Source organism: Spirochaeta dissipatitropha (assembly GCF_054657935.1).
This window is the reverse complement of the sequence record NZ_BAAHXT010000005.1, coordinates 1-57671: the sequence shown is the minus strand read 5'-3', so window position 1 is coordinate 57671 and position 57671 is coordinate 1. Positions and strand designations below refer to the sequence as shown.

The 57671-nt window shown below is 47.9% G+C and carries 48 protein-coding genes; 35 read left to right on the top strand and 13 right to left on the bottom strand.

What is annotated here, in order from left to right; genetic code table 11:
- Window positions 1-6: 6 nt before the first annotated feature.
- The 11 genes from ACYQ2L_RS07185 (at window position 7) to ACYQ2L_RS07135 (ending at window position 12659) form a co-directional block, all read left to right on the top strand.
- Window positions 7-1284 carry an ABC transporter substrate-binding protein gene (locus tag ACYQ2L_RS07185; protein WP_460053397.1) on the top strand — a complete coding sequence of 426 codons (1278 nt, stop codon included), beginning with the start codon at window positions 7-9 and terminating at the stop codon, window positions 1282-1284.
- Window positions 1253-2230, top strand: a complete 978-nt coding sequence (locus ACYQ2L_RS07180; protein WP_460053392.1) for a carbohydrate ABC transporter permease — start codon at window positions 1253-1255, stop codon at window positions 2228-2230. The genes ACYQ2L_RS07185 and ACYQ2L_RS07180 overlap by 32 nt, the downstream gene beginning before the upstream one ends.
- A gap of 9 nt (window positions 2231-2239) precedes the next feature.
- Window positions 2240-3091, top strand: coding sequence for a carbohydrate ABC transporter permease (locus ACYQ2L_RS07175; RefSeq protein WP_460053389.1), 852 nt, complete (start codon window positions 2240-2242; stop codon window positions 3089-3091).
- Window positions 3091-4317 (top strand): AGE family epimerase/isomerase, encoded by a 1227-nt coding sequence (locus ACYQ2L_RS07170; RefSeq protein ID WP_460053386.1) that lies wholly within the window; start codon window positions 3091-3093, stop codon window positions 4315-4317. The genes ACYQ2L_RS07175 and ACYQ2L_RS07170 overlap by 1 nt, the downstream gene beginning before the upstream one ends.
- Window positions 4318-4351: 34 nt before the next feature.
- Window positions 4352-5530, top strand: a complete 1179-nt coding sequence (locus tag ACYQ2L_RS07165; RefSeq protein WP_460053381.1) for a glycoside hydrolase family 130 protein — start codon at window positions 4352-4354, stop codon at window positions 5528-5530.
- Window positions 5531-5934: 404 nt separating this feature from the next.
- Window positions 5935-7641 carry an ABC transporter substrate-binding protein gene (locus tag ACYQ2L_RS07160; RefSeq protein WP_460053376.1) on the top strand — a complete coding sequence of 569 codons (1707 nt, stop codon included), beginning with the start codon at window positions 5935-5937 and terminating at the stop codon, window positions 7639-7641.
- A gap of 74 nt (window positions 7642-7715) precedes the next feature.
- On the top strand, window positions 7716-8705 hold the full coding sequence (locus ACYQ2L_RS07155) for an ABC transporter permease (RefSeq protein ID WP_460053373.1): 990 nt from the start codon (window positions 7716-7718) through the stop codon (window positions 8703-8705).
- Complete coding sequence (locus ACYQ2L_RS07150) at window positions 8705-9631, top strand: ABC transporter permease (RefSeq protein WP_460053369.1); 927 nt, start codon at window positions 8705-8707, stop codon at window positions 9629-9631. The genes ACYQ2L_RS07155 and ACYQ2L_RS07150 overlap by 1 nt, the downstream gene beginning before the upstream one ends.
- A 5-nt stretch (window positions 9632-9636) precedes the next feature.
- A complete protein-coding gene (locus ACYQ2L_RS07145) occupies window positions 9637-10599 on the top strand; it encodes an ABC transporter ATP-binding protein (protein ID WP_460053363.1) in 963 nt (320 codons plus the stop codon).
- Window positions 10592-11563 carry an ABC transporter ATP-binding protein gene (locus ACYQ2L_RS07140; RefSeq protein ID WP_460053360.1) on the top strand — a complete coding sequence of 324 codons (972 nt, stop codon included), beginning with the start codon at window positions 10592-10594 and terminating at the stop codon, window positions 11561-11563. Before ACYQ2L_RS07145 ends, ACYQ2L_RS07140 begins: the two co-directional genes overlap by 8 nt.
- A gap of 97 nt (window positions 11564-11660) precedes the next feature.
- Window positions 11661-12659, top strand: a complete 999-nt coding sequence (locus ACYQ2L_RS07135) for a glycoside hydrolase family 130 protein (RefSeq protein ID WP_460053355.1) — start codon at window positions 11661-11663, stop codon at window positions 12657-12659.
- 90 nt (window positions 12660-12749) lie between these two features.
- Here the strand turns inward: ACYQ2L_RS07135 and ACYQ2L_RS07130 are convergent, their stop codons facing one another.
- Window positions 12750-13640 (bottom strand): ATP-binding protein, encoded by an 891-nt coding sequence (locus tag ACYQ2L_RS07130; protein WP_460053349.1) that lies wholly within the window; start codon window positions 13638-13640, stop codon window positions 12750-12752.
- A 58-nt stretch (window positions 13641-13698) separates the two neighbouring features.
- Here ACYQ2L_RS07130 and ACYQ2L_RS07125 point away from each other — a divergent pair, with 58 nt between their 5' ends.
- Both ACYQ2L_RS07125 and hcp read left to right on the top strand, forming a co-directional pair.
- Window positions 13699-14430, top strand: coding sequence for a Crp/Fnr family transcriptional regulator (locus ACYQ2L_RS07125; RefSeq protein WP_460053345.1), 732 nt, complete (start codon window positions 13699-13701; stop codon window positions 14428-14430).
- 95 nt (window positions 14431-14525) lie between these two features.
- Entirely contained in the window at window positions 14526-16166 is a 1641-nt protein-coding gene (hcp, locus tag ACYQ2L_RS07120) for a hydroxylamine reductase (RefSeq protein ID WP_460053811.1), read from the top strand.
- A gap of 13 nt (window positions 16167-16179) precedes the next feature.
- Here hcp and ACYQ2L_RS07115 read toward each other — a convergent pair whose 3' ends face one another.
- On the bottom strand, window positions 16180-17259 hold the full coding sequence (locus ACYQ2L_RS07115; protein WP_460053341.1) for a metallophosphoesterase: 1080 nt from the start codon (window positions 17257-17259) through the stop codon (window positions 16180-16182).
- 255 nt (window positions 17260-17514) lie between these two features.
- Here ACYQ2L_RS07115 and ACYQ2L_RS07110 point away from each other — a divergent pair, with 255 nt between their 5' ends.
- The 4 genes from ACYQ2L_RS07110 to ACYQ2L_RS07095 are packed head-to-tail and all read left to right on the top strand — an operon-like array spanning window position 17515 to window position 23362.
- Window positions 17515-18180: a metallophosphoesterase gene (locus tag ACYQ2L_RS07110; protein ID WP_460053338.1), complete on the top strand. Its 666-nt coding sequence runs from the start codon at window positions 17515-17517 to the stop codon at window positions 18178-18180.
- Window positions 18181-19101, top strand: coding sequence for a transcriptional regulator (locus tag ACYQ2L_RS07105; protein ID WP_460053333.1), 921 nt, complete (start codon window positions 18181-18183; stop codon window positions 19099-19101).
- A gap of 41 nt (window positions 19102-19142) precedes the next feature.
- The gene (locus ACYQ2L_RS07100) at window positions 19143-21626 is read left to right on the top strand and encodes an amylo-alpha-1,6-glucosidase (RefSeq protein WP_460053329.1); all 2484 of its coding nucleotides are present in this window, start codon (window positions 19143-19145) and stop codon (window positions 21624-21626) included.
- Window positions 21626-23362: a glycoside hydrolase family 13 protein gene (locus tag ACYQ2L_RS07095; RefSeq protein ID WP_460053325.1), complete on the top strand. Its 1737-nt coding sequence runs from the start codon at window positions 21626-21628 to the stop codon at window positions 23360-23362. Before ACYQ2L_RS07100 ends, ACYQ2L_RS07095 begins: the two co-directional genes overlap by 1 nt.
- Window positions 23363-23466: 104 nt before the next feature.
- On the opposite strand, the gene ACYQ2L_RS07090 is transcribed toward ACYQ2L_RS07095, so the two are convergent.
- From ACYQ2L_RS07090 to ACYQ2L_RS07070, 5 genes are all read right to left on the bottom strand, one after another.
- Window positions 23467-24555 carry an ABC transporter ATP-binding protein gene (locus ACYQ2L_RS07090; protein ID WP_460053321.1) on the bottom strand — a complete coding sequence of 363 codons (1089 nt, stop codon included), beginning with the start codon at window positions 24553-24555 and terminating at the stop codon, window positions 23467-23469.
- A 52-nt stretch (window positions 24556-24607) separates the two neighbouring features.
- Window positions 24608-25504, bottom strand: coding sequence for a sugar ABC transporter permease (locus ACYQ2L_RS07085; protein ID WP_460053318.1), 897 nt, complete (start codon window positions 25502-25504; stop codon window positions 24608-24610).
- Entirely contained in the window at window positions 25501-27597 is a 2097-nt protein-coding gene (locus ACYQ2L_RS07080; RefSeq protein ID WP_460053315.1) for a carbohydrate ABC transporter permease, read from the bottom strand. Before ACYQ2L_RS07080 ends, ACYQ2L_RS07085 begins: the two co-directional genes overlap by 4 nt.
- A gap of 13 nt (window positions 27598-27610) precedes the next feature.
- Window positions 27611-27967: a hypothetical protein gene (locus tag ACYQ2L_RS07075; protein WP_460053311.1), complete on the bottom strand. Its 357-nt coding sequence runs from the start codon at window positions 27965-27967 to the stop codon at window positions 27611-27613.
- Between the two features lie 161 nt (window positions 27968-28128).
- Window positions 28129-29424 carry a sugar ABC transporter substrate-binding protein gene (locus ACYQ2L_RS07070; RefSeq protein ID WP_460053307.1) on the bottom strand — a complete coding sequence of 432 codons (1296 nt, stop codon included), beginning with the start codon at window positions 29422-29424 and terminating at the stop codon, window positions 28129-28131.
- Window positions 29425-29594: 170 nt separating this feature from the next.
- Here ACYQ2L_RS07070 and ACYQ2L_RS07065 point away from each other — a divergent pair, with 170 nt between their 5' ends.
- Window positions 29595-30362 carry an HAD family hydrolase gene (locus ACYQ2L_RS07065; RefSeq protein WP_460053303.1) on the top strand — a complete coding sequence of 256 codons (768 nt, stop codon included), beginning with the start codon at window positions 29595-29597 and terminating at the stop codon, window positions 30360-30362.
- Here ACYQ2L_RS07065 and ACYQ2L_RS07060 read toward each other — a convergent pair.
- The 3 genes from ACYQ2L_RS07060 to ACYQ2L_RS07050 all read right to left on the bottom strand — a co-directional run bounded on the left by ACYQ2L_RS07060 (window position 30356) and on the right by ACYQ2L_RS07050 (window position 32963).
- Window positions 30356-30559, bottom strand: a complete 204-nt coding sequence (locus tag ACYQ2L_RS07060) for a SlyX family protein (RefSeq protein ID WP_460053300.1) — start codon at window positions 30557-30559, stop codon at window positions 30356-30358. The two genes, ACYQ2L_RS07065 and ACYQ2L_RS07060, sit on opposite strands and share 7 nt — an antisense overlap.
- A 25-nt stretch (window positions 30560-30584) precedes the next feature.
- Entirely contained in the window at window positions 30585-32462 is a 1878-nt protein-coding gene (locus ACYQ2L_RS07055; protein ID WP_460053297.1) for a methyl-accepting chemotaxis protein, read from the bottom strand.
- 93 nt (window positions 32463-32555) lie between these two features.
- Window positions 32556-32963 (bottom strand): DUF1761 domain-containing protein, encoded by a 408-nt coding sequence (locus tag ACYQ2L_RS07050; protein ID WP_460053293.1) that lies wholly within the window; start codon window positions 32961-32963, stop codon window positions 32556-32558.
- Between the two features lie 83 nt (window positions 32964-33046).
- Between ACYQ2L_RS07050 and ACYQ2L_RS07045 the strand changes: the two genes are divergently transcribed.
- The 6 genes from ACYQ2L_RS07045 (at window position 33047) to ACYQ2L_RS07020 (ending at window position 40591) form a co-directional block, all read left to right on the top strand.
- Window positions 33047-34024, top strand: a complete 978-nt coding sequence (locus tag ACYQ2L_RS07045) for an ATP-binding cassette domain-containing protein (RefSeq protein WP_460053291.1) — start codon at window positions 33047-33049, stop codon at window positions 34022-34024.
- On the top strand, window positions 34011-34832 hold the full coding sequence (locus ACYQ2L_RS07040) for an ABC transporter permease (protein ID WP_460053288.1): 822 nt from the start codon (window positions 34011-34013) through the stop codon (window positions 34830-34832). The genes ACYQ2L_RS07045 and ACYQ2L_RS07040 overlap by 14 nt, the downstream gene beginning before the upstream one ends.
- Before the next feature lie 134 nt (window positions 34833-34966).
- Window positions 34967-37291, top strand: a complete 2325-nt coding sequence (locus tag ACYQ2L_RS07035; protein WP_460053285.1) for a glycosyltransferase family 4 protein — start codon at window positions 34967-34969, stop codon at window positions 37289-37291.
- A 1-nt stretch (window position 37292) separates the two neighbouring features.
- Window positions 37293-38306 (top strand): glycosyltransferase family 4 protein, encoded by a 1014-nt coding sequence (locus tag ACYQ2L_RS07030; RefSeq protein ID WP_460053281.1) that lies wholly within the window; start codon window positions 37293-37295, stop codon window positions 38304-38306.
- Window positions 38297-39748 carry a glycoside hydrolase family 130 protein gene (locus ACYQ2L_RS07025; protein WP_460053278.1) on the top strand — a complete coding sequence of 484 codons (1452 nt, stop codon included), beginning with the start codon at window positions 38297-38299 and terminating at the stop codon, window positions 39746-39748. Before ACYQ2L_RS07030 ends, ACYQ2L_RS07025 begins: the two co-directional genes overlap by 10 nt.
- 15 nt (window positions 39749-39763) lie before the next feature.
- Window positions 39764-40591 carry an alpha/beta hydrolase gene (locus ACYQ2L_RS07020; RefSeq protein WP_460053275.1) on the top strand — a complete coding sequence of 276 codons (828 nt, stop codon included), beginning with the start codon at window positions 39764-39766 and terminating at the stop codon, window positions 40589-40591.
- Window positions 40592-40639: 48 nt separating this feature from the next.
- Here the strand turns inward: ACYQ2L_RS07020 and ACYQ2L_RS07015 are convergent, their stop codons facing one another.
- Genes ACYQ2L_RS07015 through ACYQ2L_RS07005 form a run of 3 tightly spaced genes read right to left on the bottom strand, consistent with a single transcriptional unit; the run spans window position 40640 to window position 44700 of the window.
- Window positions 40640-43123 (bottom strand): HEAT repeat domain-containing protein, encoded by a 2484-nt coding sequence (locus tag ACYQ2L_RS07015; RefSeq protein ID WP_460053271.1) that lies wholly within the window; start codon window positions 43121-43123, stop codon window positions 40640-40642.
- Window positions 43124-43132: 9 nt separating this feature from the next.
- Window positions 43133-44146, bottom strand: coding sequence for an adenylate/guanylate cyclase domain-containing protein (locus ACYQ2L_RS07010; RefSeq protein ID WP_460053268.1), 1014 nt, complete (start codon window positions 44144-44146; stop codon window positions 43133-43135).
- Window positions 44143-44700 (bottom strand): GAF domain-containing protein, encoded by a 558-nt coding sequence (locus tag ACYQ2L_RS07005; protein WP_460053265.1) that lies wholly within the window; start codon window positions 44698-44700, stop codon window positions 44143-44145. Before ACYQ2L_RS07005 ends, ACYQ2L_RS07010 begins: the two co-directional genes overlap by 4 nt.
- A 137-nt stretch (window positions 44701-44837) precedes the next feature.
- Here ACYQ2L_RS07005 and ACYQ2L_RS07000 point away from each other — a divergent pair, with 137 nt between their 5' ends.
- The 11 genes from ACYQ2L_RS07000 (at window position 44838) to ACYQ2L_RS06950 (ending at window position 57532) form a co-directional block, all read left to right on the top strand.
- Entirely contained in the window at window positions 44838-45242 is a 405-nt protein-coding gene (locus ACYQ2L_RS07000) for a hypothetical protein (protein ID WP_460053262.1), read from the top strand.
- Between the two features lie 86 nt (window positions 45243-45328).
- Window positions 45329-47569, top strand: coding sequence for a CHASE2 domain-containing protein (locus tag ACYQ2L_RS06995; protein WP_460053260.1), 2241 nt, complete (start codon window positions 45329-45331; stop codon window positions 47567-47569).
- 2 nt (window positions 47570-47571) lie between these two features.
- The gene (locus ACYQ2L_RS06990; RefSeq protein WP_460053256.1) at window positions 47572-48084 is read left to right on the top strand and encodes an SH3 domain-containing protein; all 513 of its coding nucleotides are present in this window, start codon (window positions 47572-47574) and stop codon (window positions 48082-48084) included.
- On the top strand, window positions 48068-48904 hold the full coding sequence (locus tag ACYQ2L_RS06985) for a M48 family metalloprotease (RefSeq protein WP_460053252.1): 837 nt from the start codon (window positions 48068-48070) through the stop codon (window positions 48902-48904). Before ACYQ2L_RS06990 ends, ACYQ2L_RS06985 begins: the two co-directional genes overlap by 17 nt.
- A 4-nt stretch (window positions 48905-48908) precedes the next feature.
- Window positions 48909-50246: a hypothetical protein gene (locus tag ACYQ2L_RS06980; protein ID WP_460053247.1), complete on the top strand. Its 1338-nt coding sequence runs from the start codon at window positions 48909-48911 to the stop codon at window positions 50244-50246.
- Window positions 50247-50259: 13 nt separating this feature from the next.
- Window positions 50260-51732, top strand: coding sequence for a hypothetical protein (locus tag ACYQ2L_RS06975; RefSeq protein WP_460053244.1), 1473 nt, complete (start codon window positions 50260-50262; stop codon window positions 51730-51732).
- Window positions 51733-51853: 121 nt separating this feature from the next.
- Window positions 51854-52516, top strand: coding sequence for a flavodoxin family protein (locus tag ACYQ2L_RS06970; RefSeq protein WP_460053241.1), 663 nt, complete (start codon window positions 51854-51856; stop codon window positions 52514-52516).
- Window positions 52517-52585: 69 nt separating this feature from the next.
- The gene (locus ACYQ2L_RS06965) at window positions 52586-53644 is read left to right on the top strand and encodes an MlaD family protein (RefSeq protein ID WP_460053237.1); all 1059 of its coding nucleotides are present in this window, start codon (window positions 52586-52588) and stop codon (window positions 53642-53644) included.
- A 29-nt stretch (window positions 53645-53673) separates the two neighbouring features.
- The gene (locus ACYQ2L_RS06960; RefSeq protein ID WP_460053233.1) at window positions 53674-55707 is read left to right on the top strand and encodes an ABC-type transport auxiliary lipoprotein family protein; all 2034 of its coding nucleotides are present in this window, start codon (window positions 53674-53676) and stop codon (window positions 55705-55707) included.
- Window positions 55708-55720: 13 nt separating this feature from the next.
- Window positions 55721-56788, top strand: coding sequence for an MlaE family ABC transporter permease (locus ACYQ2L_RS06955; RefSeq protein WP_460053229.1), 1068 nt, complete (start codon window positions 55721-55723; stop codon window positions 56786-56788).
- A gap of 6 nt (window positions 56789-56794) precedes the next feature.
- Window positions 56795-57532: an ABC transporter ATP-binding protein gene (locus tag ACYQ2L_RS06950; protein ID WP_460053226.1), complete on the top strand. Its 738-nt coding sequence runs from the start codon at window positions 56795-56797 to the stop codon at window positions 57530-57532.
- Window positions 57533-57671 lie beyond the last annotated feature (139 nt).

Below are 57671 nucleotides of genomic sequence, written 5' to 3'. Positions count from 1 at the left end.
AATCAAATGAAAGCAGTATTTATTTCATGTGTCTTGATCCTTACGTTCTCCCTCGGCATTTTTGCCGAGGGACAGCGTGAGCCAGCACAACCTGGGCAGACAACGATCAAATTCACGCGCTGGGCAGGAGCCCAGGAAGCCCGGGATTTTCAGGATCTTGTTAATGCATTTATGAAAGAGAACCCGGATATACGGGTTGAGACCGAGTTTCTGCCCTGGGGAGCCTACTGGGAGAAAATCAGGAATTCAATAATCAGCGGTGATGCAGCAGATGTCATGATGATGTCCAGTGTCATGGCCGCACCATATATGGCGCGGGGTGCCTTCTTATCGATGGATGCTTTTTCTGAGGCTTCTTCACTTATACAGGAAATGCATCCATCGGCAATCACGGCTGTCCGCTTTGACGGGCGGTATTTCGGTGTGCCTGTCGGGATGGCTACCAAGTCAGTGATCTATAACAAGGATCATTTCGATCAGGCTGGGCTTGCTTATCCTGATAGTGAAATCCCGATGACCTGGGATGATTTTTTTGAAATAGCATCACAGCTTACTCGGAGGAATGCAGCAGGTGAGGTAACCCGCTATGCTGCTCACTGGCATAAGGATGAGATGGTTGAAGCTCTCGTCAATCAATTCGGCGGCAGCATGCTTGATGATCTGACACAACCGAACAGAATTACATTGAACAGTCCCGAGGGATTGCGTGGGATGCACTTGCTGCAGCGCATGATCGAAGAGGAGCTGATTCCTCCTCACCTCGGTGACTGGTCAGGCCCTTGGGGTACTCCCGATACGGCTATTGCAACGGGAAGAGTGACAATGATGCACTCTGGATCCTGGGGACTTGGACCGGTTGACCAGGCGGGAATCCGCTATGGTACCGCTCCATTGCCCGTCGCTGATCATCGTGCTAACAGGGGAAATATAAATTTTCTCTCGATCTTCAGGGCTTCACGGAACCAGGAGGCTGCATACCGCTTTGTTGAGTGGATGGCGAGTGAGGGACAGATAGCGTTTTCCCGTACCGGAGATCTGCCAGCAAATACAAATGCCATGGAAGCAGCTCTGGAATCGCATCATCTTGGACCCGAAATTATGGGGGCTTTTTTCAATGAGGTGCCGTATATGATTAGCGGTCCAATGCTTCCAAATGATCAGTTTCTGGCTATGGTGGAAGAAGCAATGGCTGAATTCTTTGAGGGCAGAGTGTCTGCAGAGGAGACTGTACGACGCATAGAGCGTGAGGGGAATGAAATCATCCGCCGTATTTTCGGCAGATGATTCCATCCAGCCGAAGGAGTATCGATTGAATATTTTACATAATGCGGTACGCCGGTCCCAGTGGAACGGCTACCTCTACATCCTGCCATGGATCATCGGATTTATGCTGTTTCAGATGTTTCCGATGGCTCACTCTCTGTATATAAGCATGACTGAGTGGGATATTCTGGGAGACCCGGTATTTGTAGGACTGTCAAACTACAGAAGTTTGCTGTTTGACGATCCCGTATTTATCAGGGCCTTATTGAATACTCTTCTTTTTATGTTCGTAGGAAATGGGGTTGGAATTGTACTGGCTGTTTTTATTGCTGCCTTGTTGAATGAAAAGGTACCTGGTAGAGGTGTGATCAGGACGCTGTTTTTCCTCCCGAATCTGGTAATTCCGGTTGCAATCGGACTGATGTTGAGTCCGATTTTCGGCAGTGAACGATTTGGTTTGATAAATCTATTTCTTGGACTCTTCGGTATAGATCCTGTGTATTGGCTTGAGGATCCCGTTGTGACTCCATGGGTGGTTGTTATTACCAACTTCTGGTTTATTGGAGCTGCAATGATTATTTTTCTGGCAGGAATTTCGGGACAGCCGAAGTCATATCACGAAGCCGCTGAAATTGACGGTGCTGGCTGGTGGTACCGACTGTTCCATATTACCCTGCCGCTGCTTATGCCGGTTATCTTCTTCCAGCTTGTCATGGGAACTATCTACGGCCTGCAGATATTCGATGTCCCGGCCGCATTAGCCAGGATGGGAGGGTCGGCAGGTGCTCTGAATATGGGGCGGAGAAATTCTCTGGCAACACTTGTCTATTATCTGTACACCCGGGGATTCCGCTATTGGGAAATGGGTGCCGCTGCTGCAATCGGCTGGTTCCTGTTTTTAATTGGACTTGTATTGACCTTCATAATCATACTCATTATGAAGCGTAATCAATTGAAAAGCGTGTAGGGAAGAATCATGAAAACACTTAAACTTGATATGACCAGTGTAAGCAGGGTCAAGCTTTTCGGCTTTCTGTTCCTGTTCTGTCTGTTGGCACTGATGATGGTTCCTTTCGTTTATCTTTTCGTCTCTTCAGTAAAGGATATGGGGCAGTTCTATTCGACCAACTTCAGGGATGTCTGGTTTCCGTCTCCTCAACGCTGGTCGAATTATATTGATGCAGTGACCATGGTTCCGCTGTTTCGCTATGTTTTTAACAGTCTGTGGCTTGCTTTTGTCCAGGTTCTGCTGGCTGTCATGAGTTCAGCTCTTGTTGCCTATGGTTTTTCCAGATTCCAGTTTCCCGGCAGGAATGTTCTTTTTATTATCATGCTGTCGAGCATGATGCTGCCGCAGCAGGTTACCAATATTCCGCTGTTTCTGTTTTTCCGAACTATCGGATGGACAAACAGTTTCAGACCACTTATAGTTCCATTTCTCTTTGGCGTGCCCTGGAATATTTTTCTCATCCGGCAGTTCATGATGACGATTCCGCTTGAGTTTGACGAGGCAGCCAAAATGGACGGCTGTGGATCATTAAGGATTTTCTGGAGTATTATTCTGCCTCAAGCCATCCCTGTACTTATGGTTTCAGGAATTAATACATTCCTGTGGTCATGGAAAGAACTGCTTGGTCCCCTGATCTACATCAGTGACGGCAGATTGTATACCCTTCCTCTTGGTTTGCTGTTCTTTGAGTCCCCTACAGGATCTGAATTTACGATTCAGCTTGCTGCTGTGGTAATCGCCCTCATACCCTCGTTGCTGGTGTTTTTTGTAGCACAGCGCTATCTCATAAAGGGTATAGTAATTGGAGAAGTAAAGTAATGCTGATCAGTCCCGTGAATCTGGAAAAATTGTACAGCCTCAGGAAATCTGCGGAGCAGGAGCTTCTGCAGAATATTCATCCATACTGGCCGAAACATGCCATGGACCTGGAGAATGGTGGATTTCGGGGTGCGATATCACACGATAATGTTCCAGTTTCTGATGCTGCGAAGGGGGTTGTAATGCATGGCCGTTTTGCCTGGTTGTACTCAATTTGCTACCGGAAATATGGGGACAGTGTGTCCTTTCAGATGGCAGAGCATGCTGTCAGGTTCCTGGAAAAGGCATATATTGACCGTGAATATGGTGGCGTGTACTGGCAGACCAGGGCAGACGGTAGCCCGCTTGACCAGCGGAAACATTTTTACGGCATGGCTTTTGCTCTTTATGGATTGTCCGAATTTGCCCATATCAGCAGCGAACCTGTCAGGTATGTGAAGCTCTGTGAAGCCCTGTTCGAGAATCTCCAGAAATATGGTCTGGATCCATTACATGGCGGTTATTTCGAGGCGCGCTCCCGTGAATGGAAAAAACTGGATGATACCCGTTTGAGTCCAAAGGATCTGAATTGCGCTAAATCAATGAATACCAATCTGCATGTTCTTGAGGCGCTGACAAACTACTACCGATTAAATCCTTCAGCCAGGGTTTTTGATGCAATACATGAGCTTGTGCAGGTGACGGTTGAGCATATACTTGACCGTGAGACGGGGCATTTAAAACTCTATTTTGATGAAGCATGGAATAGTCTGTTGGATGTCGTTTCTTATGGTCATGATATCGAAGCTGCCTGGTTGTTATGGGAGGCGGTGGAGATAATTCATGACAAAGAGCTCATGGAGAGCATCCGTCCTCACATTATGAAGATAGCCGAAATAACCTACAGCGAAGCCTTCAGGTCCTCTCATGGCGGTGTTATTAATGAGCTGCATGGAAGCGATCTTGATACGAGTCTGGTCTGGTGGGTACAGGCAGAATCGGTAGTAGGCTTTCTGAATGCCTATGAATTAAGCGGTGACCAGAAATTTCTTGATAGTGCAGTTCAGGTCTGGGCTGTGATTCAGGATCATATAGTTGACCGAGAGCATGGAGAATGGCGCAGCATTGTACGGGATGACGGATCTTCGGATTTAAAAGAGGACAAGGGCGGCATCTGGAAAACACCATACCATAATGGTCGGGCATGCCTAGAAATCATCAGTAGAATCGATAGACTGATAATCTGATATACTAACATTATATACAACCCAAGGAGTGAGTATGAATACTCAATTCGACAATCGTGTTCGACTGATCAAGGAAGAGCATGATGCACTGGTCTCTCGTGAAAATGAGCCTGTACTGCCAGGCAATGGAATCTTTACCCGATACAAATTTCCGGTTCTGACTGCAATGCACACGCCTGTTGAGTGGCGCTATGATATGTCAGAAAAGCGAAACCCATGGTTTATGGAACGAATGGGGATAAACGCGGTATTTAATGCCGGTGCTATCCTGCTGAATGGTAAGTACTGTCTTGTGTGCAGGGTTGAAGGGGCAGATCGAAAATCATTTTTTGCTCTTGCAGAAAGTGCTGACGGAATCAATGAATTTAGATTTGTCGGTAAACCGATCAGTTTGCCGCAGCTTGAGGATCCAGATACCAATGTCTACGATATGCGCCTGACCCGCCATGAAGATGGCTGGATCTATGGGATTTTCTGTACCGAGCGAAAGGATCCATCAGCGGCAGCACACGATACAGTTTCAGCTGTCGCTGCTGCTGGAATTGCCAGAACCAGGGATCTGGTAAACTGGGAGCGGCTTCCAGATCTGAAAACTGCATCACCTCAGCAGCGGAACGTTGTTCTGCATCCAGAGTTTGTAAACGGGGGGTATCTGCTGTATACCAGACCGCAGGACGGCTTTATTTCTGCTGGTTCCGGCGGGGGGGTAAGCTATGGTATCTGTGAATCCATGGAAGCTGCAGAGATTCATGACGAGGTACTGCTTGATCCCCGAATGTATCATACGGTGAAGGAAGGTAAAAACGGTGCAGGTGCTCCGCCTATCAGAACTGATGCTGGGTGGGTTCATATCGCCCACGGTGTAAGAAATACAGCCGCAGGTCTTCGCTATGTGCTGTACGCATTCATGACAGATCTGTTAGATCCCGGAAAGGTCATTGCCCGGCCAGGAGGTTTTTTTCTTGAGCCGAGGGGACATGAACGGGTTGGAGATGTTTCTAATGTAGTTTTCTCTAATGGAGCAATACAGGATGCCGACGGAAGGGTTCTGATTTACTATGCTTCTTCGGATACAAGGCTGCATGTAGCTGTCAGTTCCACCGATCAGCTCGTTGATTACTGTCTCAATACCCCGGAAGACGGATTGACCAGTGCCGAATGCGTGCGTCAGAGGCAGGAACTTATTCAGAGAAATGCAGCTTCCCTCAGTTAGTTGTATGCAGCCGGGAAGAAGTGGACGGATCCTGTATCTGTCCATTTCTCATGGAAACCAGTTTTTATCCTTTCTTTCATTAATTATCTGCTCCCGGTATTCTTATTTGTCCGATAATAATTAACTTCTTTCCAGAGAGGAAATTTAAAATTACGTGCATTTTTCTCCTCGCATCAGTAGCGAATTCTCAAGTTGTTTTATGTAAACAACTTGAGAATTAATGTTCTTGCAAATTCTCATAAAAAATGAAATTTTGCAAAAAGCTCCAGGTATGAACATAGAATTCATGAATGGTACTCAGCATAGAAAAATAATTGGAAAAAAACTTGACAGTATGCAAATTCGGCTTGATGATAATAGAAACCGGTTTCTAAGAAACCGGAAATCTTCAAGGAGGAGTGTTTATGAAAAAGATTACACTTATTGTACTGGCTTTGCTTCTGATTGCGGGGGCAGTCTGGGCAGGTGGTCAACGGGACACCGCTGAAGCCATCGAAACCGAGTATGCGCGTCACGAGACGTTGTATACCAGTGGAAATGCATGGGGCCCGCCAAACAGCTGGAATCCTGTGACACCTTGGGCTCAGGCAACGGGGAGCACTGGCTTGCTTTATGAAACCCTTTTCAACTTCGATGTAATGGCTAACGAGTATATTCCGTGGCTGGCTACCGGAGGGGACTGGGTAAGCGATACAGAGTATGAGCTGCAGGTCCGTCAGGGAGTGAGCTGGCAGGATGGCCGCAGTTTTACAGCAGATGATGTTGTGTTCTCATTTGAACTTCATGACAGGTTTTCTACTACCTTTTCTGGCATGTGGAACTATCTGCGCAGTGTAGAAAAATTGAGTGAAACAACAGTAAAATTCACGTTTGATACAGTTCTGCATCAGCGATGGGGAAATACCATGCTGAATGTTCCTATGCTGCCGAAGCATATCTGGGAAAACTATAGCGAAGCCGATGTAACCGGTGGATCAAACGAAAACCCTGTAGGCACCGGGCCGTATAAATACGATACCCATCAGGAAGACCGAATGGTCTGGCTGCGGAACGACAGCTGGTGGGCAATTGATGCTCTTGGCTTGAGCATGGCACCTCGCCGTATTGTAGATATCCGGAACTCCAGCAACAATGTTGCTCTCGGACAACTGCTTCAAGGCGGACTTGATCTGAGCAATAACTTTCTGCCGGGTATCGGGACACTCATTGAGCAGGGTTATCCAATCGGCACATTTTATGATAGCCCTCCATACATGCTTTCTGCCAATACAGCATGGCTAATCCTGAATCTTACACGTGAACCAATGGACAATGCAGAATTCAGAAAGGCACTGGCATACTCAATCAATGTTGATCAGATTATTGACGTTGCCTTTGGAGGAATTGTACAGAAGGCCAATCCTACTGGTCTGCTTCCTGCGTATGACCCCTATGTTGACTGGGATCTGGTCGATGAACTTGGTTTCAGCTTCAACAGAGATAGAGCCCGCGAGATACTTGCAGATGCAGGTTATCGGGATGTGAATGGTGATGGCTTTGTTCAGATGCCTGACGGAAGTCCAATCAGCCTGCAGCTGATTGTTCCCTTTGGATGGACTGACTGGATGGAAGCTGCGCGTATTATTTCATCGGGTGCACGAGCTGTAGGAATCAATGTCACTACAGAATTTCCGGATGCTCCGGCTCTTGATGATGCCCGCAACAGCGCAAACTTTGACATTACCATGAATAACTGGGCAGGTCTCGATGATACTCCCTGGACTTATTATGATTATATGTACACCAATCCTGTTGAGGATCCTATGACCAGCGGTAACTTTGGTCGCTATGAAAATCAGGAAGCTTTCAGGCTGGTAGATGAACTGGACCTGGTTCCCGTTGATGATATTGATGGTATGAAAGCAGTTATGTCAGAGCTGCAGCGAATCACTATGGAAGAACTACCCTTGATTCCGATGTGGTACAACGGTCTCTGGGCACAGTGGAACACAACATACTGGACCGGCTGGCCGCAGGACGGTAGCAGCAACACATATCTTCCTTCTACCTGGGGTGGAATGTGGCAGATGGGCGGTGTTCTCATGCTGACAGAACTGGAGCCAGTACAGTAATCGGCATTGCTGATCTGTAAATACACCCGGCAAAGTGCTTCTGCTCTTTTGCCGGGTTCATCACGGGGGATAATGTGGCACGCTATATAATTCGTAAGATTCTGGTATACCTGGTTGTGTTCTTTTTTGCAATTTCACTGAACTGGATGATTCCCAGGCTTATGCCTGGCGATCCTGTGCAGTCCATGATCAGCCGCGCTGGCATGCGTGCAGACTCTGCCAGACTTATGACTTCCTACTATACCCAGGCTTTTGGTCTGGATGTTCCTTTGTTTCAACAGTATCTGAACTACTGGAGGGCCTTGTTTCAGCTTGATTTCGGGACAAGTATCTACCTGTTTCCGACTCCGGTTCTGACGGTCATTCGCAGGGCTGTTCCGTACACACTCATGCTGGTTTTACCTGCCATTCTGCTGAGCTGGTGGGCAGGAAACTCTTTCGGCGCATTTGCGGCGCGGAGCAAGAAACTCGATAATACGGTTCTTCCGCTTGGATACCTTGTAACCGCTACCCCGTATATGTGGATGGCGATTGTACTTTCATTCGTGTTCGGAGCTGTTTTTCGGTGGTTTCCCCTTGCCGGCGGCTATAGTTTTGCGCTGAGACCGGCATTTACCTGGCGATTCATTACGAATCTTCTGCATCACTGGTTTCTGCCCTTTATGTCCCTGTTTCTGGTAATGTTCGGCGGCTGGGCCATCGGCATGAGAAACATGGTGATCTATGAACTGGAATCTGATTATGCCCACTATCTGGAAGCAGCAGGTGCCCCCAGAAGGTTAATCCGTAAATACGCATTCAGAAATGCAATTCTACCGCAGATCACCGGACTTGCACTGCAGCTTGGTGTGATTATTGCAGGCAATGTTGTCACCGAGGCGGTATTTGCTTACCCCGGTCTCGGAAGCCTGCTGCTGGCGGCGGTGCAGAATCAGGATTATTTCTTGATGCAGGGAAGCTTTACAATAATTATCATCGGAGTATTGCTGGCAAATTTCACCATAGATATTGTCTACATCATTGTCGACCCGAGAACAAGGGTTGGAATGCAGGGAGGTGACTGATGGGCGATGCTGCAACTCAAAACCTGATGCAGGAGGCTGATTTATATGCTCAGGGACCCGGTGCGGCTGGACCGGGAAAAAAGAAGAATGAAATTCTGTACTTTGCACTGAGAAACGGGAAGGTACGTGTTGGAATGACTGTGATACTGCTGTTCCTGCTGTTGGCAATTGTAGGTCCGATGTTAACCCAGTTCGATGATCCCTATGACTATGTTGCTCCTCAGCGCCAGCCGCCAAGTTCGGAATTCTGGATGGGTACAACCTTCTTCGGACAGGATGTCTACACCCAGTTCGTTCTTGGACTGCGTTCCGCCTTTGTGGTAGGCACCCTGGCAGGAAGCATTGCAACTATGATTGGTATGATCATCGGGTTCACAGCCGGGTATAAAGGCGGCTGGCTGGATGAATTTCTCAGCGGTGTGACTAATATTACCCTGACTATACCAGCTATCGCTGTGCTGATAATTATCAATTCCTACATGGATGTCCGCAGTGTCTGGATACAGAGTTTTCTGATCGGGGTACTGAACTGGCCGTGGGTTGCCCGGGCTATCCGTGCTCAGACCTTTTCCTTGAGAAACAGGGATTTTGTTGATCTTTCCCGCTTGAGTGGGGTAGCGACTTACAAGATTATTTTCCGGGAAATAGCGCCCAATATGTATTCATACCTTCTGATGACATTGATTCTTCAGTTCGGAGGAACGGTATTAATGGCTGCTACCCTGGATTTCCTGGGGCTGGGTCCGACAAATGCTATTTCACTGGGAATCATGATGAGTCTCTCTGTAGAGTGGAATGCCCTGCAGTTCGGTCTGTGGTGGTGGTTTATTCCTCCGGGTCTCGCAATTACTGCGATCGTTGGTTCAATGTACATCATGAATGTTGGACTGGATGAGGTGTTCAATCCGAAATTGAGGGAGACGTAATCTATATGAGCTTGAAAATAAACAACCTGACAGTACATTACCAGACTCTGCGCGGGGAGGTTGAGGCTCTTGATGACATAAGCCTGGAAATAAGCCATGGGGAAATCATGGGGCTGGCTGGAGAATCCGGTTGCGGAAAAACCACTCTTGCCAACAGTCTGATACGGCTGGTGCCGCCAATGAAGCTGATCTCCGGAACCGTCAGCATGGAAGGCAAGGAGCTGCCGATTGCTGACAATGTGACCATGGACAAGCATCGCCTCCGGGATGTTGCGATTATACCTCAGTATGCTATGAGCGCAATGAATCCTACCAGGAAGATAGGCCGCATGGTGCATGAGCTGATGTCCTCAAAGAATATCCCTGTAAAGACATACCTTCCAGCCCTCAAAGAGCGGCTGGAACTGGTTAATCTCTCATCTGAGGTTCTGGATATGTATCCGATAGAGCTATCCGGGGGGATGAAGCAGCGCATGGTAATGGTTATTTCGACTCTCCTGAATCCATCACTGTTGTTGGCGGATGAAATCACCTCAGCACTGGACGTGTCTACGCAGAAAGCGGTCGCACAGATGCTGGTTAAGTTCAGGAACCGTCAGTATGTGAAGAATATTATCGTAGTGACTCATGATATGTCGATTCTTTACCAGGTAGCTGACAGCATACTGGTAATGTATGCTGGCCAGCTAGCTGAGAAAGCACCGACGCATAAAATAATCAATACACCAAGGCATCCATACAGCAAGGCACTTATCGGTTCTCTGCCTGAAGTCGGAATCAAATATGAAGAGAAGCGCCTGCAGGGTATCCCCGGCAGACCTCCTTTACTGATCAATCCACAGAAGGGCTGTCGATTCCGGGACCGCTGTCCCCTGGCATACGACAAGTGCAAGGAAAAACCTCCGTTTATCAAGGTCGCTGAGGATCACTATGTTGCCTGCTGGAAGGAGATCAACCAGAATGATTGAGCTGAAAAATGTTAGCAAAGTCTATAAGACAGGAACCTTTGGAGGAAAGAAACTCCTGGCAGTCAGGGATGTGAGCTTCACTGTCAAGGATGGTGAGGCAGTTTCACTTATCGGTGAATCCGGCAGCGGAAAGAGTACGATTGGCAAGATGATCCTTGGCTTGATAAGAATCAGTGAAGGAGAGATTACTGCCAATGGTGTGCCGGTAAAATCTCTGAAGAACCGAAGGCAACGTAAAAATTATTATCGTAAGGTACAGGGTGTTTTCCAGGACCCCTTCAGCACTTTTAATCCGATTTTCAAGGCTGATAAGGTATTCTACACTATCCATGATGAATTCTTCCCTGAGGTTGCCATGAAGGACTGGAAGGCAAGAATCAACGAAGCCCTGGAAGCAGTAGGGCTCAATCCTGTACAGGTTCTGGATAAATACCCGCATCAGTTGAGCGGCGGTCAGCTTCAGCGCTTTCTTATTGCGCGTGCACTACTTCTGGACATTAACTGCCTGGTTGCAGATGAGGTTATCAGTATGCTCGATGCATCAACAAGGATTGATGTACTGAATCTGCTTGGTGAAATCAAGAAGCGAGGTCTTTCGGTTCTGTTTGTAACCCATGATTTGTCGCTCGGATATTACATCAGCGAAAAAACAGTCATACTGTATCGGGGTCGAGTGGTCGAGATTGGTGATACCAAGCGAATATTTGATAACACTCTGCATCCGTATACAAAAATGCTTATGGAGTCGGTCCCACGACTGGACAAGCAATGGGATGAAGAGGAGACGGTTATAAGTTCAAGTGTGAGGACACAGAATGAAACCGGCTGTGTATATCATCATCGCTGCAGATTCGCAGATGAAAAGCTCGGTTGTATGCATCAGCAGCCGCCATTATATCGGGTTGAGGATGAGCATGAGGTAGCCTGTTTCCTGTACAGGGAAGGATCTGTCAAAGAGGAATAGAATAGTGCTTGCATGTTTAGTGAATACAGTTTACTATTAGGAAACCGGTTTCGTTGCGTGGGAATGCCGGGAAAAATAAATCAAGAGGAGTACTTCAATGAGTACAAAAACAATTGTCAGAAATACAGCCGCATTACCTGCTATTCCCTGGGAAGATAAACCAGCAGACGAGCGTAATGCAATGTGGAGATACTCGGAGAACCCGGTAGTTCCGCAGGATGCTATACCAACTTCCAATAGTATTTTCAATTCTGCGGTTGTACCGTTCGAGGATGGTTTTGCAGGGGTGTTTCGCTGTGATGATACTGCACGTCGAATGAACATACACAGAGGAACCAGTGCAGATGGAATCAACTGGAAAATCGATCATGAGCCGATTCAGTTTATAAAGGAACAAGCAGATATTCCGGATCATGAATACAAGTATGATCCACGCGTAATCAAGATTGATGATACCTATTATATTGTCTGGTGTGCTGGTTACCGTGGTGCCGGCATTGGTCTGGGTTATACGAAAGACTTCAAGACCTTTCATCAGCTTGAGAATCCTCTAATGCCGTATAACAGGAATGGAGTGCTGTTTCCGAGAAAGATTGATGGTAAATATGTTCTGTTGAGCCGACCAAGCGACTCCGGACATACCCCTTTCGGAGATATTTTTCTGTGCAGCAGTCCTGATTTACAGCATTGGGGAACTCATCGATTTGTAATGGGTGCGCTTGGCAGTGACTCACCATGGCAGAGCACTAAAATCGGAGCCGGTCCTGCTCCGATAGAAACCAGTGAAGGCTGGTTGCTGCTGTATCATGGTGTATTAACAAGCTGTAATGGCTTTGTATATGCAATGGGCTCGGCCCTTCTGGATCTTGATGAGCCATGGAAGGTAATTGCACGCAGTAAGCCCTATATACTTTCACCTAAAACCGCGTATGAGCGAACTGGCGATGTGCAGAATGTACTTTTCCCTTGTGCGGCCCTTGTTGATGGTGAAACCGGCCGTCTGGCGATGTACTACGGAGCCGCAGACACCGTTACCGGCCTGGCCTTTGGTTATGTCGATGAAATAGTGGCTTTCACAAAAAACAACTCTCTTTGATGCTCGGTTAATACCTGGTTTTCGAATCTATATTGCCCTGCCGGTCCTTCCTTCTTCCTCCTGGAAGGGCCGGCCTTTTTATGGCAGCAGCTATAGCCATTCTTCCTGCAGGATTTCACCATCAATAGAAATGACAACGGATTTAAGGGGTATTTTCCGCTGTGCTGTAGCTGCAGCTTCACGGGCAATTCTGACAAGGCCGCTGCAGCAGGGAACCTCCATTGTCACGACAGTCATGGTATTAAGCTGCGCATGCTCGATCATCTGTGTGAGTTTGTGGACATAATTTTCCTGACTCGAGTCCAGTTTGGGACATGCAATTGCTGCAATTTTCCCATGCAGAAAATCTCTGTGAAATGACCCGTAGGCAAAGGCTGTGCAGTCGGCTGCCAGAACAAGATCTGCACGGCGAAGATACGGCGCTGCTGGATTCAGCAGATGCAGCTGCACCGGCCATTGCCTGAGTTCACTCGGGTTATCCTGCTCGATTCCGCTATTCCTGGCGGGTCCAGGCTCTGCCTGCCTCAGACTTCTGGCCGCAGCTCCGGGACAGCCTCCGCCTGCATGCATCTGCATGCCGGGCATTGTTTTCATTGCGAAATCGGGAATACTGCTCTCCCTGTTATCTTCAGATACAAGCTGTATTCCCTGTGTCTCAAGATACTGATATGCCTGGGCAAGATATTCGTTCTGCTTATGCTGCTTGAGGTGATCGATATGAGCCTGAATAACATTCGGCCCACCGGCACATATCTTCTGCATAACCTTGAATTCGTCATAGGCTTCAGCTTCCCGTTTCTCTATACTCATGGCACCGGTAGGGCAGGCTCCGACGCATACCCCGATTCCTTCACACATGAGATCAGAAATCAGCCGTGCTTTCCCATCGATTATCTGCAGTGCACCCTGGTGACAGTTCGGGATACAGTTTCCGCATCCGATACATAGATCCTCGTTTATTTCAATTATTTCACGTTCCATATCTGCTATGTTACAGCCACTTTTGAAAATCATCGGTAATATATGTTACATTAGCCTCATGAATCTTCAGCTGATTGATTATTTCTGGTCTGGAGCTATAGATGGCCCTCCATTGTGGGAAGGCTTGAATCCCGATGCTCTGGCATACCTGCGTACTAATTTTTCCTGGAAATATCATGATTTCAGTAAAGGTGTCCTTGTATACTCAATGGGAACAGAACTTGACAGACTGTACCTGCTGGTTTCCGGAAGTCTTTCAGCAGAAATCGTTGATCCTGAGGGTAGGGTGCTGAAAATCGAGACTCTTGAGCAGGGTGCGATTCTGGCAGGTCCCGTATTGTTTTCTTCCGATCCGCACTTGCCGGTACAGCTGACTGCAGAGACTGACTGCTGCATAACATCCCTGGAAAAACAGGAAGCGCTGAGGCTGTTCAGTAATAATCCCCGGATACTTTCCAACTTTCTGAAAGAAGCCGGGGACAAGGTTGTTTTCCTGTCGGAAAAAATACGTTTGCTCCGTTTTGCAACTATACGGGAAAAGGCAGCCGGATATTTTCTTGAGATTTCCAGGCGTGCAGCGTCTGCTGCCGAGCCTCCAGTAGATCATACAGAATATGTCCGGGTACAACTGCGGTATTCTCTGGAATCACTTGCTGATCTCTTTGGCGTTACCAGGCCGGCACTGTCCCGTTGTCTTGGTGAAATGGTCGATGAAGGACTCCTTGCGCGTTATGCGAAAGGTATATACGGGGTAAACCGGAAAGAACTGAGAAAAATCATGCATCGGTAATAGTATCGGTAATATATGTTACCGAATCTCCTGACTTCAGGGCCTACACTCTGTGTGGACTATGACGTGATTCAAAAGGAGATGTGAGTATGAATATGTTTTGTTTTCAGTGCCAGGAGGCAGCAAAGAATACCGGCTGCGACATACAGGGTGTGTGCGGCAAGAAGCCGGATACTGCAGGTTATCAGGATCTATTGATCTACACGCTAAAAGGGCTTTCAGTAGCAGCACTTTCCTGCGGGAGCAGTACGGAACGCGGTCTTGCTGCCAGGTGTGTTGCTCAGGGACTTTTTGCCACCATTACAAATGCCAATTTTGACAACGATCGGCTCACTGAATTGATTCGCGAAGCACTGGTGCTTCGTGATTCACTTCGTCAATCTGTAACTGCTCAGCAGTATAGCACTGAGACGGAGTCCCTTTTCGAACACGATGCAGTGAACTGGGTGGCAGAAGAAACGGACTGGCTTAATATATGCAGGACAATCGGTGTACTCTCCGAAGCAGATGAGGATATACGATCCCTGAAAGAACTGATTGTCTACGGATTGAAAGGCATTGCTGCCTATGCTGAACATGCAGCAGTTCTGGGTCATGAGGATTCAGAGGTCCAGGATTTTATTCTGCAGACAATGGCAGTTCTTCTGGAGGTTAAGTCAGTTGACGAGCTTGTTGCGCTGACGCTGCAGACAGGAGAGGCAGCAGTGAAAACCATGGCACTGCTTGATACTGCCAACACCAGCACTTACGGTAAACCTGAAATTACAGAAGTAAACATTGGTGTCGGCACGCGTCCCGGAATACTTATATCCGGACATGATCTGAAGGACATGGAACAACTTCTGGAGCAGACCAGGGATTGTGGAATAGATATCTACACCCACTCGGAAATGCTTCCGGCACATTATTACCCGAAATTCAAGCAGTATCCACATTTTACAGGAAATTACGGAAATGCATGGTGGAAGCAGGACAAGGAGTTTGCTTCATTTAACGGGCCGATTCTCATGACGACCAACTGTATTGTGCCTGTCCGTTCCGAATACAAGGACCGTATCTATACCACTGGTATGGCAGGATACCCAGGTGTACAGCATGTACCGGAAACAGATGGTGTGAAGGATTTCTCTGCCATTATCGAACAGGCAAAAAGTTGTGCTCCTCCGGATGAAATAGAGCAGGGGACTATCGTCGGCGGTTTTGCCCATGATCAGGTGCTGGCTCTGGCTGATAAGGTTGTAGAGGCCATTAAGAGCGGAGCTATTCAGCGATTTGTGGTCATGGGCGGCTGTGATGGCCGTCAGAAAGGCAGATCATATTTCACGGAATTGGCAGATAATCTGCCGGATAATACGGTAATTCTTACAGCTGGATGTGCCAAGTACCGCTACAATAAGTTGAAGCTTGGCACTATAGATGGAATCCCCCGGGTTCTTGATGCCGGTCAGTGTAACGATTCTTATTCACTGGCTGTAATAGCACTCAAGCTGAAAGAGGTATTTGGTTTTGATGATATCAACGAACTTCCAATCTCATTTGACCTGGCATGGTATGAGCAGAAGGCAGTAGCTGTTTTACTTGCTCTGCTGAGCCTTGGCGTAAAGGGAATCAGACTTGGACCCAGCCTGCCGGCATTTCTGTCACCGAACGTGGCGAAAGTGCTCGTGGAAAATTTCGGTATCAAAGGAATAGGTGAGGTTCAGGAAGATATTGCAGCGATGATGCAGGGAGCTTGATAAACCGGAGATTTCACTCAAGCAAACTGCTCAGGGACATTTTTCTATCACCTTCCGGGGCCAGCACCTGGGACCTCGGAAGGTGGTTTTTATCTGGCCATCGGACAAGGCGTATGTCATCTCCAGTTATTTCCAGGCCCGTAATCTGTCCGTCTGTATAACAGCAGCAGCCGGTGTTGAAATAGCGAAGCTGCTTCTGTCCTGAACCGCTGCCTTCCTTACCGCTCTTCTGCTTTTCTTCCTGTGCGCGTACCCATTCCAGTTCAGCTGAAAGCTCGGCAATTCTATGCGGTTCTGCGTTTTTTTGCCTGAGTTTTTCGATCTCGCTTTTTATCTGATCCGGATGCGTCTGTGAAGCAAATACAGGACGATGGGTATGACCTGCAATCAGAATGACTCCGGGATGTTCACTTGTCCAGTCATTGAGGGCCTTGTTGTGTCCTTCACGCAGTTCCCAGCTGTCGGCAGGAGTACTGTGAGAGAATCCGCTGATTCGCTGGAAAGGACGGTACAGCAGACGCACCATGCCGCGGGCTATTTTCCCCCAGCGGTCGCCTTCACGTGACCCTTGATGTCCGTGAACAAGAAACAACTGGCCTATCTCTTTTGAGTCTTGTATAACAGGAAGCAGGACAGCCTCGTGTACTGCAAGATCCGGGCCGAATATCGGAGCAAGATAGCGCTTGACCTGAAGACTGCTCTCCCATTCATCATCGTGGTTTCCCCAGATTCTGATATATCTGTTTTTCCTGTGAAATTTTGCTTCCAGCTCAAGACTGTGATGATAAGCCTGCGTGACTTTTCCTGGATGCTCCTGCCAGAGCTCCTCGGCATCACCAAGAATTACAAGTGTATATCCAAGCTCGTAATACCAGGCCAGAGACGCATTAAATGCCCTCTCTGAATGGCGGAAATCATCAGCGCGGTCACGTTTTCCTCTGTGCAGGTCAGACAGAATAATGTATCTGGAGGAATCTGATTCAGTATCAACCCCAAAAAGAGGTGGACTTCCATGTCTGTTTTCTCTTGAGAGCTTCTCATAAAGTTTGTTGAGAGCAACGTGAATATGCCGGAATGATGCAGATTTCCTCATTTCCGAATGGTTCCATTATTTCCCGGATTTGTCAAACTATTATGAGTAGTTAGAAAAAACCACAAAGTTTTGCCTCATTTCCTTTTCCTGCTGAGAATTACATCAATATCCAGGTGTTTCTGATAATTGCCGTGTTTTTTCTGCTCTAAGTTTCAGCAGGAAAAACACTTGTAGAATAGTCTTTGTGGTTTTTTCTAACTACCGGAAATGTGTTTGAAACACAAGGCTTTTCTGACTATACTCGGGTTATACGCTATGAAGATTCTATGTATTTCTGACAATGAAGACCCACTACTCTACAATAATTCCGTCGGTGAGCGATTCCAGGATATCGATGTAATTCTTTCTGCGGGAGATCTGGATTCTACATACTATGATTTTCTTGTCAGCAGGCTGAATGTGCCTTTGTTTTTCGTCTTCGGCAATCATAATCTGAATGGCATCAGTGAATACCGTAAGGAATATGCTGCTATGTCGTTTGTACATAAGCATAAGGATTCAATTGATCGATTTTCCGGCATGATTTATACCGGGGGCAGCTGTCGCAGGCATGAAGCTCTGCTTATTGCAGGCCTTGGTGGTAGCCGCCGATATAATAACGGATGGAATCAGTTCACCGAATTCAGCATGGCATTATACGCACTCCGTTTGCTTCCGGGCCTGTTGTATAATCGCCTGCGTTATGGACGCTTTCTGGATGTGCTCCTGACGCACGCGGCACCATGGGGCATCCATGACCGGGACGACACCTGTCATCGAGGTTTCAGGTTTTTTCTGTTTTTCATGCGTATATTTAAACCTGATTATCTTGTTCATGGGCATGTTCACTTATATGACCCCAAACAGACCAGGGTAAGCCGTTATGCAGATACAACTGTTGTAAATGCATATAATCATTATGTTATTGAATTGGAGGATTAAATGCCCTCAGATTATGTTGATATGAAAGCCCGGGATGACTTCAACAAGGCAAAACAACAGGCGACTATTTCTGGAATCCTCAGTGCGTTGACGCCGCATAAACAAAACCTTCTCTCTCTTGAGGATGTCCGGAAGCTGGTAAAGCCCAAGAGTGAAACATATAAAGGTATGCAGACAGTTCCTGTCGAGAAGATTGTTGGCAGTGAAGGTCGCTACCAGGATTTCTCACGGGCATTTCTGCCGAAATACGAGTATCTCAGACACCGATGGGAGAATGTAGATAAGGCTCATCACACCGATGTCATTCTGCCACCGGTTAAATTATACCAGATCAGCAATGTCTATTTTGTCCGTGACGGTAATCACCGGGTTTCGGTAGCCAAGATGCAGGGGCAGATGGAAATTGATGCTGAGGTCATTGAGTTGACCAGTGAAATCGAGGTCTCCGAGGATATGACTGTCCGTGATCTTGAGGATCTTGTTATAGCCTATGAAAAGGACCGGGTTTTCAAGGAAACCCGTCTTGGTGAAATAATACCCGGGGTAGAACTCCAGTTTACCGAGCCAGGCCGGTTTATAGAAATTCTGCGCCATATTCAGGGACATAAATATTTTATCAATATGGATGTAGATGAGGAAATTCCCTTTGTAGAAGCAGGACGAAGCTGGTATGAATCAATCTACAAACCGATTATTGATATTATCCGCTCGCAGAATTATGTGCAGCGTTTTCCAAACCGTACCGAGAGTGACCTGTATATGTGGATTGTCCAGCATTGGGATAGTCTGAAACAGAGATACGGTGCCGATTTCAGTCTCGAAATGGCAGCCGATGATTATTCACGAGCATTTGGAAAAGGTCTGTTCTCACAGTTCAAGGATCTGATTTTCTCCTGGATCAAAAACCTCAGAAAGTCCTGAAAGGTGTTTTCATAGTCAGGTAAACCGGGTTACAATCAGGAATGTCACATAAAAAAGCGCATTTTCAAGGGAATCCGCTGTATCTGGATTTATCAGACTTTACTGAAGGTGAGCCGGTTTCCGCCCTTCCCGGCGTACCTCAGCCTCATGAAGTGTTCGATAAAATGGCGATACGTATTCCTTCAGGGAAGCAGGTGCAGTTTGTAGTCGGAGATAATCTGGACGGCTACTATAATGGACTTACGTATTCAGATAATGCACCTGGATATATACACTCCTCTGGAAGCGGCTTTCGTTCGGCTCTATGGTTCGAGGACGGGAAGGCTGTAGAGAATATGAGTGACTGTAGCTGGACAGATGTCTTGCCGTTTGGAACTATCAGCCGTCACGGTACTGACATACAGAGTCAGATGTGCATCCATAGTGGAAACAGGGCTGTGAGTCTACGCTGCAGCAGTACAGACAGGACTCGCAGAGCACAGCTTTCCGTACGGGCTTCTTTTCATTTACCGATTACTGAACTCGGCCTGACGGCCCCCGGTATTTTGACCGCGAAAACCTCTCTGAAGGAGAACATTACCAGTGCTGGTATGGATGAGTGGTATGTTGCAGCTGCCGCAAGCGCTGAAGTAGAAGTGCAGATCGTCGGACAGGGTTTTGAGCTGCGCTCACAGAAAGCAGTCCCTGAACTTACAGTTGTTCTTGGTTTCGGAGCAACTGAAAAAGAGGCTGAATCTGCTGTTAAAAGACTCATCTCTCATGATCCGTTTATTGTCGAACAGAACAGAATCTATACCCAGCTTGCACAGACCTGGTTCTGGACAGATAGTGATCAAAACTACAGCAAAGCCTCTCTCTGGGCAAAATATTCCGCAGGTACAATGCTTGTTAATGAATTCGGGCTGGGCATCTGGGCCGGTCTGCCTTGGTTCAAGGATTACTGGGGCAGGGACACCTTTATAACATTTCCGGGAGCTCTTCTGGCTGCCGGGCATTTCTCAGCGGCCAGAGAGCTGATACTGAGCTTTTCTGATCTTCAATGTCTTGATACTGAAAGTCCGTATTACGGCCGGATTCCCAACAGAGTGACCACTCCTGACAAGGCCATGTACAACACCACAGACGGTACTGCATGGATGCTCAGGGAAATAATGGAATACCTTCGATATACCGGGGATACTGCCTTCGCTGCCGAAATCTACCCTGTGATTGAGCGAGCGGTGGAAGGCGGATTGAAAAATTATGCAGACGAATCAGGATTTCTCAATCACCATGCTGCCGACACCTGGATGGATGCCAAATTCCTGCCGGATTATGAAAGTATGCAGGGTAAGGAGGCTGACAGAATCCGAAGCAGACTGGATGCTGATTCCGCTGGATTGCTGCCATGGTCAGGCAGAGAATCAAAGGCAGTTGAGATTCAGGTGCTCTGGCACACTGCCCTTGAAACTGCTATCTGGATAGCCCGCAGGCTTGGAATGGACAGTCATGTCAGGAAGTGGGAATCGGAAGCTGCAAAGCTGCGGGAAAACTTTCTCTCTGAATTCTGGAATTCCGGACGTGGTCAGCTTGCAGACAGAATCCGCTCCGACGGCCGTGCTGATTACAGCGTACGTCCGAATCAGCTACTGCTGCTGACATTACCGTTTGAAACCCGGATGGCACATAAAGAAATAGAGATAGCCGTTCTCAGGAATGCCGTGGATGAACTGCTTGTGCCGCATGGAGTGCTTTCACTCTCCCAGAATCATCTTGATTCCGATGGGAACTGCTGGTTTCATCCGTATCATGATAATCAGGCTCTCTATCATAAAGATGCAGCATATCACAACGGGACTATATGGCACTGGAATGCGGGTTTTATGGTGTCAGCGCTTGTTCGCTACGGCATGCTGCAGAACGCAGCAGAATTGAGTTCGAATCTTGCAGCGCAGATATTGACTATAGGCTGTGTGGGAGCATTGAGCGAGAATATGGATGCCTTTCCTGCTCCTGACGGAGGTATTACGCCAAGCGGAACCTTCAGTCAGGCATGGAGCGTCTCCGAGTTTGTGCGCAACACCTATCAGGATTATGCCGGTTTCCGCCCCAATCTGCTGGAAGGAAAACTATTCCTGTTGATTGCAGCTCCTGATCACTGGGAAGATTATCAGGCTGTGTACACCTTCGGCTGTCCGGCTTCCGGAGAGGGACGTCTGGAAATCACATTCACCTCAGCCACACGGACACTATCCAGAACTAAACCTCACGTTAAACGCAGGGCCCACGTAAGCATCAGCTATTATGGCAGTCGTGAGGATCTATCACTGGTTCTGCAACAGGCTGGACCGGATGGGCCTGGAACAGTACAGGAAACGTCTCTCGTACCAGGGAAAACAGAATTAATAGAATTTGACCGGACAGCTCCCCAGGCAGTCCGCAAAGGCGCAGGCTTGCAGATGGAAAGAATATTCCAGGTGCAGCAAGGCAATAATATTCTCCAGGGAATAATCGAATCACAGCAAAACAACAAAGGAACAACATAGTGATCAAGGAAGCAGTTTTACACATACCAAACTCACAGGATGCATATGGATTACCCGGCAGTCGTGTGGTTATCCGGTTTCGCAGCGCAAGAAATGATATGGAGTCAGTGTCATTATGGTATGTGGACAAGTATTTATTTCCACACAGCGGTAAATACCATCAGGTTGAAATGACCAGGACAGCACATTGCAGCTTGTTTGATTATTACGAAGCTGAGGTGGATTTTCATTTTATCAGCATGCAGTATTTCTTCCTGTTGAAAACTGCTGCAGGTGAAGAGATATACTATGGAAAGGATAGGTTTCAGGAAGAAGTTCCATCCAATATTGGCCGGATGTACAATTTTCCGGTTCTTGCTGAATCAGTGCTTCTGCAGGTTCCAGAATGGGCTGAACGCGCTATTGCCTATCAGATATTCCCCGAGAGATTTCATCGAGCCGCCGAACTTCCCGCCAGCCGTAAACTCGATGATTGGTATGGAGATGTGCATAATCGCAGTTTTCTCGGGGGGAACCTGCCTGGTATACTGGAAAAACTTGAATATCTCGATGATCTTGGTATTAACCTGATTTATCTGAATCCGGTATTTACATCGGATTCGAATCATAAATATGACACCAGGGATTACTTCGAGGTCGACCCTGATTTCGGTACGAAGGATGATCTCAAGCGCCTGGTAGATGCAGCCCACAGCAGAAATATCAGGGTCATATTTGATGGAGTCTTCAACCATACGGGGAAAGACTTTTTCGCTTTCCAGGATGTCCTGGAAAAAGGCGAGGAATCAGAGTATGTGAACTGGTTCACTATTGATTCCCTGCCGATTGATCCCAAGGTAGAGTATGGTCCTGATCTGCAGTACAAGTCATTCGGATATTATCACCGAATGCCAAAACTGAATCATGCAAATCCTGCAGTCGCTGATTACATATGCAAAGTAGGTCGGTACTGGATTGAAGAATTCGGAATTGACGGCTGGAGAATGGATGTAGCCGATGAGGTTCCCTTCGATCTATGGCGGCGTTTCAGAACAGAGATGCATGAAGTCAAGCCGGATGTACTCCTGCTGGCAGAGATATGGTATGATTCCCGGCCCTGGCTGAATGGAGATCAGTTTGATTCAGTCATGAATTATCTCTTTTTTGATTCTGTCATCGATTTTATCGCCAAGGGGAAAATATCTGCATCAGAATTCGGCGATCGGTTGGGGCACATCCGGGGTATCTATAAAAAACCAGTGTTTAATATTCTCTGGAACCTGATAGACAGCCACGATACCCCCCGTTTCCTCCATCGTGCTGAAGAAGATTTGAATAAACTCAAGCTGGCAGCACTGATTCAGTTTACTTTCCCTGGTATTCCATCAATTTATTATGGAGATGAGATTGGTATGAGCGGAGGGCAGGATCCGGATTGCCGGAGAGGAATGCGCTGGGATCTCCTTGAAGAACGTTCAGAGCTGAGAAACTACTACAAGCGACTTGTATCGCTCAGGACAGAAACAGAGGTACTACAAACGGGAGACTTTATTCATGCATTTGCCGATGACAATGCTGGTGTATATGCCTATAGCAGAAAACTGGGCAAGCAGGAGTATCTGGTTATATTGAATAACGGAATGCAGAGCTATTTATTCCGCAATGACAGACAGATACACGAGCTTATTTCCGAGACTGCGACAGGAACCGAGATTGCAGTCCCTGCCGGGCAGGGAGTTATTCTCGCTTTCAGATAAAAGATAAGATAAAAGTACTGTGAGCGCAAAAAAAGCTCCATGAACAGATACATACTCTGTTCATGGAGCTTTTTGTTTTACATCTTCAGATATTCAGCCGAGCCTCAGTTTTTGATGCGCAGCTCCGTCTCGCTATCGAAATAGTGAATTGCTTCAAGGTCGAAACCGAAGTCGTATACAGTATCTTCTGTGAATTTGTAGTGACCTGGTGTAGAAATAGTGAGTTCTGATCCATCATCAAGCTGAGCGTACAGTATTTTTTCCTTGCCGAGCATTTCTATATTCAGAATTTTTGCTCTGAAGGTATCGGCTGACTTTGCTCTGCTGTCAAAGCGTTCCGGGCGAATGCCAACGGTCACTGCCTTGCCTTCATAGGCTTTTAAAGCCTCAGCATCAGCCGCTTCAGGGCTGATAGTAATCAGGCCATTGTCGGCGACAAATTTACCGCTCTGCATTTTCCCTTTGATCATATTTATACTGGGAGATCCGATGAATCGAGCGACAAAAATATTCGCTGGTTCGTTATAGAATTCTTCCGGGTGACCCATTTGCTGAATATTTCCGTCGTTCATAAGTATGATCATATCAGCCATTGTCATAGCCTCAATCTGGTCGTGGGTAACATATATTGAGGTAGTTCCGAGCTTCTTGTGCAGGCGCACCAGTTCAACCCGCATGTGTTCACGCAGCTTGGCATCGAGGTTGGAAAGCGGTTCATCCATGAGAAACACACTCGGACTCCGCACCATTGCCCGACCAAGCGCTACACGCTGACGCTGTCCTCCGGAAATATCGGACGGCTTCGAATACAGATGTTTTTTTACCTGTAGTACTTCGGCAGCCTCCAGGACTCGTTCGTCGATCATTTTCTTTGGTTCTTTTCTCATGGTCAGAGAAAAGGCCATGTTGTCGTAGACTGTCATATGCGGGTACAGGGCGTAGGACTGGAATACCATCGCAATATCACGGTCTTTTGACGGGATTTTATTCATGCGCTTTCCGTCAAACAGCAGGTCCCCTTCTGTAACCGAATTCAGACCTGCCAGCATGCGGAGCAGGGTAGTCTTTCCACAGCCCGAGGGGCCGAGAATGACACAGAAATCCTTGGACTGTATCTCCAGATTGATGTTCCGCAGTGTCCATTCCTCGTTGCCTTCGTATTTCTTGCCTATATTTTTTAATGTTACCTTCATGAATTAACTCCTCTGTATATCAATGCATCCTTGGTATGTGCTGCTGATTTCATTAGCCTTTCACCGCCCCGCTGGCCAGACCGGATACCAGCTGTTTGTTCAGTACAATGAATAGAATGGCAATAGGTATTGCGGTCAGCAAACCTCCAGCTGCAAATGCAGGCTGATTGATCGTCCGCTCATCGCTGATGAGCGTAAACAAACCAGCTGCCAGGGTGTAGTCTGCCCGGCTCCGCAAGAGTACTGCCGGAAGCAGGTAGTCTGCGAATGGGCCGATAAAGGACCACAGACCGATCAAGGCCAGCATGGGCTTTGCAATCGGCATGAGAATCAGACGGTATACTTTCATATTGGAGCAGCCGTCTATTCGAGCTGCATCGTCCAGTTCGGTTGATACAGAGTCCAGGTACATCTTCATTACAAAGGTGTTCATGGCTATTGCACCACCGGAATAGATCAGGATCAGCATCATCTGGCGGGAAAACCATGGTGCAACCGAAGCAACAACCGTATGCAGAGTGTAGAACACCGGAATCGCAGTGAATGCAGGTATAGTCTGCACAAGCATGACGGTCATGAGTGATTGTTTTCTACCGGTAAAGCGGAATCGGGAATACGCATAGCTGGTAAATGAGGTGAATATTACCGTAACTATCGCTGTCATACCGGCGATAAAGATTGTATTTACAACCCAGCGGAGATACAGTGTTTCCTGGAATAAATGCTCGTAATGCTTGGTTGAAAATACGAAATTGTCATTGGTCATAAGCCGTGTGCCCTGACGGCCGTTGAAGGCTGACATAACCATTTGTGATAAGGGCCAGATAATACCCCAGGACCAGGCAATCAGGATGGTATACATTATAATCACACCAATCATACCGAGTACCGTCAGGGGCTGTTTATCCGACAGGTGCAGTTTGTCTTTTCTGTTAAGAAGTTTAATCATAGCCGTTCCTCTTTAAAGGCCTTGGAGTTTCTGAATCCCAGGAATGCGAAGAACATCAATCCTACGGCAACAATTATTGAAATTGCCGCTCCGATGGACTGATACTGATTCTGCATGACCAGCTTGAAAATGTAGGATGCCAGGATATCTGTTCCACCCGCCAGGTGTCCGTAAACACTGGGATTATACGGTCCGCCTTCGTTGAACAACCATATAATGCTGAAGTTGTTGAAATTGAAGGTATACTGACCCACCAGCAGTGGTGCTGTCTGGAACAGAACAATTGGTACGGTTATTCTCCGTAGCTTCTGCAATGCAGTCGCACCATCGATCTGGGCAGCTTCATAGAGATCGTTGGGAATAGCCTGCAGGACACCGGTAAACAGTAGAAAGACATATGAGCTTCCCAGCCATGTCTGCAGCAGAATCAGGGTAATCCTCGACAGCAGGACATCCGTTCTTACCCATACTCTGGCATTGAACAGATTGCTCAGAATCTGTGTCAGGGCACCGGTTGGAGACAGCATGATTGCAAAGAACATAATAGTAATGAATGCTGGCACCGCCCAGGGTAGAATATATATGGTCCTGAATAATCCCTTGAATTTTACCCGCTCATGGTTCACAAAAACGGCCAGGAAGAAGCCGACAATTATCGGCAGGGTTGAGGCAACTAGCGTCCAGATTATTGTCCAGCCGAGAACCAGCCAGAATACCGATCCGGCCAGACCTTGCCCAAGAAAGAGCATCCGGTAATTCGCAATGCCAACCCAGGGGAATTTAGCCTGATTGTTGGGATCCATACCTGTGAAAGACAAAAGAATAGTGGTGGCAATCGGTATCAGAACAATAAACATAATTATGAGAAGGGCAGGGGTAGATACGAGAAGAGGAAAACCCTCCTGCTCGATTGTGGCAGTGGTTTCAAACCAGTTCTTCTGCCGTGTTCCTTTGATCATACCCTTTTCGGTACGATACGCATCAAGGAAACTGATCATGCCGATTCCAAAAGAGATAATCATCAGAAAAATTGCGATTACTCCCTCAATCATAAAAATCAGCGAGCGGTCTATTCTTCGTGCTCCTTCAGCCAGGCTGATGAGCCCCGAAATACCAGTTCCCTGATAATTACCATAACCCAGGGCATAAGGCACTGCCATGCTGTAAATAAATAGGGTACAGACAGTGAACAGGGCTGCTTTTATGTACTGTTTGTTCAGTAGTTGAGCCAGGCCGGGTACCAGAAGACCGATCCAGGCATTTATTGCTTGCCGCTTCTCTATCTCCACTGGTGTATTCCGGCGTGCATCTGAAATATTCGAGTTCAGAACCCAGACTTTCTGGGCTGTACCTTTTTTCAGAATGTAACGCTTCCCGACAATTACTTCCTTCATATTCTTTTCTTCAATTGAATATGAGTTCAGTTTGATGGTCTCATTCATCCGTTTCCGGAGTTCGATAATTCCTTTATGCAGAGCCCTGTCGGAAATCATACCGTCTTTACGCTTCTGCTTTAGTTTGGCCTTTCCTTCAGCCAGCTTTATTTTCTCTTCCTTCTTCAGGCGTTTAAACTCAAGTTCAGCCTGTCGCTGTTTTTCTTTGTCTATATTCCCGATTTTCTTTTTTGCAGATGCAAGTTCAGCTTTGGTATGTATATAGTGTTCGATAATCTCGGGGAGCTGTTGTGTGCGCATGCTGAACTCTTTGAAGGCCATGTCTGCTTCATAGCAGATATCGGTATGTTCCTTATAGAATTCAGCTTTCTCGATACTTATATACAAGTCTTCACGGAAAGCTCTCAGCTTCCGGGATTCATTTGCATCCAGAGTTTTGCGGAAATCAGCAGTTTTTGCTTTCAGCTCCTGCAGGAACTGTTTCTCGGTTTCCTTGAACTCCCGGAGTTTTACAATATACGGATGGTCGTTCCTGTTTTTCTTCAGTTCTGCAATTTCTCTGCGGATTTCAGCTGCCTTGACTTTATCGGCATCAGCTAACTGCTCATGTAGTGTGTGCAAGTCAAGTAAGTATTTGTTTTTCCGCTCGTATGCATTCCCGATGTCATCGTACAGGTAAACGCTGTATGTTTTTTTCAAAATTTCCCTGCCTTTACTGTAGTTTGCTCTCACGAATCACCTGGACCAGTGACAGATTTGTCAGCAACAAAATAAGATGCAGCACAATATAGGCCGGAAAGAACACAGTACGTAATTCCAGACCGGTAATATTGTACGCCAAGCCCCCCAATATCAGTACTGACCACATGAAGACAAATAATGTATTCACCCTTATTAATTTATAGGATGCATACGAGTATATTGCAAATGCGAAAGGAATCACCAGTTTCATCATGTACTGGCTCAATCGGGCTGTTACATACATATCGAAACTCTGTTCCGCCAGCGCCATGTCTGCATCAGCAAGCCAGGCATGGAAGAACTCAAGATCCTTGACGTAGAACAGCACCTCAATCGAATTGAGAAAAATAATGGCCGCAGTTGATATCAGGATAATATAAAGATGTGTTTTGGGCAGCTTGGTATAGGAGTTCAGCTGTAACCCCCTTTAGTATGAGAAAGAGAAGCAGACAGATCCGCTTCTCTTTCCCGGCTTGAAATAATAGCTTCCTATAGGTTGCCAAGCAGGGCTTTAAAGCCTGCCTGCACTTCAGCATAGGCAGCTTCAACACTGCCAGGTCGAACAGATGCCCATGAAAGCATGCTGTTTTCCCATGTTCCCCATACCTGACCCCATTCAGTGAACAGTGGTCGTGCAGGAGCATCCTGGTAGGACTCAACAACAGCAGCAACAACAGTCTTGTCAGTTGCGCCGAGGTCAGAGTTCAGATAAACAGATGCAGGAACGTTTTCCATAATTTTACCGGTAGACTTGAAGAAGTCAATGGCAAAAGCTGGGTTGATAAGCTCTTCAATAAATGCAACAGCCAGTTCGGTTTTGGCTGCATCACCTTCGGTACGGGCATTGATACCCATTGCCCAGCCACCTTTCCAGTGAAGAAGAGGATTGCCGTTCAGGGTTACCTGATTCATAGGAAGAATCTTGATATTATCAGCACCGGCACGGTCGGTGAGTGCACCGGTTGACCATGGGCCTTCAAGACGGATTGCAGTTGCTCCACCCGGCTCGAATTCAGCATCCATATATCCCCAGGCTGAGCTTGCATCCCAGAGAGGAGTACCAGCTGCTTCATGTGCTGCCCAGTACTCGTACAGTGCACGGAATGCATCCTGTTTTTCCGGAGCAAGGTCTGCCCAGTCTGCGGTAAGATCAGAGTAAAAACCACCCTGTCCATCCATTTCCAGGAATTCAATTCCAGCAGAGTTAGTCAAAGCAACACCGAACCATGCATTAAATACTGGTACCAGCATGGCATCATAAGCCAGATCAGTTAATTCGATTGTGGAATCAGTATCAATTCCTGCTGCTGCTGCATTTTCAGTGTTCACAAAGTTGATCAGGGTTTCAATGTTCATAGGAAAACCAAAGTATTCGCCATCAACCTTGAATGCTCCGCCGAGGCCTGCTTCGTAATCATCAAATCCGCCAACACGGGCAGCCATTGCGGGGCCGTCAATTGGTGCCAGTACATCATTGTTCACAAGGCCGTAGATCCGGTCAGCAGGAAATGCGAACACGTCTGCAACATCCGGGTTACCAGCATCGGTACCATCGAGTACATCAAGCATATCGAAGGATCCGGACTCAATGAGTCTGATGCTTGCATTCGGGTACTGCTCCAGAACACGGGCTACAGTTGCTTCGTAGTAGTCGAGCCAGCCGTCTTCAACCTGGACGGTAATGCTGGCGCCGCGGGCTGCTGTAGCCTGCTGTCCACCGGCAAAAAGCGCTACCGGCGCAACGAGCACTGCCAATACAATAAGTATTGAAACAATTTTTTTCATAGAAAACTCCTTTGACCTAAATCGGTTTAATAAAAGTGTAGCACCATTGATTATACAATGCAAGGAGAAATTTTCCTGAAATTGAAGATTTTTTTCGGAAGCAGTCAAGAAAAGCATTTCATAAACCAATTTAACTTGTGATGTACCGGTTTATCTGTTAGCGTTAAGATATGAGTGGATTAATTCAACCGGATGATAAACCGGGTTATGATTTTTTTATCCTTGATTTATACGGAACCCTGGTAGATATACATACTGACGAATCAAGTCCGGCTTTCTGGGAGCAGATCAGCATGTTTTTCCGCTATAATGGCGCCGATTGGACCTGGGCAGATCTTCAACGATCCTATAATCGGACATTATCCCTTCAGTTCGGTGAATGCAGCTATACTCACTGGCCTGAAATCCCTCTGGAAGATATCTTTTCACAGTTATACCGTGCCAAAGGGGTAATTCCAGATGAATACCTGATCCGTCACACGACTCTGATGTTCCGTGTCTCCTCAACTAAATATATCAGGCTGTATGACGATACAATTCGTGTCCTTGAAGCCCTGCAGTCTGCCGGTAAGAAACTGTACCTGCTGTCCAACGCTCAGGGAGGCTTCACACGACCTGAACTGGCAAGCCTTGGAATCGATCATTATTTCCAGGAACTATTTATTTCAAGCGAGAAGGGCCGTTGCAAGCCGGATCCGGAATTCCTGCATGAGCTGATTCACTCCGAGGGAATCAAGCCCGCAGCCGCAGTTCTGATCGGCAATGATCTTACAACTGATATTCAGGTCGCTGAATCCTGTGGCATCGACAGCGTGTATCTTCATACAAATCACAGCCGCGATGAATGGCTTGATCAGGCAGCCAGTCATGCAAAATTCATCGTTCCGGACGGCAGTCTATCCACGGTACTCAAGCTGATCGGGAATATTGATCAATAATGTGGAGGAGGGGGTTCGTCATGGAGAAAGCTTCCGCCGCTTTCTTCAGCTGATTTACTTTTCTCTTCAAGCCGTTTGACCTGTGCTCTGAGAGTATCAATCAGTTTATGCTGTTCATAGACCGTTTGACTCAGTTGTTCAATATTCATTTCCATAAAAGCCTGCCGGCTCTCCAGCTCTTCAATACGTTCTTCCATTATGTAATTCAGCTCCTTGCCCATATTATACTGAAAAACGCTCGACATGACTGTTAACCTGGGTGATTGCCCGTGAATTATTCGAGATCATTCCTGCAATTTGACCCGTTGTTACACTGATTTTCTCTACGTCCGTTTCTATTACTTTCATTTCATCACTCATACGCTTTGAGAGTTCCCTCAGCTGCAGCATGTTCTGCACGATCACATGTGCTCCCTGTCTCATTTCTATGGCATCCTCCCGCACCGTTTCACTTACATTATTCATAGCAGATAGAGCCTCAAGTACCTGGGTTGAACCTTGATTCTGCTCGCTCATTGCATCATGAATTTCCTTCTCGTGTTGACTCACGGTAGTTATCAGCTGATCAACTTCCTGGAATCCACTACCTGCATCCATAACAGCCTTAACCGCATGATCAATTGATCGCTTCACTTCCTTCAGATGTGTACCAACCTCACGGGATTGTGCGGTAGATTTTTCTGCCAGACCGCGAATTTCATCGGCAACAACTGAAAAACCTGCCCCGGCACTCCCTGCATGTGCTGCTTCTATAGCAGCATTCATGGCAAGCAGGTTGGTCAGGGCAGCAATCGCCGAGATCATCTTGTTCGCATCACTTAAAAGTACCGACATCTCGGAAACACTGTGTATCAGGGTATTGGCGTCACTTATTTTTGTTCTTCCTGCATCAGCTGCTGACTGAAGCTGGGTGTAGTATCCCTGAATCTGTTCGGTATTTCTGGAAACTGACTGGATGCTCGATATCATTTCTTCAATACCAGCACTTGACTGGCTGACCATGGCTGCCTGCTCACTGATTGAATGCTGCAGCCCTTCAATCCTTGATTCAATCTGTTCGATACTGCTGCTGGTGGAAGCCACTGCTTCCGATTCCTTCTGGACCAGTTCGGCAATACTGTGAACCGATGTTGATATTTCGTCTACAACCTGCTGCAGATGTGAACTGCCACCGGAAAGTTCAATATTACTGCTGTCAAGGTCTTTCATCGAGAGATGTATTTCCTTGACCATCACGCGGAGTGATTCAGTGTACCGGTTGAAGCTGTCTGTCAGATCACCAATTGCATTGAAGTTAAGGATGCATGCACGCGATGTCAGGTCAGATGCTTCGGAAGAGGTCAATTGCACAATGCGCTCCTGCAGCATACGTGTTTGATCCCTGTCTTCCCAGCGAGACAAGAGTATTATGATAAAACTAATACAGCCGAAAAATATTCCTATCGATAGTAATGAAGCAATGGGATGTTCGGGGCCTTGGTACGCCGGATTTCTGCTGGTGAAATAACGGAGCACATAGGCAAGATGAATCACCGTAGCTAATGTCGTTGCCAGAACATTAATGTAATCCTTGCCGCTGTTGAACAGATCGATTTCTCCGGCTCGTATATGCTCCATATGCAGGGCTTGCTTCGCTTCAATCAGGAAGTGATTGATTAATACGGCATTCATAGTAGCAGACAGCAAACCTTCACTGATCTTGAAAGCCAGAACCCAGGGAAGCGGAGTACCACCGGGGCTTTGCCAGTTATTGAGAGCGAAGAAAGCAAGGGTACCCAGGGTCCAGAAACTTATTGTCACGATAATGAGCATCCAGGGCAGACCAAGTGCGGCTTTTCTGGCAGCACCATATCCTGCTTCATCTGTCGAACCGCTTTTTGACAGGTATTTCTGCAGGGGGCGAAGCATAATGTGTATAGCAACTATCAGTACAATCACCATTACAGCCATGAGTAGAAAGATCAATGGTTTCTGGAATGTAAAAGTCAGACGTGCGAGCATGGGCTGATCAAGGCTGATATTAAAGGAATGGGTGAAAGCCTCGCCAAGAACAAGGGTCATAAGCGGAACCACAGCTATACTCAGATATATAGGGAGCATAAAACTCCTGCTTTTCACCATCTTTTTACATCCTTTATTATGTAATTGTAGATACTGCCATGCCGGCTGTCAAATCGATCTGAATGCTTCTTTTTACGTCCAGGCAGTCAGTATGAAGCTCATCAGTATTACAGAAACCAGTGGGTATAATGAGTCGATTATCCATAGTTGAATACTGCCGCCGAACATTGCGTTCGATAGCCCGGGGCCGGCATGAAAGCCTATCCACATGCTGATGCCTGCCAGTAGAACCGTTCCCACTGAAGTAAGTCCTGCAATATTGATCAGAAATGCCATAGCAGCAGCCAGCAACAGTCCTGTCAACAGGCCGGAAAGATACATCCATATGGTCGGCCCCATGTCAGGATCAGCTTCCATATCGAGTCCTTTTGCTTTAGCCCAGGGTTTAGCAAAGAGCAGAGGGGAGTACCAGAAGGCTCCAATTACCCAATGCAGCACAGCCGATACCAGTACAGCCCAGATATTAATCGATATATTCATGTGTCTTCTCCAGATTTGACTATTATATTACCTATATACTAATATATAAAGCAGAAATCAGGGGAAAAATGTCGGATAGAAATATGTACACAGATGTACCTGCAATAGAAACTGTTGGACTGGTTCGCGACTTCGGTTCTACCCGTGCAGTAGCCGGGGTAGACATTCGTGTTCCGCAGGGAGCGGTCTATGGGCTGTTGGGTCCGAATGGAGCCGGAAAAACTACTATTGTACGCATGCTTGCCACTCTGCTTCGGCCAACGGCCGGTACGGCACGGGTTTTGGGCTACGATGTTGTGAATGATTCTTTGGCCATTCGCAGACAGGTCAGTCTTACTGGACAGTTTGCCTCGTTAGATGAGGATCTGACATGCAGGGAAAATCTGCTTATTATTGCAAGATTATTTGGCTATTCCCGCTATAATGCCAATCAACGTGCAGATGAACTACTCGCTGCCTTTGACCTTCAGGATGCAGCAAACCGACAGATCAAGTTCTGTTCCGGCGGGATGCGCCGCCGGGCAGATATTGCAGCCGGAATTATAGTGCGGCCTGCACTCGTTTTCCTTGACGAACCAACTACAGGTCTGGATCCACGCGGCCGTAACTCGGTCTGGGAAATTGTACGTGCTATGACTTCTGAGGGAACAACGGTTCTATTGACTACTCAGTATCTTGATGAAGCAGATCAGCTGGCTGACCGCATCGCTGTGATTGATCAAGGCAGAATAATTGCAGAGGGTACGAGCGGAGAACTGAAGTCCTCGGTTGGGAGTGGTAGGCTGCATATCCGGGTTACAAAGCCTGAACATCGGCAGGCTGCAGCCGCTCTGCTCCAGCGCTGCATACATGTAGAACCGCATTATGAGGCAGATCCTTTTGCAGTTTCTGCACTGGTGTCTGATATGGACACCGCAGCCCGGGTTCTGCACGAGATCAAACAGAGCGGGATAGACGTATCCAATTTTTCCTTTGGCAGACCTAGCCTTGATGAGGTTTTTCTCACACTTACCGGTCATGCGATCGGAAAACCGACTGGAGAAGCACATGAAAACGAATGAATCAAATAATACTTTGCGCAGCGTATTGTCAGAGGCTACCCGTCCAGTCGGAGCGGGATCTATGACTGCATCACTGGTATTCTGCTGGCGTGCCTTACTTAAAATCAAGCACGTTCCTGAGCAGATGTTTGATGTGACATTGTTTCCCATTATGTTCACGTTAATGTTTACCTATCTTTTCGGAGGCGCTCTGGCAGGTTCTGTTTCTGTCTATCTGCAGTTTTTACTGCCTGGTATTTTAGTGCAGAGTGTTGTTTTTATTACCGTGTACACGGGATTCGGTTTGAATACAGATATTTCAAAAGGGGTATTTGACCGTTTCCGCAGTCTTCCGGTCTGGCAGCCATCTGTTATTGTCGGAGCTCTGTTGGCAGATTCAGTACGCTACAGTATTGCCTCAATTATAACGATAACTGTCGGTTTGATTCTTGGATTCAGACCTGAGGGAGGAATTATCGGACTTCTTGCCGGTGTAGTTTTGTTATTGTTTTTTTCTTTCAGCATTTCATGGATATGGACAATGCTGGGACTGATACTGCGAACGCCAAATTCAGTCATGGGGGTCAGCATGATGATTCTTTTTCCCTTGACATTTGCCAGCAACATATTTGTGGATCCGTTGACAATGCCTGGCTGGCTGCAGTCTTTTGTTGCGGTGAATCCGGTTACTCTGGTAGTCACTGCGGTACGCGAAATGATGCATGGTGACTATAAGTATCTGAGCATAATCCCTGTGCTGTTGACCTCGGCAGGTTTTATAGCGGTATTCGCACCACTGACCATGTTTTTATATCACCGCAAACACTGACGACTTATAGATTCCAGCTTTGTTGACATAGAATCGTATATGGTATCTAGTAGAGGCTGGCTCACTCCTTCTACATCCTTCCCATGCCTGTACCAGGACTGATTTTCTACAAAAATAAAGAGATGGATTAATCTATGGCCCTTCTGAATAAAACGTATAATGGATTACATTCTATTGTCGTCGTCGGGAATTATTTACCCCGTTTGTGCGGGATCGCAAGTTTTACGACTGATCTGGTTGAGGCAATTTCTGCTTCCGCCCCTGATATCAGCTGCCGGGCGGTGGCGATAAACGATCGGACTGAGGGTTATGAATATCCGGAAAAGGTATGCTTTGAGATTAATCAGCATAAACTTTCGGATTATTCGGTAGCTGCGGAATTCATCGCTGCGAATCATGCAGACATTGTTTGTGTCCAGCATGAGTTCGGCATTTTTGGCGGTCCAGCCGGCAGCCATATTCTGAAGATGCTTGCTGAACTGACGGTGCCGGTGGTAACAACACTACATACGGTACTCAAAGAACCTTCATCGGAATACCGGGAAGTGATGCTGAAATTGGCTGCGCTTTCGGATAAGCTGATTGTGATGAGCCACAAGGCTATCGAATTTCTTGTTGAAATATACGGGATACCGGTGGAGAAAATAGCCTTTATCCATCATGGTATTCCGGATACTCCGTTTATGGATCCCAGTTTCTACAAGGATCAGTTCGGAGTAGAGGGCAGAAAGGTACTACTGACCTTCGGTCTGCTCTCACCCTCAAAGGGAATAGAAAATGTACTGCAAGCGATACCTCTAATAAAGGAAAAGCATCCTGATATTTCATATATTATTCTTGGGGCGACACACCCGCACGTCCTGAAGACTTCGGGGGAGGAGTACAGGATCGGTCTGCAGCAGCTGGTGCAAAGCCTGGGAATTCGTGATGAGGTGATTTTTCTCAACCGTTTTGTCGGTCTGACAGAACTTTGCGAGTATCTGGGTTGTGCAGATGTCTACATTACTCCGTATCTCCAGGAAGCCCAGATAACCTCCGGCACCCTGGCCTATGCAATGGGTACCGGCAAAGCAGTTATCTCGACTCCGTATTGGTATGCAAACGAGATGCTGGCAGATGATCGTGGAATTATCGTTCCGTTTATGGACCCCCAGGCTATTGCCGAGCAGGTAATCGCAGTTTTTGATGATGACAAGAAACGCAATAGTATACGGAAAAATGCGTATACATTTACCCGTGAGGCTGTCTGGAAGAAATCAGCCGAGCGTTATCTTGAAGTCTTCAGTGAGGCCCGGTCCCTGAGAGCCAGGTCGCCACGGCCGAGGTACCTGTATGACGATTCTGTAGCAACGATTTCCAACTTTGAGCTGCCAGAGCTGAATCTTGATCATCTGACAATGTTGACTGACGATACCGGGATTTTTCAGCATGCGATACATACAGTTCCCAATCGAAATCATGGATACTGTACCGATGACAACGCCAGAGCTCTGATTGCCTCTGCCATGGGACAGAAATTGTCGGTCGATGACAGCCGCTACCTGAACTCCTACACCAATACCTACCTTAGTTTTCTACAGTATGCGTTCAATGCAGATGAGGGACGGTTCCGGAATTTCATGACGTATGATCGCCGCTGGGTTGAAGAAACCGGCTCTGAAGATGCCCATGGACGGGCCTTGTGGGGGCTGGGTAAAGCATTGGTGTATCTTGATTATTCGGGACAGATGGCCCTGGTTACCAGTCTGTTCAATCAGGCGGTACGGGTTGTTGAGGAGTTTACATCACCGCGGGCAATTGCTTTTTCCCTGATCGGGGTACATGCGTATCTGGAGAAATTTGCCGGCGACAGTGAAGCCAGACGGATCAGAGAGGTTCTCGCTGGCCGACTGTATGCCCAGTTTGAAAGTCATGCCAGGGAAGACTGGCCCTGGCTGGAATCAGCCTTGAACTATGCCAATGCCAAGCTTCCGCATGCCCTGCTGATTTCTGGTCAGTTTACTGGTAATAAAAAAATGCTGGATATGGGGTTGCAGTCTCTGGCTTGGCTGATTGACCTTCAAACCCTTGAGGGGCATTTTTCACCGATCGGAAATAACGGCTGGTACCATGAAAAGGGTGTTCGAGCCCGCTTTGATCAGCAGCCGATTGAAGCGCATGCAGCAATTGAAGCTTGCTCCGAAGCATTCAGTATTACCGGTGAACGGCAGTGGATAGATCGCTCGGTTATGTGTTTTAACTGGTTTCTGGGACAGAATGATCTGAACTCACCCATTTATGACCCCGCAACCGGTGGCTGCAGGGACGGATTGATGGCGGATGGGGTCAATATGAATGAGGGTGCAGAATCAACCCTTGCCTGGATCCTCTCACATCTGGCGATGCAGAATCTCTACGGTGAGGAAATCCTGCAGCAGTCTATGGGCAAGCCCCCTGGAACGCTGAAGGGAGATCAGTAGCGTGCGTATCGGAATGATATCACCGATCGCCTGGCGTACACCGCCCAGGCATTACGGGCCATGGGAAAACGTAGTATCGGTTCTGACCGAGGCTCTGCTTGATGCCGGACATGAACTTACCTTGTTCGCAACCGGCGATTCTATAACCAGTGGTCATCTGGAATCGGTGTGTCAGCATGGATACGAGGAGGATGCAGGCATTATACCAAAGGTATGGGAATGTCTGCATATTTCCGAGGTTTTTGAACGTGCAGCCGAGTTTGATGTAATCCATAATCATTTTGATTTTTTGCCGCTTTCGTATTCTGCGCTGGTAAAAACACCGGTTCTGACAACGATTCATGGTTTTTCTTCTCCGGGAATCCTTCCGGTGTACAGGAAATATAATGAATCAAGCTACTATGTCTCTATAAGCAACTCCGACCGTTGCGGGGATCTGGATTACATAGACACCATATACCATGGGATAGATATACCGCGCTTTGAATTTTCAGCTGAGACTGAGGATTACCTGCTATTCTTCGGACGCATTCATAACGATAAAGGTGCCAGAGAAGCCCTGGAGATCGCGCGTGAATCTGATATGCGCCTGGTGTTGGCAGGTATTATACAGGATGAGGAATACTTCAAGCAGCATATTGTTCCGTACATTGATAATGACCGTGTGAAGTATGTCGGGAGTGTTGGTCCTGAAGAACGGAGTAGACTGCTTGGAAAAGCAGCCGCAATGCTCCATCCTATCCAATTCGATGAACCATTTGGTTTGTCGGTTGTTGAGGCCATGGCATGCGGAACACCGGTAATCGCATTCAATCGGGGGAGTATGCCGGAGATAATCCAGCATGGCAGGACAGGCTTTCTGGTGGAAACCGTCGGAGAGGCTACAGCTGCTGTGGCGCGCCTGCATGAGATTGACAGAATGTACTGCAGAAATTACTGCGAGAAGAATTTTTCTGCAGCTCGCATGGCGAACGACTACATAAAGGTCTATAAGGAAATAATCAGATGCAATTGAAAATAACACGGAAAAAGACCAGAATCCTGCGGGATGATTCACGGGTAATAACCCGGATGCACATTCCAGGGGCAAAACGGATCCCGAAAATCATAGACCGGGTATTGTCACTGTCTGAAGATGATGCAGGGGAATTACTGGAGAAGGTTCTTGCAGCTTTTTCCGATCGGCACAAGGATATCAAACTCATCCTGAAACGGAATTACCGCAATGTCAGAGAATATTCTTCAGCAAAAAAAGCGGTAAGTGAAACAAAGGAACTGCTCATTGGTGCTTATTTCACCATGGAATATGCCATTGAATCGGCGGCATTGTTTAACCCCTCGATTGTCCCGGATCCTGATCAGAGTAATCTGCCGGCAGGAAGCCTGCGGTTTATTATGAGTCTTCGCGCAACGGGTGAGGGGCATATTTCCTCCATTGTTTTCCGTAACGGTGTTATCGATAAAAGTAATACAATTGTTTTCAATTCACCCAGCGAGTTTGTAGAGACCCCGCATGTACATGTGGATCCGGTGTTTGATCGCCATCTCTTCCAGCTCAAGCTGGATGAAATGCAGGCCAGTGACATTGTGAGTAAACGGGTTCTGGATCAACTGGAGGATGAATTCAGTTATGATGAACTGAAAGAAGCTATCGGTCGGGTGTCAGTAAACTCAGTGGGATCAAAGCATTACAAGACAATAGAGATCATGCATTGGCTGGCTGACAGTAATTACACTATCGAGTTCGATGCTGATCATATGGTCTCGGAACGGGTGCTTTTCCCGGTCTCCGAAAATGAAACCAGCGGAATAGAGGATGCACGATTCGTACAGTTTATCGATGATGATGGTGAAATGTGCTATTATGCAACCTATACCGCTTATAACGGGGTGAAAATTCTGCCGCAGCTTATTGAAACCAGGGATTTTGTTTCTTTCAATATTATTACCCTGAACGGACGAGCGGTGCAGAATAAGGGAATGGCTCTTTTTCCAAGGAAAATCAAAGGAAAGTATGTAATGCTTTCGCGTCAGGACGGTGAGAATAACCATCTCATGTATTCTGATCACCTGCATTTCTGGCAGGATTCACAGATTATTCAGGAACCTGCCTATCCCTGGGAGTTCATTCAGGTAGGCAATTGTGGATCTCCCATCGAGACCAGTGATGGTTGGCTGGTGCTGACCCACGGAGTAGGTCCGATGCGCCAGTACTGCATTGGAGCGATGCTGCTGGATCTTGAGGATCCATCTGTAATTATTGCCCGTCTGAAGGAACCACTGCTGAGTCCGAACAGCGAGGAGCGTGAAGGATATGTTCCGAATGTGGTATATTCATGTGGTTCATGCATTCACAATAATGAATTGATTCTTCCATATGCAATGTCCGATATTTCATCTGGTATTGCAACCGTGAATATCAAGAATCTGATCAGCTCAATGGAAGTCTGCAGCTGAGAAGAGGGGGTATATATGAAACGAGTACTGACACTACTGCTTTGTATTGCCGGTCTCTATTTCGGTTTTGCCATACTGCTGGCCGGTTGCCAGACGAGAATTCTATATCAGCCGCATATGGGGCTCGGCTGGATCGGAACACCGGATCAGCAGGGAATGGATTGGGAGTCGGTTCAGCTGGAAACCGAGGATGGTGTTCTGCTGGATGCCTGGTGGGTTCCAGCCCGGAACCCCCGCGCTGCACTGCTGTTTTTTCATGGCAATGCCGGCAATATATCTCATCGCATACATTCTATCCGTCAGTTTCACGATCTGGATTTATCAGTTCTGATTATTGATTACCGTGGCTATGGTCGCAGTGAAGGCAGACCGTCCGAGGATGGTACAGCCAGAGATGCCCGTGCGGCATATGACTGGATGCTTCGCTACAGCGGTTTTACTGCAGAACAGATAGTTGTATTCGGACGCTCACTGGGGGCAGCCGTGGCTGCTGAACTGGTCCGTGAACACAGCAGCGCAGCCCTTATTCTTGAATCTCCATTCCGCTCGGTGCCTGCCCTTGCACGCAGTCTGTATCCCTGGTTGCCGCTTGGACCCTTGATTCGATACCGGTATCCAACCGAGCGCTATGTCAGTGAAATTACTGTTCCCATCCTGGTAATTCACAGCCCCGATGATGAAATTGTTCCGTTTTCCCATGGCCGTGCAGTATACGAAGCAGCTGAAGCTCCCAGTCAATTTCTGGAGATCCGCGGTGGGCACAATACTGGATTTCGTGACAGCGAGCCGGATTATTCACAGGGAATTGATCAATTTCTTTCAGGGGTGCTTCCTGCAGAATAACAGGAAGCAGACAAAGAATTAATTTAACAGTGAGACAGCCCGATTTCTTTATAATTCACCAGCTTTGACTCGTTCCAGGGCCCATAAGGTGTATTTCCGAATGCGGCGATCGGGATCCTGTTGCAGCTCTTCCAGTATGTCCTTCCCCTCTGGTCCTGCCAGGCGCTCCAGAGCCTTGGTTACCATAACCCGGACCTCCGTGTCCGGATCGCGAGCTGCAATTACAATTCCACGGAAAGCAGAAGTAGTTCCAATGATTGACAATTGCCTGGCCGCGGTTCGACGTTCTTCCGGCTTTCGTTGTGACAGACGCCGAACCATGGCCTCGATGCAGCCGGTCTGCTCCAGCACTTCGGTAATATAAGGTCGCAGTGAAGCTATGTCTTCCTGCAGCAGTTCAATCAGGGAATCCTCACATTGTTCACCCATACGGCTGAATACCGCTGTCAGGCGATTTCGCTGCTCCGGGTCCGCGTCTTTCATTATCTCTATCATTGCCTCCAGTTCTTTCGCTGTGGTCTTTCCTGCCAGTGCAATCTCGGCTGCTTCCTGCCGTTCTGATTCACCATCGGTCTGCAGTATGTCGGTAAGTTCTCCTACGGCAGCGGGACTTTCAGAATTGCTGAGTCCCTGGACTGCAGATAGTTGAACCGAGAGTACTTCCTGCGGGTCGCGGGCAATTGCACCAAGTTCTGCAAGGACTTCGTCCTTCCCGTAACTGCCAAGTGCCTTGGCTGCTTCCTGCCGGACCTGTATAACCGGATCCCGCAACAGTGCTTGTGCATCTTTAAGCGATTTGCTGTCACCGTATTCCATGAGAGCCCAGGCAGCTGCGCTGCGGACCATCGGGTCGGCATCAGTGAGTGCCGCTCGAATCGGCTTGATGAAATCCTTGTTATCGGTCGAAGGTACGGCTGCGATCAGTGCAGCGCGAACCTTGCCGTCTTTGCCTTCAAGGATATCCATAACCCTTTGGGTAAATCCGTCCCCATCCTGTTGAGCCAGATGTACGGCGAAATCACGTGCCTGTTGCAGCGGCAGTACCGGCAGATGTTCCAGAACGGTCTGCAGGGTACAGGAGAGCTGCAGGCGGCCAATTACCTGGAATGCCGAAATCCGTACTGCATGTGCCTGGTCATGACGATCTGATGACACAATGTCCAGAAGCTGCGGGAGATATTCACTGTGGTCAAATCTGGACAGAGTCTCTTCAAGCAGTTCCCGCAGGGGGAAATCGATGTCTTTCAGTAAGCTCAGCAGGGCAGGTACCAGCTGTTGAGCATGACTGCCGTTTAATTCCTGCAGAATACATGTCGCTCGGGTTGGAGTTCGTGAAGCCTCGAGTAAACTCCGCTGCAGAATCATAGCAGCTTCTGAATCTCCTCGCTGTACAGCCGCCTGGCATGCCTTCATGAATACCTGTTTATGCATCGGGGATTCTTCAGGATCCAGTTTCATTGCCTGATTGAGCAGGGGAGTTATTAATTGTATCGGTCCCTTGGTCAGCAGGATTCCAGCAGCAATATCCAGTGATGCAGGACTGAGATCGGTTTTTGTGCGCAGGGCGTTCAGAAATCTGAACTCACCCGCATCTGCGGCATGCTGTAGCAGTCCGGCAGCATGTTCCATAGCTTTTGAATCGGAATTATCAGCGTCCCGAAGCAGTCGCTCCAGCAATCCTGCCCTCTGGGCAAAGCGGGCTGCCTGCAGCTGGGTCTCAACATCTCTGGATCCAAGCTGCTGCAGGGCTATGTCATGGTCTTCATGAATACCGGTTTCGAGTTGTTCGAGCAGGTGCAGAATCTGTACCTGGCTTAGCTTTTCCGGATGAGGCATCGCTCTGTTGCGGAAGGATCGCCGGAGGCGCTGCATTGCAGCTGCCCGCACCTCAAATACGTAGTCATTGATCAGTAAGTTCTGTAACTTTTCTGCCAGCAATTCCTGCTTGCTCTCATCTCCCTGAGGGAATTCTTCAGCTATCGTACGCCGTATAAGACTGTGGGGGTCATGAAACATTTCGTCCAGAGCTCTGAGTGAGCGATCGTCATTATCGTGCAGTAAAATCTTGCATGCCATATATCGGACCGACCATTCCGGATGACCAGCCAGTTCCCGAATCTGATCCAGTCGGTCGTGAAAAAACTGTACTGCACGCGCTCCATCGAAATTTTCACCTTTACCGCTGAGGGCAATTTTGCGTACCGACAGAACATCTTCATGCTGCTCCAGCCATTCGCGAAATTTAGCAGCACAGCGTCGTGAACGAAGGGCTGCCAGAAAGACCGCAAACAGTCCGTCTTCGGGAGCGTAGCGCAGCAGTAAATGTACCCGGTTCAGGCTGGGCCGCTTATGGGTAATTCTGATCAACTCCTGTCTGATTTCCGGATTATGGTGCATCCGCTTCAATCTTCGGATAAAACGCAGTTGTCTGATCAGCAAAATGCTGCCAATCAGGGCAAGAAGGATTATCGCTGAAACAGCAGCAATCTGGAGAGGCTGTCCAGTCAGGAGTTGGTCTATAAAAGCAATCATGTGTTCTCCTTAGTTAACTATCTTAAGAACCTTGAGAATATGCAGAGGCTTGCGCTTACCTTTGACGGTAACCGGATCCATTTCCTTCAATTTAAAACGATCACCAATCATATCACGGGTGTCCTGGGTAATAATGATATCATTCGGCCCGGCTACACCTTCCAGGCGGGCTGCAACATTGACGGTATCTCCGATCACGGAGTAATCCATTCGCTGATCGCTACCCAGGTTGCCGGCAATCAGTGGTCCGGTATGCATGCCAATTCCGATTTTCAGATGACTGGCATCACCAGTAAAGAATTTTCGCTGCGGTGAGTTGACAAGTGCCTGGAGCTCAACGGCGCATGACACGGCCGCAACAGCATCGGTCTCAGCTGAGTACATCGGTACTCCCCAGGCTGCCATAATACAGTCACCTATGAATTTATCGATAAAGCCGCGGTATTTCAGAATCAGTTCAACGGCCTCGCTGAAGTATTCATTCAGTACCCCAATAATGAACTGTGGATCCTTGCTCTCAGTAAATGAGGTGTAACCGCGAATGTCTGCAAAAAAGATTGTGGCAGTTTTCTTGTCGCCACCGGGTTTTACCAGCTCTGGTGTCTGCATCAGCGACTGGACGATATCGTTGGACAGGTAGCGTGCAAACATGTCCTTGATAGCACGGCGTTCCTCAACAACCGTGTTCATCTGTGATTTCAGCTCCTGCTCGGCACTCTGGTCGGTGAACAGCAGAATAGCCCCTTCCTTGCGTCCGCGTTTTCCGCGCAACGGGGATATGTTCAGCGAGAAATCGATTTGCTGTGATTCTTGCTGTAGAATTTCCTGCAGGCCAAGAACTTCGCTGCCCTCACTTTCCGAGCGCTCTATTGCAGATAGAATATTCTTGCTGAATTTGCCGGCAAAAACCGTATTGAACTGACGTCCAATATTTTCATCTGTTATACCGAGTTTTTCACAGGCGATACTGTTGCTGTACTCGATACGGCCCTTTTCATCCAGAGTAACCAGCAGATTGGTCATGGAGGAAAAATACTGGATTGGTAGCGCTCAAGTTCCTCTATTGCTCGGTACTGCTCCTGAAGTTCCCGGTACAGGGAGGCGCTCTGCAGGGTTCCTGATGCCAGCTGAACAAATGATTCGAGAAATGAAAACCGGTCACGCCGGAAAAATCCAGGAGTTTCAGCGTTTAAAATCACGATCCCGATAGAGTTTGATCCGCTGAACAGTGGTAACACAGCTGCACTGTGCATTGACGGGTGTAGGAAAGCACTTTGAAAATAGTGCGGATGAGGTGCCGAGAGAACCAAAGCCTCGCAGCAGTCCTCCAGAAATTCGATCAGTTCGTCGTTCAACGCTATACGCTGCGGTGCGTTCCAGCGACCACGTTGTGCTGACAGGCGCAGCACCTGCTCTTTCGCGTCGTCCGGCGGATACAGGTAGGCACAGCAGAGTGAAGCATTCGTTATATCATGGGTCTGATCCACCAGCACCCGAAGCTGATCGGTCTGTGTGTTTTGGGCTGCCAGAAGTGTGCCGGCCCGGACAAAGTTACGGAAAGTCTCTTGAACATCCATTGGCAATCCTTAGTTACAAGACTAAGCTCTTGCAGTCAGATACACAAGGGCTTTTAATCCTGCATGGTGAATAGTCCTTGAGTTTCTGACTATGCTATAAAAATGATTAAATTATAAAAATTTAGTATATTAGAAATATGAGATATTTTAAAATTGCTGGATTTGTCGTGCTATTCGTCCTGAGCCTGACCCTCAGTGCTTGTGCATCCTTTGCATCGTTTTCTGTAGGATTAAGCGGACAGAGCCGGGGAGTCGAGACGATCAGTGTAGAGCGTATAGGTGGATTCCGTAATAACAGTACTGTACAGCTTGAGGCCGGCAGTTATCGTGGTAACCTTGTAATTGACGCTAACAGTGTGACCCTTAATGGTGCGAGGACCGAAAGGACGTTCATTACCGGAAATGTCACGATTACAGGCAATAATGCGGTACTGAAGAATCTGCGGGTAAATGGGAACGTCAGGATGGAAGGAAATAACAACGATATCAGCGCTGCCCGGGTTGATGGCAGGATCATATCGGTAGGTCAGAACAACAAGTAGCAGAATTCGTCCTTCTTAAATGTAATTTTGCAATTTCCTCTTAATACTTGTGCTTTTTTCACAATACCATACTATATTAGTCAGGTATGAAAACAACAAGTACGGCAAAAACTAAATCAGCAGTTCGATTTGTATGCGCTGCTGCAGTATGTATTGCATTGATTTTTGTTGTTTTACTCATGAGCGGTGCCCTCGAGCTTGTTGAGCGACCATTGCTGGATATCCGCTACCGTCTTTTTAATCAGGAAAACCCGGTGAGCCCGGATATCGTTTTTATAACAGTAGACGAACCCTCCCTGGCCGAGCTTAACCCGCAGATCGGTGGCTGGCCATGGCCCAGGGGCACGGTTGTTTCCAGACTGATCGCAGATTATGTCATGTCAGGTGAGCCGGGGGCTTTTCTTTTTGATTTTATGTATTCAGAATTCTCACCAACCAGACCTGGCGGTGAGCTTCCAACTGATGAAGACTGGGATATGGTCGAAAGCGCTTTATTCTGGCCACGGCAGAGCTACCCCGTTTTCTTCACCGATTTGATTACCCCGGAAACTGTAATAGATGTTGAACAAGTGAATGATGTTCAGCCCATGTTTGAGGCGGCTGAAATCAGTTTTGCTTTATCCCTTGATTACAACGACGGTTCCATACAAGCGCTGCAGTACCGCGGATATCTCGCTCCTTTCGACCCCTTGCGTGAATACGCTGCAAATCTCCATGCAGTCAATTATGTGTCGGATCCTGATGGTGTTGTACGCCGGTATCCTCTGCTGGTTGAGTACCAGGATCGGTATTATCCCTCCCTGGCTCTCAGGGCTGTATTGATGATCCAGGAACCGGACAGTCTGTCGATTCGCAATCAGACTCTTGAACTGAGCAAGGATGGACAGCTTCTACAGACAGTACCTCTGGATGAACGGGGAAGATTACGCGTAAATTTCCATCGGAGAAATACTGATTTTGAATTCATATCTGCGAGCGATGTAATCCTCTCGGCACAGCAATCTGCCAGGGGAGATGCCGAGCCGTTGATTCCTTCTGAAGAGTTTCGGGATCGAGCTGTTATATTCGGTGCACAGGCACTGGCTTTAATGGATGTACTGGATATGCCTGTTGAAACCGATGCTCCCGGGCCGCTTTTTCATGCGCAGGCCTTGAGCGAGCTCCTTCAGGGGCATTCACTCCACTTCGTTTCCGAGCGCACTCACATATTATCTATACTGATTCTTTCACTGCTCTCTCTGGCGCTGACAGTCTTTATTCCAGGCAGACAGATAAAGACACTGCTGGTTCCGGTTCTTGTCACAGCAGGAGTATTCGGGTCTTTGCTGCTGTTTCAACATGCAGGAATTGTTGTCCATATGACGGCCGTATTTGGTTCTTCAATGATTGGATTTTTTGCTGGAATCGGGTATGTAGCCTCCAGTGAAGGACGGGAGCGCGCCCGCATAACCGCTGCAATGGGAAAGTATCTGGCCCCTGCTGTCATGAATGATGTACTGGATAGATATGAAGAACTGGTTGGAGAGGTAGGAGCTGCAAGGGATGTGGCAGTACTGTTCTCCGATGTCCGGGGTTTTACATCAGTAAGTGAAAAGTTCCCGGCTGAAACCGTAGTATATGTCCTGAATAAATACCTTGAACCGATGATCGACATAGTGTTTCAGCATGAGGGAACGCTGGACAAGATGATCGGCGATGCAATTATGGCCTTCTGGGGTGCTCCGGCTCCAGATCCTGATAAGGAATCAGCAGCAGTAAATGCCGCACTCGACATGATAACTGCCCTCGACTCGATTAACGAAGAACTTGAAGAAGAGGGCCTACCGCAGATTGTGATTGGCGTGGGAATAAATACCGGCCCGGTAATAGTCGGTAATATCGGCAGCGGAAAAAGACTTGACTACACAGCCATTGGTGACAACGTCAATCTTGGCAGCCGGATAGAGGGACTCACGAAATATTACCGCAGTCCGATTCTGGTCAGTCAATCCACCTATGAAGCTGCAGCAGAAAATTTTGTGTTTGTGGAAGTCGATACAGTGGCTGTAAAAGGCAAGGCAAATGGTGTCGGTATTTTCAGACCACTCTGTACAGTGGGTGATCCGAGGAAGGAATATTTTCAGGAAATGGCACATGCATTTACAGATGCACGCAGGCAGTATCTGAGCCAGCATTTTACAGAGGCTTCCAGTTCGTTTTCATCGATAGCAGAAAAATATGCGGAATTAGACGGACTTGCCCGAATGTTCATCGAACGTGTTGAGATGTTGATCCAGCACAGCCCGGGAGTAGACTGGGATGCAGTATGGAAGATGGAGGAAAAGTAGCTATGAAGAAGTTCCATGTGCGCATAATGCTGTGTGCAGTGCTGTCTCTAACGTTTACAACTGGTGTGCTGAGTGCAGCAACGATGTTCGTGACAGCACGGATTTCACCGGTCTTTCTGGAAGCCTCCACTGCCAGTGCGCGCCTGGACCAGCAGCTACGCCGCGGAGATCAGCTCGAACAGATCGGGCAGGCAGAAGGCTTCGCCATGGTACGTCTTCAGGATGGTCAGGAGGGATGGATTCCAGACCGCTTTGTCGACGCACGACCCCCGGACGATATAGCACCCCGCAATGAACTGGCAGACCTTGAGTCGAGAACAACTCGTAGACGCGCCAACAGCTATTCAACCTCAGCCGCAGCTGCCCGTGGCCTGCGTGAGGAGAATGTACGTTCTCGTGAAAATGTTTCATTCAGCGACTATGACCTTCGGGCAGCAGAGTGGCTGCATGGTGTAACCCGAATCAGAGAAGGGGAGGTGCTCGATTTTGCCGCAAAACATGGAATCGGTTTCTAGATTTTCAGGCCGGAAAGGCCTGTCGTTTTTCCTGCTGTTTCTGATTACAGTCGGGATAGTCATCTCCTCCTGCGCCAGCGATCCGCTGTATGAGCAGCGCATGAGTTTATACCGGGAGCAGGAAGTCGGCCGTTCTGCGCTTGCAAAAACCGCCGGGCAGTATGGATTACTGAGGGATGAAGAAATTACGAGATACATCACCCTGCTGCTGCAGAGCCTGGCATTGTACGTCGAGCGGCAGGACCTGACTTATCGGGCAGCCGTGCTGGATACCGATCAGGTAAATGCCTACGCCCTGCCCGGTGGATATGTTTTGCTCACGAAAGGTTTGCTGCTGCAGCTTGAGAATGTGAATGAGTTGATCGGTGTACTGGCTCATGAACTCGGTCATATCAATCTGGATCATCCCCTGGAGTATGTGAGCATTGAAATATCCAGAGATGCAGTCGAAACACTTGCTCATTTCCTGGCTGGTGGTCGTCAGATAGTCACCGCCACTGCAGATCAGATTAATACAGCCCTGGAAGAACGCCTGTTTTTTGAAGGCTATGCCCAGGATGATGAGTATGATGCTGATAGATATGCACTACAGCTGCTTGCCGATATCGGCCTGAGTGCGGAGCCCTATATCGGCTTGCTGGAACGACTGCAGACAGCCGGGGATAAGGATAATCTGGATGATCTTTCCCGGACTCACCCGTCGCTGGAGGATCGTATCAGCAGACTCAAATCGCTTGTTGTGCCGGGTTTGGCAGTAATCAGGGAGAATGAAGATTTTGAAGAAATGCGCAGTCGATTGTTGTGCTGTAAGGAGGACTGATAGCATGTGGAAACTACGAGTAATGGTACTGCTGCTGATGGTGACGAGTGCTGGTACGCTGTTGGCTGACGGCCCGCATTATAATAATGTGCTGATTGGTGACCGGGCGGCTGGAATGGCTGGTGCTTATACTGCTGTGGCCGATGGCCCGGAAGGTGCATGGTACAATCCAGCGGGTTTGGTGTTTTCCGATAATCTGTATTTTTCACTGTCCACCGATGTGGCAGGCTACAAACGCACGGTATATCGGGATATTCAGTTAGCGGATCCCTCCATAATTGAGACCACTCCGGATTACAGCCGTCAAAGCCTGGAGTTCGCCCCCAATTTCTTTGGTTTTGCACAGGATGGCAGGTATGTCACCTTTGCTTTCTCCATTGCAACAACCGAATCCGAGAGTTTTGATCAACGGGATGTTCTGACTTTCGAACTGACAGAGGCAGCCAGAATTGCGACTGGTGCGGAATCTCTGGTCGCAAATGCCAGTTATAATCAGGTAAAGCGTCGAAGTGAGGCTGGGCCGAGCATTGCGTTTCTGGCAGCTGATTCCCTGGGCATCGGGTTCGGGCTGTTCATGGGCTATGAAAGTGTTCGCTATATTCAGATTGACAGCATGCGCTTTTTTACCAATGAAGGTCAGAGTGAGCTCGAAGAATATTTCCGCACTGCCTATCTTTATTTCAGCGAACAGATCATAAGCCTGCGCCCCCAGGTCGGTGTACAGTGGATGCCCACTGACACGGTTTCTCTGGGTCTTGCTCTCTCATCTTCTCTACCTGTCTGGGGCAGAATGGGGAATATGGAAACTATCTTCGAGTATGACAATACCAATAATGATTTTGATTTTGATGGATCGCTATTTTTCCCGCCTGAACAGCTTGAAACCCGGACCGTCCTTTCACACGGTATGATACGTCCCGGGCATATAGGCAGTTCATTCGGAGCCGCATGGTTCCCGTCCCCGGCATTTCTCATGAGTGCAGATTTTCGTGCCTATGTACCACTGGCTGCGGCCGATGGCATGAAAAACGAGTTTACCTGGAATGCTGCCGCCGGGGCAGAATGGTATCCGGAGCCGAATTTTCCGATCCGTATCGGGGCCTATACGAATCGGTCCAACCGGCCTGAACTCGAATCAGGAAAGGTTAATCAGGCTGAAAGAATTGACTATTACGGGGGAACCTTTTCGTTTGGTTTTGCTACAGCCGAAACAACACTCAATATAGGCTTGAATGCTGCGTATGGCAGAGGAAAGGCGCAAATACTGGCATGGAATACAGACATTCAGACTGTTGACAGCTTTCAGCTGTCGGTCTTCCTTGGCGGAGGCTATCAATTTTAGGAGGAGTAATCGTATGAAATTAATACGAGTAATGAGAGGATCAGCAAGTATCATGGTGATGCTGCTTGCTTTCGGTTTTTTGCTGGCAGCTTGCGATACTACTGAAACCAGCAATGGAGTGGGGGACAATAGTCAGCCAACGGAGGTTGAACGTAATGTACCAGGCAGGATTTCTGCAAACGTACCAGCTTCACTGAAGAACCAGAATAACGGTGGAGCCCAGACAAGCATTGTGTTTCAGAAGAATGCAAGCGAAACAGCGGGGGGCTTCGGCGCTTCAGCAAATATTGAAGAAATACGGGAAGCAGTAGGACGTCTTGAGAATGAAATCGTTGATGCCGTACTGTACCTGGTTATAATTGATGAATTGATACGCTCGGAATCGCTTACGCTTTCGAACACGCAGCGTTCATCCCGTTGGGTATCGGTCAGCAGCGCAATGATCGATTTTGCCCTGGAAGTAGTCGGTAATTCCGTCAGCAGCGGCCGGGCAGAGGCCGCCGAAGATGAGTTTGCGAACTACGAAGGAATGGAATTATTTATCCCTCCGTTTGTATACAGTAGCAGCAGTCTATCTGGTTTTGATCGCTCATTTTCTTTTATAGACGACTATGAACACGCTGACTTTGATGATGTTTTCAGTCTTGATCTGCACTGGAGTAATGACATGAACCGAGTGCGTGGGGTCTATTCCTATGAAGGCGGAGACCAGTCATCATCGTATCAGGGAGGGGCAGTATTCTCCTACAATGCTGTTCAACAGAGTTCAACCCTCGTTTCCTATGGTGTGTTTGATGACGATGATTTTGGCAGTTTCGATTATTTCGATGAAATCAGATTGCGGTCAGAAGACGATGGCGCGTATCTGGTCATCTCGAATTATTTCATAGTGGATGATGATTTTGATACCTTTGAAATTTCCTACCGTGCCCGCGGTTTTGCAGATGACGATGGCGGCTTCCTGGAGGCTGACTGGGCATGGCGGGGGGACGGATTCGCCGATCGCGACCGCACCCGCGAGGTCTTTAGCAGCGATGCGGTCAGCTATTTTGCTGTTCGGGACGGAAGTTCATGGCTAACCCAGCAGGGCAATCCCAGCGCATGGGATGCATATTCAGAACAGCTGTCCTCCTTACCGTCCATGAGCGATATCGGTTTTGATGATGATTTTTCCGGTATGTACAGTGGTGCAGGAATACAGGTGCGCCCTGAAACCGAGCTGATTGCTATCAGTGGATCTCCGTCTGGATCGGATTTCATCTTTCTTTTCAACAGCAGCAGTGCTGCCGATAGTTTTGAAAGCAATCCCGACTCATTCAGTCAATGGGAAGCTCTTATCGGTATCGGATTCCGGCAGGATACCGATAGCAATCAGTGGGAGATCGAGGTATTTGAAACTGCTGCCTCGGCCTATGTCGTGTATGAAATATGGAATAATACTGACGGTATTTCGTATGAGGCGCATGGTTCTGCAGTCACTCTTTGATTATTAATTCTGGCTGTTGTTTAGTATAGGGACGTGGTGTTATAGCCACGTCCCTGTGTTATCTCCTCTTCTTATTGATGTTATGCTTGTCTCAGAAAACCGATGAGATAAGTAGGTAATCGTGAAGTTATTAAAAAACATCATAAAAGAGCAGACCGAGAACACAGCCCCTGAGAATACTGTTATTGGATTCTCAGGGAGTCCAAGGAAAAACGGGAATTCAGACCTGGTATTGAAGCAGGTCCTGCAAGGTGTAGAGGATGAAAAGATTGAGTCTTGTTTTGTACGTTTACAGGATGTTCACTTCCAGGGCTGCATCGGCTGCGAACAATGTAGAAAAGATAAAATCTGCACTGGTATAGTAGATGGCCTCTCTCTGATATACAGACAGATTATCCTGTCAAAGGGGCTTGTTCTCGTTTCTCCTACACATAATTATAATATTACATCCTGGATGAAGGCGTTTATCGATCGTCTATACTGTTTTTATCAATTTGAATTACCCCGCCCAGGAGCATGGTCAAGTCAATTAGCAGATCAAGGAAGAAAGGCTGTTATAATTGCTATATGCGAGCAGGAAAATGAAAAGGATATGGGCTTTACTATAGATGCAATGAGAGAACCGATAAAAGCCATTGGCTATGACATTGTGAGCGAGCAAGCAATATTCCACGTTTTTGAAAAAGGTAAGGTAAAATCCGATTCTGACGCTTTAGACCAGGCCTATAATATTGGGAAAGAATTCGCAAGTTCAATCGTCAGTTCACACACTCCTGCTCTGTGAGCTTCCCTGCCACCCTCTTATTTATCCCACTCTATTGACATACCGCTGGTACTATACGATATTCAAAAAATGCGGCTTACCAGGGATCAGAAAATTCGACTCGGACTGTTTTATCTGGTCGGCGGAGTGCTGACTGTTGGTATCTTTGCGCTGGTTATAGGCGATTTGCTGTTGCAGACACGCGACACGTATTATGTGGAGCTTGTCAGCCAACCAGTCAGCGGGCTGCAGACCGGAAGCTCTGTCTTGTACCAGGGCATAAATGTTGGCCGGGTGGAAGACATTCGGTTCGACCCAGAGGAACCCCGCCGGGTGACTATCGTTTTGAGCCTGCAGGAAGGTACTCCCATAAAGGATGATGTTGAAGCTCAGCTTACTATGACCGGCATAACCGGCGCCCGGCAGATCGAGCTTATCGGAGGTGGCCGGTCCGCTGCGCTGCTTCCGCCGGGATCGCACATTTCCTCCGGGACCTCACTGTTCGATAACATAACCGGAGACGCTCAGGTTATAATAGCAAAGGTCGAGCAAACCCTGAACAACATTAACCAGTTGCTGGGGCCGGACAACCGGCAGCGCGTGAGCAACATACTGACTGGAGTTGACGACCTCATTGTTGCAAACCGGGAACCCTTAACCGCATCCCTTGAACGACTTGATGCAATTACCGGGAATGTACAAATTCTGGCCGAACATGCGGCAGCGATAAGCCGGCGAATAGACGAGAACACCAGCGGTGAAGATTTTGAACAAGCCGTTGCTTCCATCTATGTGGGGGCAAACAATCTGCAGCTTATTACTGAACAGATCAAGGCGATCACCTCCTCGTCGGAATGGGAGGATATCCTGAGCAATACTACACTGACTGCAGAGCGAACTGCAGCGATAGCCCAGGATGCATCAGCTTTGGCGGCCAGTTTTTCAGAAATCCCGCTGGCCGAGATCGCCGGTGATGTAGCTTTGCTACTGGAACAATTCAGTGCAACCTTTAATCGCATGGACATGACAATTATCCGGTCGAGCCGGGATGTACTGAGGTCAATGGAAATCCTCAATGAAATACTTGAGGACTTGAGCGATTTTTCGCGAATCATCAGCCAGGATCCTTCCAGTCTGATTCGCTTTTAATACAGGGCCATGTGTCCCGGGAGTCTGAAATGATGAACACAAAGATAGCATCAGTGCTGATAGTGATCTTACTGCTGGCAGCATGTCAGACTACTGAACAGGCTCCTACCTTCTATTACACATTGGACTATCTGGACTACACCGAGCAGTCAGACTTGCGACGTCAGGAAGCTTTACCGTACCGGGTCTGGATTCAGACCGCCGAGATCCCCCGCACCTACAGTGGACGACAGATTGTTATTCGCCATTTTGGTCCCCGCATAACCTACTCCGAGAACGATCTCTGGGCCGGTCGACTTGCCGATTACTTCCCTCGTCTTATTATCAGCCGGTTACAGGCCTACAACAGCTTCCGCAATGTTAGTATGGATTTTCTGGACACCCGGCCAGATTATGAAGTAGCTATTTCCGTCAACCGGGCTGAACTGGTTCAATCTGAAGCTCTCAGCGAGGCTTCGCTGGAAATGACTCTGGCCCTCCGGGACGGTAGCAGTGGACAAACCGTACTGTCTCACAGTGCGAACAGAATGAAACCCCTCTATGCTGCATCTATGGAGCTGTATGTCCAGACCCTGAATGAAATCGTACTGGAGGAGATAGATGCATTTATTGAAAAGGTGTACATGCACTTGAGCGGTACTCCGGATGAGGTTTCAGCAGACGATTCGAGTAGACTGGAAACCATACCTGATGAACCTGTCGAAACCAGGGAAGGTCACGGGATACTGCTGATGCCAAGCATAAGCGGCATTCGCGGCACCAGCAGCTACCAGGCCATCGCTAGCGACGGAAGCGCATACAGTGGAGTGTTCGGTCAGGACCTTGCACTGCCGGCTGGTCAGTATCAAGTGCGCTACGGCACAGGGCCGGACGAGCTGCGCATGACGATGCAGGGTATACAGATACGCCGCGGATACCGAACCCTGATTGATCCTGAATGGGGTGAGGTCTCAGTCGAAATAATTGATGAGCGGCGCAACAGCCGTGATGTAATCTATGAAATATTTGATTCATCCGGCACCAGCTATATCACCCAGTTCCCTGCACGCGAAGATCTTGGTGATACCACCAATGTACTACAGCTGCCACCTGGTTTATATAAGATCACTATCGATAATGAACCGTTTAATACCTACCGCAATTTTACAACCCTGAAAATCGAGAAAGGCGAGTATAAACGTCTAACGATCGTGGTCGATGCTGCGGAGGGTCCCGTCAGAATGATCGGTGCCGGCATTTTGAGTGACGATGAACATCTGCTGTCGGTAGGTAACTGGAGTCTCAACAGTTCTATCCATGCAACCCTGAATCTATCCGCCAACCACGGTTCCGCACCGGCGGAGGCCGATTATTCTGGAACTCTGACCGGTCAACTGGATAACCAGTTGAGGTTTATTCAGAACCGACTCTCATTTACTGTCGATCATTTCTCTGAACTGGGTCTGGGGTATGGGCGTGATGAGGGCTTGATCATAAGTCAGGATGATTTTGATCTGAAGATTGCTGCCATTTTCGACGTCTATCGTGATATCGGGTTGTATGCCGGATTCGATGTAAATTCACATCTGTTTGATCGCTTCGATTACTCGCCACCTGAAGGTTTTGATGATCCGGTGAAATTGGCCCCACCGTTTTTCCCGTTGCGACTGCGCGAGGGAGCTGGTTTAAATATCAGGATGCTGAATCATCCCCGGGCATCCATGACCCTGCGTAGCGGGTTCGGTCTGCGCCAGGAATTCAATACCGATGTGATACAGCGTTCCAATGATAATAATGACTACATTGAGCTGGAGAATACTTCTTCGGCCGGACTGGAACTGTCAGCGATGGGCAATTTTCGGCCGCTACGACGGGTTCAGCTGAACACAAGCACCTATGTGTTGTTCCCGCTGCTGGAGGGAGATCAAATAATCCTTGAATCGAGTGCCGAATTTAACTGGACGCTATTGCAGTCTATCTCACTCAATTATAGATTTCAGCTACGCAACCGGCCCGGTGAGGAGGATTTCGTACTCGACTACGATCATCGCATGGTACTGCGACTCACCTACCTGCTGAACTGAGGGGCTACCGTATATGAGTAAAGAATCAGTTGTTATAGCCCCTTCAGGTACGCTTGATCGGAGTCGGGTTCCCGCTCTACTAAAGCAGTTGCCCCGCAAGGGAGAGCCGGATTCAATAGATCTCAGTGATCTTGATGAACTGGACCCCGCCGGCATAGTTTGTATTCGCAAACTGCTGCACGACTATCCGACACTGGCTGATACAGCATTCTCCAGTCTGCCTGAAAGACTGCAGGAAATTTACTCGGCATTCAGCAACGATAATCTACCCCTATCAAGCCCGCCGAAACCTCCGTCTCTGCTGGAACATATTGGCGGATCAGTGGTCAAGCGTCATCACGAGCTACGCAGCTTTCTCCAGCTGGCTGCCGACAGCGCGTTTTTCTCGGTAAAGGGTGTTTTCTCAGCCAAGGGACGACGTGCTGGCAGCGTTATTCAACACTGTTTTACCATGGGGGTTGAGGCTGTCGGGATTATCGCTCTGCTTTCAACCATACTCGGTTTTATACTTGCTTTACAGGCTGCAATACAGCTGCAACAGTTCGGAGCCGGCATGATGGTTGCCAACCTGATTGCGTTGTCGCTTATCCATGAGATGGGCCCGATTATGACCTCCATAATTATTGCCGGACGTACCGGCTCCTCCATTGCCTCCGAGATTGCGAGCATGAAGGTAACCGAGGAGCTCGATGCCCTGAAGATGATGGGAATGCATCCGATCCGCTATACCATGGTGCCCAAAATGCTGGCTATTACCCTGGTTATTCCACTGCTGCTGACACTATCCATCGTCACCGGAATACTGGGTGGAACGGTCGTGGGAACCATATATCTTGATATCAATCCCATTACCTACCTGGAGCAGAGTGCTTCGGTTGTGGTACTGCGTGATCTTGTACGCAGCTACAGCAAAACCGTTGTATTTGCCTGGGTCATCGTACTCATTGGAGGACACTACGGATTTCAGGTCCGGGGGGGTGCCGAGGAGGTTGGTCGAGCCACAACGAAATCGGTAGTAGCGGCTATTTTTGCAATATTAGTACTCGATGCACTGTTCAGTCTCACGCTGCTGATAGGATAAATGTCTATGCAAAGTTCTGTACAACTGACCGATATAACCGTTGGGTACGACGACACAGCTATACTGAAGGATATATCACTATCCATACCTACCGGAAAAATAACCGTTATACTGGGTGAAAGTGGTTGTGGCAAATCCACCCTGCTCAAGACAATGTTGAGACTGATTCAGCCAAACAACGGCAGCATATCAGTGCTGGACAAAGATGTCTTATCACTGGACGAGGCTGGCTGGGAGTCCTTGCTACTGAGGATCGGAGTACTGTTTCAGAACGGCGCATTGTTGAATTCCATGACGCTTCTGGAGAACGTTGCTCTTCCGCTGGAGCAGCATACACAACTTCCGCCGGATATCATTCATGACCTGGTGCATCATCAACTGGCCCGGGTCGGTTTGGGTGGCGACCTCTACAAATTGCCGGGAGAACTATCGGGGGGCATGCGAAAGCGAGCCGCACTGGCACGGGCAATGATCCTTAACCCCTCTATTCTTTTTTGTGATGAGCCTTCCGCCGGGCTTGATCCGGTGACGGCTCGCAGTCTCGATGATCTGCTGCTGGAACTGAAACAGCAATATGATATGACAATCGTGGTTGTCACCCATGAAATATCCAGCATAAAGCATATTGCCGACGGACTGATTTACCTGGAAAATGGTGGCGTTGCTTTTCATGGCAGCTTGAGCCAATTGAATTCCCCCCAAACTCCCGACTCAGTGCGCCGGTTTTTTTCGATCAGCGAGTAGCGGGACAGATAACCACGCGCCCTGAGGACAGCACATCTTCAATTATCCCTGCCCGCTGCTGGTTTAATTCCTGATAGTAAGACAAAGTAAGCATCTCGAAGGTATCTGCTGCAAATTGGTCCTTGGTGTATATCCGTGA

Bases quoted from the DNA above. Each gene is read 5' to 3' on its own strand.
- ACYQ2L_RS07185 (WP_460053397.1), top strand. From the start codon at position 7: ATGAAAGCAGTATTTATTTCATGTGTCTTGATCCTTACGTTCTCCCTC.
- ACYQ2L_RS07180 (WP_460053392.1), top strand. From the start codon at position 1,253: ATGAAATCATCCGCCGTATTTTCGGCAGATGATTCCATCCAGCCGAAG.
- ACYQ2L_RS07175 (WP_460053389.1), top strand. From the start codon at position 2,240: ATGAAAACACTTAAACTTGATATGACCAGTGTAAGCAGGGTCAAGCTT.
- ACYQ2L_RS07170 (WP_460053386.1), top strand. From the start codon at position 3,091: ATGCTGATCAGTCCCGTGAATCTGGAAAAATTGTACAGCCTCAGGAAA.
- ACYQ2L_RS07165 (WP_460053381.1), top strand. From the start codon at position 4,352: ATGAATACTCAATTCGACAATCGTGTTCGACTGATCAAGGAAGAGCAT.
- ACYQ2L_RS07160 (WP_460053376.1), top strand. From the start codon at position 5,935: ATGAAAAAGATTACACTTATTGTACTGGCTTTGCTTCTGATTGCGGGG.
- ACYQ2L_RS07150 (WP_460053369.1), top strand. From the start codon at position 8,705: ATGGGCGATGCTGCAACTCAAAACCTGATGCAGGAGGCTGATTTATAT.
- ACYQ2L_RS07145 (WP_460053363.1), top strand. From the start codon at position 9,637: ATGAGCTTGAAAATAAACAACCTGACAGTACATTACCAGACTCTGCGC.
- ACYQ2L_RS07140 (WP_460053360.1), top strand. From the start codon at position 10,592: ATGATTGAGCTGAAAAATGTTAGCAAAGTCTATAAGACAGGAACCTTT.
- ACYQ2L_RS07135 (WP_460053355.1), top strand. From the start codon at position 11,661: ATGAGTACAAAAACAATTGTCAGAAATACAGCCGCATTACCTGCTATT.
- ACYQ2L_RS07130 (WP_460053349.1), bottom strand. From the start codon at position 13,640: ATGGAACGTGAAATAATTGAAATAAACGAGGATCTATGTATCGGATGC.
- ACYQ2L_RS07125 (WP_460053345.1), top strand. From the start codon at position 13,699: ATGAATCTTCAGCTGATTGATTATTTCTGGTCTGGAGCTATAGATGGC.
- hcp (WP_460053811.1), top strand. From the start codon at position 14,526: ATGTTTTGTTTTCAGTGCCAGGAGGCAGCAAAGAATACCGGCTGCGAC.
- ACYQ2L_RS07115 (WP_460053341.1), bottom strand. From the start codon at position 17,259: ATGAGGAAATCTGCATCATTCCGGCATATTCACGTTGCTCTCAACAAA.
- ACYQ2L_RS07110 (WP_460053338.1), top strand. From the start codon at position 17,515: ATGAAGATTCTATGTATTTCTGACAATGAAGACCCACTACTCTACAAT.
- ACYQ2L_RS07105 (WP_460053333.1), top strand. From the start codon at position 18,181: ATGCCCTCAGATTATGTTGATATGAAAGCCCGGGATGACTTCAACAAG.
- ACYQ2L_RS07100 (WP_460053329.1), top strand. From the start codon at position 19,143: ATGTCACATAAAAAAGCGCATTTTCAAGGGAATCCGCTGTATCTGGAT.
- ACYQ2L_RS07090 (WP_460053321.1), bottom strand. From the start codon at position 24,555: ATGAAGGTAACATTAAAAAATATAGGCAAGAAATACGAAGGCAACGAG.
- ACYQ2L_RS07085 (WP_460053318.1), bottom strand. From the start codon at position 25,504: ATGATTAAACTTCTTAACAGAAAAGACAAACTGCACCTGTCGGATAAA.
- ACYQ2L_RS07070 (WP_460053307.1), bottom strand. From the start codon at position 29,424: ATGAAAAAAATTGTTTCAATACTTATTGTATTGGCAGTGCTCGTTGCG.
- ACYQ2L_RS07065 (WP_460053303.1), top strand. From the start codon at position 29,595: ATGAGTGGATTAATTCAACCGGATGATAAACCGGGTTATGATTTTTTT.
- ACYQ2L_RS07060 (WP_460053300.1), bottom strand. From the start codon at position 30,559: ATGGAAGAACGTATTGAAGAGCTGGAGAGCCGGCAGGCTTTTATGGAA.
- ACYQ2L_RS07055 (WP_460053297.1), bottom strand. From the start codon at position 32,462: ATGCTCCCTATATATCTGAGTATAGCTGTGGTTCCGCTTATGACCCTT.
- ACYQ2L_RS07050 (WP_460053293.1), bottom strand. From the start codon at position 32,963: ATGAATATATCGATTAATATCTGGGCTGTACTGGTATCGGCTGTGCTG.
- ACYQ2L_RS07045 (WP_460053291.1), top strand. From the start codon at position 33,047: ATGTACACAGATGTACCTGCAATAGAAACTGTTGGACTGGTTCGCGAC.
- ACYQ2L_RS07040 (WP_460053288.1), top strand. From the start codon at position 34,011: ATGAAAACGAATGAATCAAATAATACTTTGCGCAGCGTATTGTCAGAG.
- ACYQ2L_RS07035 (WP_460053285.1), top strand. From the start codon at position 34,967: ATGGCCCTTCTGAATAAAACGTATAATGGATTACATTCTATTGTCGTC.
- ACYQ2L_RS07025 (WP_460053278.1), top strand. From the start codon at position 38,297: ATGCAATTGAAAATAACACGGAAAAAGACCAGAATCCTGCGGGATGAT.
- ACYQ2L_RS07020 (WP_460053275.1), top strand. From the start codon at position 39,764: ATGAAACGAGTACTGACACTACTGCTTTGTATTGCCGGTCTCTATTTC.
- ACYQ2L_RS07015 (WP_460053271.1), bottom strand. From the start codon at position 43,123: ATGATTGCTTTTATAGACCAACTCCTGACTGGACAGCCTCTCCAGATT.
- ACYQ2L_RS07010 (WP_460053268.1), bottom strand. From the start codon at position 44,146: ATGACCAATCTGCTGGTTACTCTGGATGAAAAGGGCCGTATCGAGTAC.
- ACYQ2L_RS07005 (WP_460053265.1), bottom strand. From the start codon at position 44,700: ATGGATGTTCAAGAGACTTTCCGTAACTTTGTCCGGGCCGGCACACTT.
- ACYQ2L_RS07000 (WP_460053262.1), top strand. From the start codon at position 44,838: ATGAGATATTTTAAAATTGCTGGATTTGTCGTGCTATTCGTCCTGAGC.
- ACYQ2L_RS06995 (WP_460053260.1), top strand. From the start codon at position 45,329: ATGAAAACAACAAGTACGGCAAAAACTAAATCAGCAGTTCGATTTGTA.
- ACYQ2L_RS06990 (WP_460053256.1), top strand. From the start codon at position 47,572: ATGAAGAAGTTCCATGTGCGCATAATGCTGTGTGCAGTGCTGTCTCTA.
- ACYQ2L_RS06985 (WP_460053252.1), top strand. From the start codon at position 48,068: ATGGAATCGGTTTCTAGATTTTCAGGCCGGAAAGGCCTGTCGTTTTTC.
- ACYQ2L_RS06980 (WP_460053247.1), top strand. From the start codon at position 48,909: ATGTGGAAACTACGAGTAATGGTACTGCTGCTGATGGTGACGAGTGCT.
- ACYQ2L_RS06975 (WP_460053244.1), top strand. From the start codon at position 50,260: ATGAAATTAATACGAGTAATGAGAGGATCAGCAAGTATCATGGTGATG.
- ACYQ2L_RS06965 (WP_460053237.1), top strand. From the start codon at position 52,586: ATGCGGCTTACCAGGGATCAGAAAATTCGACTCGGACTGTTTTATCTG.
- ACYQ2L_RS06960 (WP_460053233.1), top strand. From the start codon at position 53,674: ATGATGAACACAAAGATAGCATCAGTGCTGATAGTGATCTTACTGCTG.
- ACYQ2L_RS06955 (WP_460053229.1), top strand. From the start codon at position 55,721: ATGAGTAAAGAATCAGTTGTTATAGCCCCTTCAGGTACGCTTGATCGG.
- ACYQ2L_RS06950 (WP_460053226.1), top strand. From the start codon at position 56,795: ATGCAAAGTTCTGTACAACTGACCGATATAACCGTTGGGTACGACGAC.